Origin of the sequence: Promicromonospora sp. NPDC060204, from assembly GCF_042728455.1 — a bacterium.
GTDB lineage: Bacteria > Actinomycetota > Actinomycetes > Actinomycetales > Cellulomonadaceae > Promicromonospora.
Genome location: NZ_JBHWZO010000011.1, coordinates 1 through 48270 on the forward strand (window position 1 = coordinate 1; position 48270 = coordinate 48270).

Below are 48270 nucleotides of genomic sequence, written 5' to 3' on the forward strand. Positions count from 1 at the left end.
GCTTCAGTCAGCTCGACGGCAACATCAAGGCCGTCGAGCCGCCCAAAGCGAAGACACCCGGGCCTCAAAGGGGAGGAGGCAGTGCCAGACGGCGCTACGGCCTACTCCGGCGACGTCAGCGGGCCGCCCCGGGCGTCCAGGCGGTCCAGCAGCTTCGGCAGGACGTCGCCGAGCCGCAGCCCGTCGTGCTCGAACTCGTTGGTGACCCACGGCTCGACGTTGCCCACGTGCGCCGCGGTCTCCAGCGACAGGGACGAGTCCACGAACATGTCGTCGAAGTACACCGCGGCCTCGACCGGGATGTCGTTGTCCGCGAGCCGGTGCAGGTCGTACAGGTCGCCCCAGTCCTGCCGGTGGGCGAGGGCGTCGGCGGCGGCCTCGAACGGCCGCAGGGCGCTGATCTCGGAGAACATCCAGGGGTAGATCATCTCGCCGGTCAGCAGCAGCGGCCTGGCGTCCTCCCCGAACGCCGGGTCGGCGTCGCGCACGGACTGGGCCGCCCACGCGGTGGGGCCCGTGTGGGACTGGGCGTAGATCGACTCGTGGAGCAGGGCGTACAGCGGGTTGGTCGCGAACGACGTCTCGGCCGCGACCGTCGCCCGGAACGTGTCGCTGAGCGGGCCACCGTGCGGGGAGTCGAACGCCTCGTCGATGATCCAGTGCACGCGCTCGAACCCGGGCTGCATGCCGAAGTCCATGCCGAGCGTCTGGAACCGCCGCACGGTGAGCGGGTCGCCGCCGGGCTCCGTCACGCCGCCGGCCGCGAGGCGGTCGGCGATCCGGCCGAGGGCCTTGGTGACGTGCGGGTAGCGCGCGCGGAACCGCTCGTTCTTGGCCACCACGCGCGGCTGGGTGCGCTCGTAGACCTCCCGGGCCGACGCCGTCAGGCCCGGCAGGCCGCCGGTCACGAGGCTCGCGTTGAGGCCCTCGGGCGCGAACGACAGGTACGTCATGGTGATGAAGCCCCCGTACGACTGGCCCAGCGAGGTCCAGCGCCGTCCGTCGAAGAGCGTCTTCCGGACGTGCTCGGCGTCGCGCACGATGTTGTCGGCGCGGAAGTGGGTCAGGTACTCCGCCTGCTCCGCGGGCGTGCCGAGGGCGTTCAGGGCCTCCGCCCGGACGGCGCTGGACCGCCCGGTGCCGCGCTGGTCGAGGAGCACCACGCGGAACCGCTTCAGCGCCGTGCCCACCCAGCCGTCCGGGCCGGTGGGGCGGGGGCCCTTGCCGCCGGGGCCGCCCTGGAGGAACACGAGGAGCGGCAGGTCCTCGGTGCGGCGGGTGGGGTCGACGAGCTCGCGCGCGAACACGGAGATCGTGGGGGACCCGTCGGGCTGGGACCAGTCGAGCGGGACGTCGACCGAGTGGTCGGTGACATGGACGCCGGGAAGCGTGTAGCTGATGGGCACGGGCCGAGCCTACGACCGCACGCTCCACCGTCGCAGCGCCGCGTCCGCGATATTCGTTGCATTAGTGGAGTGGCTGCTCTAATAATTGGTTCATGACGACCACCGAGGTACGCCAGCCGCCCGCGCTCCCCGCCGTGCTCGGCCTGGCCGTGCTCGTGCTCGGCCTCGTGCTCGGCTGGTTCGCCGCGCCGCTGGCGGGCGGGATCGCCGGCCTGATCGACGCGACGCCGCTGCCCGTCCCTCGGCTGCTCACGCTGATCGAGTCGCTGTCCCTGCCCTGGACGCTCGGCATCCTGGGCGGGCTCGGCCTGCTGGGTGGCGGCTTCATCGCCTTCATGACGGTCGGGGAGGCGCCGGTGCTCACCGTCGCCGACGACCACGTCGAGCACCGGCAGGAGGAGCGCGAGGTGTGGGTCGAGCGGTCCGACGTCGGCGCGGCGTTCCGGGACAAGGAGGACCTGGTGCTCCTGCGGCCCGACGGCGGCCTGCGTGCCCGCCTCGACACCGACACCCTCTCGGCCGAGAAGGTGCGCGAGGCGCTGTCCCGGCACGGCTGGCCCTGGCACGACGCCGACCCGCACGAGCAGCAGTTCGAGCGCTGGGTGGACGGTCGGCCGGGCTTCACGCCCGCCGAGCACGAGGTGCTCCGCCGTCGGCTGGAGGAGCGCAAGGACGCCGCGGCCCGCCGCCAGGCGGACGAGGACCTGGCCGCGCTCGGCCTGGTGGCGCGCGTCCGGGACGACCGGATCCAGGTGCGCCGCACGGCCGCGACCGAGGACGCGCGTGGCACGGACCGTTGACCCCGAACGGCACGAGGCGCGCCGGCTGGTGATCATCGACGCCGCGCTCACGGTCTTCGCGGAGCGCGGCTACGACGGCACCACCACCGCGGCGATCTGCCGGCAGGCCGGCATCGGGTCGGGCACCTTCTTCCACTACTTCCCGACCAAGCTGGACGTCCTGCTCGCGATCCTGACGCTCGGCACCCAGGAGGCGCGCGACGCCCAGGAGCGGTACGCGGGCCGGACGGACGCCCTGGGCGTCGTCCTCGACATCGTCCGGCAGGGCGCCGACGACGCCGCGGAACCCCGGATGCCCGGGTTCGTGCGCGCGGTGGGCGGCGTCATGCACCTGCCCGACGTCGCGGCCCGGCTCGACGAGGACACGCGGGCCCAGCACGACCTGATCCGGCCCTGGGTCGAGCGGGCCCAGCGGGCCGGCGAGATCCGGACCGACCTGACCCCGGACCGGATCACCTCGTGGCTGTACCTCCTGACCGATGGCTTCCTGGGGCGCGTCGCGGTCGACGAGGGGTTCACGGCGCAGGGCGAGAAGGCGACGCTCGTGGAGACGGCGCGCCGGTTCCTGGCTCCCTGACGCCGTCGCCCCAAAACGTGTCAGACGCCCAGGTCACCGGAGTGACCTGAGCGTCTGACACGTGGTGGTGCGGTCAGCCGATGTCGGCGTCGACCCAGTCGAAGGTCTTCGTCACGGCCTTCTTCCAGCTCCGGTACAGCCGGTCGCGCTCCTTGTCGTCCATGTCCGGCGTCCAGCGCCGGTCCTCGGCCCAGTTCGCGGTCACGTCCGACTCGCCCTTCCAGAAGCCGACGGCGATGCCCGCCGCGTACGCGGCGCCGAGCGCGGTGGTCTCCGCGACGACGGGGCGCACGACGTCGACGCCGAGCTGGTCGGCCTGGAACTGCATGAGCAGCTCGTTGGCGACCATGCCCCCGTCGACCTTGAGCTCGGTGAGCTCCACGCCGGAGTCCGCCTTCATGGCGTCCATGACCTCGCGGGTCTGGTAGGCCGTGGCCTCCAGGGCGGCCCGCGCGATGTGGTTCCGGTTGACGTACCGGGTCAGGCCCACCAGTGCACCACGCGCGTCGGGCCGCCAGTACGGGGCGAACAGGCCGGAGAAGGCGGGCACGAAGTACGCGCCCCCGTTGTCCTCGACCTTGCGGGCGTACCACTCGACGTCGGGTGCGTCGGTGAACAGGCCCAGGTTGTCGCGGAGCCACTGGACCAGCGAGCCCGTGACGGCGATGGAGCCCTCCAGCGCGTAGATCGGTGCGCTGTCGCCGATCTTGTAGCAGACCGTGGTGAGCAGGCCGTTCTCGGACGGCACCTTCTCCGTGCCCGTGTTGAGCAGCATGAAGTTGCCGGTGCCGTACGTGTTCTTCGCGGTACCGACCTCGAAGCACGCCTGGCCGAACGTCGCCGCCTGCTGGTCGCCGAGGATGCCCGCGATGGGCACGCCGGGCACCATGCCGCGGGGGCGTCCGGTGCCGTACACCTCGGAGGAGGAGCGGATCTCGGGGAGCATGGAGAGCGGGATGGTCATGTCCGCCGCGATGTCCTCGCGCCAGGACAGGGTGTCCAGGTCCATGAGCATGGTGCGGGACGCGTTCGTGACGTCGGTGACGTGCACGCCGCCGTCGACCCCGCCCGTCATGTTCCACAGGACCCACGCGTCCGTGTTGCCGAACAGCAGGTCGCCGCGGTCGGCCGCCTCGCGGGCACCCTCCACGTTGTCCAGGATCCACTTCACCTTGGGGCCGGAGAAGTAGGTGGCGAGCGGCAGTCCGACGATCGCCTTGTACTTGTCCGCGCCCTCCGAGCCGGCGAGCTCGTCGACGATCGCCTGCGTTCGCGTGTCCTGCCAGACGATCGCGTTGTAGACCGGCTTGCCGGTCGTCTTGTCCCACACCACCGTGGTCTCGCGCTGGTTGGTGATGCCTACCGCGGCGAGGTCGGTGTGGTTGATGTTCGCCTTGGTCAGCGCGAGGCCGACGACCTGGCGGGTGTTGTCCCAGATCTGGTCCGGCTTGTGCTCCACCCAGCCGGCCTTGGGGAAGATCTGGTCGTGCTCGATCTGGCCGCTGGACACGATGGTCCCGGCGTGGTTGAACACGATCGCCCGGGTGCTCGTGGTGCCCTGGTCGATCGCGAGTACGTAGTCAGCCATCGGAGTTGACTCCCTTGTCTGTGTCGAGGTCTGCCTGAGGTTCGGCTCAGAGGGACGCGGCGAGCAGGCCGCCGAGCGCGCCGCCGACCAGCGGTCCGAGCACCGGGACCCACGAGTAGGCCCAGTCGCTCGACCCCTTGCCCGGGATGGGCAGGATGAAGTGTGCGATCCGCGGGCCGAAGTCACGTGCCGGGTTGATCGCGTACCCCGTCGGGCCACCGAGGCTCGCACCGATACCGAGCACCAGGAGCGCTGCGGCCAGCGGCCCCATGTCCCCGGGCCAGTTGGCGAACGACAGGATGACGAAGACCAGCATGAACGTGCCGATGACCTCGGTGACGAAGTTCCACGTGTACGAGCGGATCGCCGGGCCCGTGGAGAACACGCCCAGCTTCACGGCCGGGTCGGCGTCCTGGTCGAAGTGCTGCTTGTACGCCAGGTACGCGAGGATCGCGCCCACGAAGGCGCCGCAGAGCTGCGCCACCCAGTAGATGAGCATGTTGCCGAAGTCGGCGGCGACCCCCGGGGCGAACTCCTCGGCCCCGCTGGCCAGGATGCCGAGGGTGACGGCCGGGTTGATGTGCGCGCCGGACTTCAGCGACACGAAGACACCCGCGAACACCGCGAGGCCCCACCCGAAGTTGATCATCAGCCAGCCGCCGTTGAAGCCCTTGTTCTTGGGCAGGATGGCGTTCGCCACCACACCGGCACCGCCGAGGAGCAGGATCATCGTGCCCAGGAACTCCGGCACGATGATGTCCGTGAATGCGTTCATCGCTGACTCGCTTTCTGCCGACAGCTCTGTCGGCGTACGGAGGTAGTCCCGGCGGTCCCTCAGGGGCGACCCGTCGGCTGTGAGTAGTAGTTGGCCTCGTCTTTCCTTAGTTTCGGAGCGGCTGCATGGCCGCCACGTCCGGTGTGGTCAGGCGCGCCCGCTCGGCGCCCTCGTCGTCGGCCTCTTCCGCGGCCTGGCGTTCCGCGTCGATGCGCGCCCGCCAGGCGCTGACCTCACGCTCGGTGTCCGACGCGTCCCAGCCGAGCAGCGGGCCGACGACGGCGGCGATCTCGTCGGCGGCCGCCGTGCCGCTGTCCGCCACCTCGTAGACCAGCCGCGTACGGTGACCGAGCACGTCCTCCAGGTGGAGGGCGCCCTCGTGGCTCACCGCGTAGTGCACCTCGGCGCGCAGGTAGGCGGAGGCGTGCTCGAGCGGCTTGGCCAGCGACGGGTCGGCGTCGCACAGCTCCACGATCTCGGCGAGGTTGGCGCCGTACCGGTGGAGCAGGTGGTCCAGCATCGGGGGCGACCAGCCGAACCGCTTGCCCCAGGTGCGCGCCTGGCGCTGGACGGCGCGCAGCCCGACGGCGCCCGTGAGCGGGATCTGGTGCGTGATCGACGGCAGCGCGGCGGCGCGCTGCCCGATCGCGAAGTCCACGGCGTCCTTGGCCATGATCCGGTACGTCGTGAGCTTGCCGCCCGCGACGACGGTGAGGCCCGGCGTCGGCGACGCGACGGTGTGCTCGCGGCTGACCTTCGAGCTGCTCGTGCCGGCCTTGGTGCCCGGCTGCAGCAGCGGGCGCAGGCCCGCGTAGGTGCCGATGACGTCTTCCCTGGTCAGGGGGTGTGCGAGCACCGCGTTCGCGTGGTCCAGCACGTAGTCGATGTCGGTGCTCGTGGCCACGGGGTGGGTCGGGTCGAGGCTCCAGTGGGTGTCCGTGGTGCCGATGATCCAGTACCGGGACCACGGGATGACGAACAGCACGGACTTCTCCGTCTGCAGGATCAGCCCGACGTGCCCCCGGATGCGCTCGCGCGGGACGATCAGGTGCACGCCCTTGCTGGCGAGCACGCGCAGCCCGCCCTCCGAGCCGGCCAGGGCCTCGGTGTCCTCGGTCCACACGCCGGTCGCGTTGATCACGGACCGTGCCCGGACGGTGATCTCCTTGCCCGTCTCCAGGTCCACGACCACCGCGCCGTTCACGGCGCCGGTCGCGCCCTGCGTCAGGCTGACCAGCTGGGTCCGGCTGGCGGCGTGCGCCCCGTAGCTCGCTGCCGTGCGGATCAGGGTCGCGACCAGGCGGGCGTCGTCGACCGACGCGTCCCAGTACTGGACGGCCCCGACGGCGGCGTCGTGGGCCAGGTCCGGGAACTTGGCCTCCATCTGGTGGCGGCTCAGGTGCCGGTGGAACGGCATCGGCCGGCGGCCGGGGGTCAGCGTCGCGAGGACGTCGTACAGTGCGATGCCGGCGCCCACGTAGGCGCGCTCCCAGACCCGGTGCTCCAGGGGATACAGGAACGGGACCGGCCGCACCAGGTGCGGTGCGAGGTCCCGCAGCAGGAGGTCGCGCTCCGTGAGCGCCTCGTGCACCAGCGCGAAGTCGAGCATCTGGAGATAGCGGAGGCCGCCGTGGACCAGCTTGCTGCTGCGGCTGGACGTGCCCTGCGCCCAGTCCTGTGCCTCGACGACCGCGGTCGACAACCCCCGCGTGACCGCGTCGAGGGCTATGCCGGCGCCGGTGACGCCGCCCCCGATCACCAGCACGTCGAGCTCTGCGGCGGGGCTGACACTGGCTTCGAGCGCAGCCAGTGCCTGGGTCCTCGCTTCTGCGGTCAGGCGTGTAGAGGCCATGCGCCAAACTCACCACGCATTCCGTGACTTGGCAAGACCTTTGCCCTTGTGGCGAGGGTGTGTTGGGATGTTCTCTCGCTCACTTTCCGGTTTGCCATTCGTTTCACCAGGTACGGGGCGTGCGGTGCCGTCCAGATGTCACCCGCACGTCACCCGCTGCGCCCGCCCGCCGTAGTGTGTCGCCGTGACGACACCCGAGGCGCCGGCAGTGCCCGTGATCCGACCCGCCCTTCCCGCCGACGTGCGCACCATCCGCGACCTCGTCCAGCCGCTGAGCCAGGAGCGCATCCTCCGGCCGTACGAGATGGTCGGGTACTTCGAGGCTGTCCAGGAGTTCCTGGTGGCGGCCGACCCCGCCACGCCGGGCTCCGCCGTCGGCTGCGGGGCGCTGCATGTGATGTGGGACGACCTCGCCGAGGTGCGCACGCTGGCCGTGCACCGCGACTGGCGCGGCCGCAAGGTGGGGCACGCGCTGCTCGAGGCGCTGGTCGAGCGGGCCCGCGCGCTGGGCCTGAGCCGGGTCTTCTGCCTCACGTTCGAGGTCGACTTCTTCGCCGCGCACGGGTTCCGGGAGATCGACGGCACACCCGTGACGCCCGAGGTGTACACCGAGCTGCTGCGCTCGTACGACGAGGGTGTGGCCGAGTTCCTCGACCTGGCGCGCGTGAAGCCCAACACGCTGGGCAACTCGCGGATGCTGCTGGAGCTCTGACCCAGCGCTACCGGGGCAGGTGCAGGCGGCCGACGTCGTCCTGCTCGGCCAGGCCGTCCTCGACCAGGCCGGCGATCGCGCGGTCGAGCTGGGCCGGGTCGTGCCACAGGCCCGCGAGCAGGGCCCGGTCCACGGGTTCCGACGCGTGCCGGAGCTCCGCCATCACCCGGCCGCGCGCCTGCCGGTCGGTGCCCGCCCAGGCCTGGGTGCGGCGCTTGTCGGCGTGCGCGTCCGGGGGCGAGCCGGCACGGCGCCACGCGCACAGCCCGGCGACGGGGCACGCACCGCACTTCGGCGCCTTCGCGGTGCAGACCAGCGCGCCCAGCTCCATCGAGGCGGCGGCCCACCGCGCGGCGTCGGCGTCGCCCTCGGGGGCGAGCGACGTCGCCAGCGCCCGTTCTGCGGCCGTGTACGACGGCGCGGGCAGCGCCGACCCGCCGACCGCCCGCGCCAGCACCCGCCGCACGTTCGTGTCGACCACCACGGACCGCTTGCCGTAGGCGAACGCCAGCACCGCGGCGGCCGTGTACTCGCCGACGCCGGGCAGGGCGAGCAGCTCGGGCTCGGTGCGCGGCACCACGCCGTCGTGCCGCTCGACGATCGTCCGGGCGCACTCCTGCAGGCGCAGCGCGCGGCGGGGGTAGCCGAGGCGGCCCCAGGCGCGCAGCACGTCGGCGGTCGGGGCCTGCGCCAGGTCGGCGGGCGTGGGCCACTGCTCCAGCCAGGCGTGCCACGCGGGCTTGACGCGGACCACGGGGGTCTGCTGCAGCATGACCTCGCTCACCAGCACGCCCCACGCGGTGCGGTCCGGCGCCCGCCAGGGCAGGTCGCGAGCGGCGCCGTCGAACCACTGCACGACGCCGGAGCGCACCCCGGTACGTCGCGTCGCCTCCGCTGTCGTCACGGGGACTCATCCTGCCGCACGCATGGTGGTCCGGCCGACCCGGTGGGTGGTGGTGTGTGGGCGGGCGGGCTTGGTGCGGCCCGGCGCGGCCGGCCGGGCGGCGGGCGGCGGGCCTGGCGTGGCCGGGCGGGCGGTGGGCCGCGGGCGTGGCGCGGGCGGCGCGGGCGTGGCGCGGGCGGCGCGGCCCGGCGTGCGCCGGCCGGGCCGTGAAGTCGGACATGTGACCGACTCGGCGGCGCGGCTGCCGCCCGGGCCGCGCGCGGAGTCGTACTTTGGTGCCGCGGCCGGCGGAGCACGTCAGGCCGTAGGTGTCGCAACAGCTTCTGGGGGTCGAGCAGGTGGTCAGTGCGCCGGAACGGGCCGAGTGGTCCCTGGGTCGGGTCGCGGTGGAGCAGCGCCCGTCCGGCAGACGCCCGCGCCGGCCGGGGCGGCTGATCGCGGTGCTGGCCGTGGTGGCGCTGGGCGGGATCGGGGTCGCGGTGACGTGGCCGCACCCGGACCCGCCGATCCTGGCGGAGAAGCTGAGCCCGCCGGAGCCCGTGGACCCGAACGCCGCGGCCGCGCCGTGCACGCCCGAGGACCTCGACGTGGGGCTCGCGGCCGACCGCACGGCGGTGACGCCCGGGGTGCCGGTCAGGTTCACCGTGTCGGTGCGGAACACCGGTCAGGTGCAGTGCCTGGTCGAGGCACCCCGGCACGGCCTCGCCGTGACCGTGTACGAGGGCGAGCTGGGCGAGCAGACGGCGGAGCGGGCCTGGTCGTCGGCGGACTGCGCCGACCAGGACGAGGAGCGGCTGCTGCTCCTCGGGCCGGGCGACGTCGACGTCACGAACGTGAGCTGGTCCGACGCGCGCTCGGCGCCGGGCTGCGCGGCCGACCAGCCCAAGCCGACGGCCGGCGAGTACACGGCGCAGGTCACGCTCGCCGGTGTCGAGGGGGCGGCCAGCGACGTCGTCCGGCTGACGTACACGGTGCCGCAGCCGTCCGGTTCGCCGTCGCCGTCGGGGTCGTCGTCGGGCGAACCGTCCGGATCACCGTCGGGCGAGCCGTCCGGGGGCGCGTCGCCGAGCGGTTCCGGGAAGCCGGACACCGATGCGGGTGGGAAGCAGGGAGCGGACACCGACGCGGAGCCGGACACCGACGAGAAGGCCGAGCCGTCGAACCCCTGATCCCCGGACCGTCCGGCTGACTCGCCTCCACGTCGATGCCGAGTCAGGTGGGTGGTCGGACCAACCGGCTGACTCGGGAGTCGGCCGGGGGTGAGTCAGGTGGGTGGTCGGACCAACCGGCTGACTCGGGAGTCGGCCGGGGGTGAGTCAGGTGGGTGGTCGGACCAACCGGCTGACTCGGCGTCGCGGGGCGGGAGGGAGTGGGTCAGACGTAGCGTTCGAGGATGCTCGACTCGGCGAGCCGGGACAGCCCCTCGCGGATCGTCCGGGCGCGCTGCTCGCCCACGCCGTCGACCGACATGAGGTCGTCCACGCTCGCGGCGAGGAGCTTCTGCAGGCTGCTGAAGTGCCCCACGAGCTGCTCGATGGTGACGCTCGGCAGACGCGGCACCTTCGACAGGAGCCGGTAGCCGTGCGGCGCGACGGCGGCGTCGAGCGCGTCCCCGCCGCCCGGCAGGTCCAGGATGCGACCGATCTGGCTCATGTCGAGCAGCTCCTGCGACGTGAGCGCGGAGAGCTCCGCCTGCACGTCGGCGAGCGTGCGGTCCTTGCGGCTCAGGACGTAGTCGCGGATCACGAACTCGCGGTCGGAGCCGACGTCGCCGATGAGCTCGTCGAGCTGGAGCGCCAGCAGGCGGCCGTCCACGCCGAGCTCGATCACGTAGCCGGCGATCTCGTCGGAGATGCGCCCCACCATCTCCAGGCGCTGCACCACGGAGCACACGTCGCGCACGGTGACCAGGTCCTCGATCTCCAGCGCCGACAGCGTGCCCGACACCTCGTCGAGGCGGGCGCGGTAGCGCTCCAGCGTCGCGAGCGCCTGGTTGGCGCGGCCGAGGATCGTGTCCGAGTCCTCCAGCACGTGCCGCTGGCCGCCCACGTAGAGGGCGACGATCCGCATGGACTGGCTCACCGAGATGACGGGGAACCCGGTCTGCTTGGCCACGCGCTCGGCCGTGCGGTGCCGGGTGCCGGACTCGGTGGTCTCTATCGTCGGGTCGGGCAGCAGCTGCACGGCGGCCTTGCGGATGCGCGTGGCGTGCCGGTCGAGCACGACGGCGCCGTCCATCTTGGACAGCTCGCGCAGGCGGGTGGCCGAGAAGTCGACGTCGAGCGAGAAGCCGCCGGAGCAGATCTGCTCGACGACCGGGTCGAGACCGAGCACGATGAGCGCGCCGGTGCGGCCGCGCAGGATGCGTTCGAGTCCGTCGCGAAGTTCGGTCCCGGGCGCGACGGCGGCCAGGGTCTCACGGAGCAGCTCGTCAGTGTGCGAGGAGGTCGTGGCCACGAAGAAATCCTACGCTGTGCCCTCGGGGGCAAGCAGTTGGTTTCATGAACCGGTCATCTGTCGTCCATGGTGTTGTCACCTCGACGGCCTAGGCCCTGCGCCCACTCCACCGCGTCGCGGATGTGCGTCGCCTCGACGAGCTGGAGCCCCTCGGGTGCCTTGACCCCGGTCCCGTGCGGCACCACGGCGTGGGCGAACCCCAGGCGGGCGGCCTCCCCCAGGCGGCGGTCCAGCCCGGCGACGGGGCGCAGGTCCCCGGCCAGGCCCACCTCCCCGACGGCGACGGTGGCGCCGGGCAGCGGCTTCCCGGTCCGCGCGGACACCAGCGCGAGGGCGGCCGCGAGGTCGGACGCCGGCTCGCTGATCCGGACGCCGCCCACCGTCGAGGCGTAGACGTCCTGGTCGGCGAGCCGCAGCCCGCCGTGCCGCTGGAGCACGGCGAGGATCATCGCCAGCCGGCTGGAGTCCACGCCGCTGGTCGCGCGGCGCGGGTTGTTCAGGGGGCTGGGCGCCACGAGCCCCTGCACCTCGACGGCGAGCGGACGGCGTCCCTCCAGCGTGACCGTGATGCACGACCCGGCCACCCCCGTGCCGGCGTGCGACAGGAACAGCCCGGACGGGTCGGGCAGCCCCACGATCCCGTCCTCGGACAGGTCGAAGCAGCCCACCTCGTCCGTGGGGCCGTACCGGTTCTTCACCGCGCGGATAATGCGCAGGCGCGAGTGCCGGTCGCCCTCGAACTGGCAGACCACGTCGACCAGGTGCTCCAGCGTGCGGGGGCCGGCCACGGAGCCGTCCTTGGTCACGTGCCCCACGAGGATGGTCGGGATCTGCCGCTCCTTGGCCACGGCGATCAGCGCCGCGGCGACCTCCCGCACCTGCGAGACGCCGCCCGGAGCCCCGTCCACCTGCGCGGACGCGATGGTCTGCACCGAGTCGACGATCAGCATGTCCGGCTGGTTCGCCTCCAGGTGCCCCAGCACCGTCCCCAGGTCCGTCTCCGCGGCCAGCAGCAGGGTGCGCGAGAGCGCGCCGATCCGCTCGGCCCGCAGCCGCACCTGCCCGGCCGACTCCTCGCCGGTCACGTACAGCACCGTGCGGGGCGACTCGAACCCGTCGGGGCCCAGCGCGCCGTCGGCCACGTTGCTCGCGACCGCGAGCAACAGGGTCGACTTGCCCACGCCCGGCTCGCCCGCGAGCAGGATCACGGCCCCGGGCACGAGTCCGCCGCCGAGGACCCGGTCGAACTCGCCGACGCCCGTCGGGTTGGCGCGCGCCGACTCCACGTCGATGTCGGCGATGGGCCGGGCGGGCGCGCGGGCGGGGGAGACGGCGGCGGTGCGCGGCCCGGTCGCTGCCGGTCCGTCCTCCGTCACGGTGCCCCACTCCTGGCACTCCCCGCAGCGGCCGACCCACTTGACGGTGGTCCAGCCGCACTCGGTGCACCGGTACGCGGGCCGGGCCTTCTTGGAGGTCGATGAGGTCACGAGGGGAACCGTACGTGCCACCACTGACACCGGCCGAAGATCACCCGTGCCGTACCCCATCGGGCGGCCGCGGCGAGCGCTCTCGCCAGGTAGTTTGCGACCATGCCGGCCACCGACGGGCGCATGGTGCGCCCCGCCGGGTCGCGCACCGGCGCAGACCTCGCCCCTCCCGCCCCCACGCGCGGCGCACCCCGTTCGACGACCCGCCTCGCCGGGCTCACGGTCGCGCTCGCCGCGGCGCTCGGGACTCTGCTGGTCTGGTGGGCGATGGTCACCACGTGGCCCGGGCAGCGGGTCGAGGAGCGGGTCTTCGTCACGGCCGACCTCTTCCAGGACGTGGTCAACCGCCCCGTGGAGCCCGTGCTGCTGCTCGGCTCGCCGCCGTGGCTCGTGACCGGGTTCCTCGCCGTGTGCGGCATCGGGCTGGTCCGGCGCAGGTGGGGCGCCACCGCCCTGGCCGCCGCCGTGATCCTCGGCTCGAACCTGACCACGCAGGTCATCAAGGACGGCGTGTTCTACCGGACAGGCCTCGTCGGGGAGTGGAACCGCGACATCAACACCCTGCCCAGCGGCCACGTCACCGTGGTCGCGGCGGCCTGGGCGGCGCTCCTGCTCGTCGCGCCCCGCCGCTGGCGGCCCGCGACGGCGGTCGCGGGCGCCGCCGTGACCTGCGCCATGGGCCTCGCGACGATCGCGGACCGCTGGCACCGCCCGTCGGACGTCGTCGCCGCGGTCCTCGTCGTGGTGCTGTGGACGGCGCTGGCGTGCGTCGCGACGCCCGCCGGGTGGGCGGACCGGCCCGAGGACGACCCGCTCGGCCGCACAGCCGGGCCGACCCGGCTCGTCGCGGTCGCGCTCGGTGTTGCCGCGGTCCCGGCCGCCGTGCTTTCGGTCCTGGCCGCCGCCGCCACGGAGGGACGCCTCGGCTCGGGCCTGCCCTGGGACGCGGGGCTCGTCGCGTACGCGGGCGGCCACCTCGCGGCATGCGCGGTCGCGGCGGCCGCGTTCGCGGTGCTGCTCCCGCTGACCCAGGCGGCGGCGCGGCCCCGCTGAGCGCCCGGCCCCAGAGCCTGCGGTTCCGCCGAAGCCACCCGCCCCTCACCCGGCCCCGCCGGGCGTGCCTCCCTGCCGATGTCAGTGGCGCGACATAAGGTCTCGGATGAGCCATCGTGAGGTATCCGATGGACCTAGCACGGGGGAGCCAGACATGACCGACCAGCGCGTGAACCCACCACGCACCGGTGCGACCGCATCGGTGGCCGCGAGGAAGGCGTCGCCCGCCGTGTACCGGCGCCGTCGCCTCGTCGTGTTCGTGGGCGTGCTCGTCATCGTGCTCGTGCTGGTCCTCCTGGCCGGCTTCGCGTGGCCCGGCTTCTGGCGCTCCGCGGCGACGCCGGAGCCGGTGCCCACGGTGACCGTCACGGCTCCGGTGCCGACGCCCACGGTCAAGGCGATGGACCGCAGCGGCGAGGAGACTGCGTTCCAGAAGGCCCTGCCGTCGGCGGTGCTGCAGCTCGCGCTCGGCTCGCTCACCGAGGCCAAGGAGCCCAAGGGCGAGGGCGCGCTGGAGGCCTGGAACGCCGAGTACTCCGACGGCGACTCGGTCGAGGTCGCGGTCATGGCCGGCCAGTGGGCCACGGAGGACGAGGCGGCCACCGGCGCCGCGGCCTGGACCGCGGCCGCGGGCGAGGCCGACCGGACGGGCGACGTCAAGGTCGGCAAGAAGGTCGTGGGGCAGTACGCGTTCGTGCCGGCCGACGGCGGCAAGACCGTCGTGGTGTGGCAGAACGGGACCGCGGTGCTGCAGGCGACCGGCCCGGCCGACGTCATGGAGGACTTCTACATGGCGTTCCCCCTGTGACGGGGTCTCGGCCGGACCCGTCCGCACACGGACGGGTGCGGCACCTCGTTCCCGCGCGCCGGGGGACAATGGTGTGGTGAACCAGCGACTTGCAGTGCTCGGGGCCGGGAACATGGGCGAGGCGGTGCTCGCGGGTGCGTTGTCGGCGGGCTGGGCCGCGTCCGACGTCGTCGCCACCGTGCGTACCGAGGCCAAGGCACAGCACCTGCGCGAGACCTATCAGGTGGCCACCACCAGCGACAACGTCGCCGCGGTCCAGGGTGCGGGCATCGTGCTCGTCGGCGTGAAGCCGAAGGACGTCGGCGCGCTGCTCGACGAGATCGCGTCCGCGATCGACCCGGCCGCCGTCATCGTGACGGTCGCGGCCGGCCACCCCTCGGCGTTCTACGAGCGGCGGCTGCCGGCCGGCGTCGCCGTGGTGCGTACCGTGCCGAACACGCCCGCCGCGATCGGCGCGGGCATCACGGCGATCGCGCCGGGCGCCGCCGCCACGGAGGTCCACCTCGAGGCCGTCGAGCACCTGTTCGCCGGCACGGGCGCGGTGGTCCGCGCCGCGGAGAAGGACCTGGACGCCGTCTCGGCGATCTCCGGGTCCGGCCCCGCGTACATCTTCTACGTGGCCGACGCGCTCGCCGAGGCCGGCGTGCTGCTCGGCCTCACGCGCGACGTCGCGCGGCGCCTCGCGATCCAGACGCTGCTCGGCGCGTCCCGTCTCATGGACGAGACCGGGGAGCACCCCGTCATCCTCCGCGAGAAGGTCACCTCGCCCGGCGGCACCACGGCGGCCGCCCTGCGGGCCCTGGACGACGGCGGCGTGCGCGCCTCGTTCCTGACTGCCGCCACCGCGGCGCGTGACCGCGCCCGTGAGCTGGGTGGATGATTCCTCCCGTGACCATCTCTCGACCCGCGACGACGCGGCCGCCGGCCATGGCCGACGTCGCCGCGCTCGCCGGCGTGTCCCACCAGACCGTGTCGCGGGTGCTCAACGGCCACCGGAGCGTGCGCCCGGCGACGCGTGAGCGGGTGCTGGAGGCGATCGCCGAGCTCGGCTACCGCCGCAACAGCGCGGCGCGCGCCCTGGTCACGGCCCGGTCGGCCACGGTGGGCGTGGTGACCACCGGGTCGCCGCTGTTCGGCCCGTCGAGCACGCTGATCGCGGTCGAGGAGGCGGCGCGGGAGCAGGGCTGGTACGTCAGCGTCGCGACGCTGCGGCAGTACGACGGCGCCACCCTGCACAAGGCTCTCGAACACTTCATGGACCAGGCGGTCGAGGGCATCGTGGTCATCGCGCCGCACAGCGACGTGGCCGACGCCGTGGAGTCGTTCCAGGCGCCCGTCCCCGTGGTCCTCATCGCCGCCCGCGAGCTCCAGCCCGACGTCCCGGTCATCCCGCTGTCCGTGGACCAGCGGGCCGGGGCCAGGCTCGCCGTCGAGCACCTGATCGAGCTGGGCCACCGCCAGATCCTGCACGTCGCGGGCCCGCTGGACTGGCTGGACGCCGTCGAGCGCGAGGAGTCCTGGCGCGCCGTCCTCACCGAGCACCGCCTGCCCGTGCCCGAGCCCGTCGTCGCGGGCTGGACCGCGGACCGCGGCTACATGGTGGGCCTCGACCTGGCCCAGCGCGTCCGGTCCGGCACCGGCCCCACGGCGGTCTTCGCCGCCAACGACCAGCTCGCGCTCGGCCTGCTGCGCGCCTTCTGGGAGTGCGGCGTCTCGGTGCCGGACGACGTGTCGGTGGTCGGCTTCGACGACGTCGACGGCTCCGGCCACTTCATCCCGCCGCTGACGACCGTGCGCCAGCCGTTCGTCGACCTCGGCCGGCGGAGCGTGGCTCTGCTCCTCGCGGCGGTCGACGGCGGCAGGCCCGCCGCCGAGCTGATCGCGCCCGAGCTGGTGGTCCGCAGGAGCGCGGCGGCCCCGCGCCTCTGAGGGGCAGTCCCTCTGACGGGCGGCCCCTCTGACCGGCGGTCCGCCCGACCTGCGGCCCGCCCTGACCGGCCCCGGACACCCCGTATACCTTTCTCAGAACGTTGCCGAACAGAGCGTTGACACGTCCGCGAGGCAGTGGCAGAGTCACCGCGCACGAGGATGTTTACGTTCACATTCCCGTCGCCGGGCAACGTCGTCCGGCGCGTTCCAGGACATAGCCGTCCAGGTGATTCCGGACGCCGTCGTCCGGGGAAAGGGGTGTGGCCGTGCCCGGTCGCCGCCCACCGAGCCGCCGCGTCTCCGCGGCCGGCTGGAGTTTCGTGACGCCCTTCCTGGTGGTGTTCGCGCTGTTCATCGTGACCCCGCTGGTCTACTCGATGTACCTGAGCCTGTTCCGCAACCAGCTCATGGGCGGGACGACGTTCGCGGGGTTCGCCAACTACGTGACCGCCTTCGGCGACCCCAAGCTCTGGGACGGCGTGGGGCGGGTCAGCCTGTTCCTCGTGGTGCAGGTCCCCATCATGCTGGGGATCGCCCTGATCGCCGCGCTCGCGATCGACAGCGGCCGCCTGCACGGCAAGAGCTTCTTCCGCGTGGCGCTGTTCCTGCCCTACGCGGTGCCCGGCGTCGTCGCGGTGCTCATGTGGGGCTTCATGTACGACGACCGGCTCGGCCTCACCGGGAGCGTCAACGACCTGGTGGGCTTCCCGCTCATCGACCCGTACACCAAGGAGTGGATCCTCACCGCGATCGGCAACATCGTGACCTGGGAGTTCGTGGGTTACAACATGCTGATCCTGTACGCGGCGCTCAGGACGGTGCCGCTGGAGATCTACGAGGCGGCGGCCATCGACGGCGCCAACCAGTTCCGCATCGTGCGGTCGATCAAGATCCCCGCCGTCCGCGGGGCGCTGGTGATCGCCACGATCTTCTCGATCCTGGGCAGCTTCCAGCTCTTCAACGAGCCCACCATCCTCAAGCAGATCGAGCCCGCCCTGATCTCGACCTACTACACACCGAACATCTACGCCTACAACCTGAGCTTCGTGGGCAACCAGGTGAGCTACGCCGCCACCGTCGCGATCGTGATGGGCGTGGTCACCGCCGTCGTCGCCTACGTGGTGCAGCTCCGTGGGACCCGGAGGGAGATCTGATGGCCGGCTACTCGTACCTCCGCCCACGCAAGTCGATCACGCTGACCGTCCTGCTCGCCGCGCTGCTGATCTACTCGATCCTGCCGCTGACCTGGATGCTGTTCAGCGTCACCAAGACCCAGCCCGAGCTGCTCAGCTCGTTCGGCCTGTGGTTCTCGGGCGACTTCGCGTTCGTCGACAACGTGCAGGCGGTGCTCACGCACGACGACGGCGTCTTCCTCAAGTGGTTCGGCAACACGCTGGTCTACGTGGTGGTGGGCGCCGGCGGTGCCACGATCCTCGCGACCGCCGCCGGGTACGGCCTGGCCAAGTACCGGTTCCGCGGCCGGAACGCCGTGTTCGCCGTCATCCTCGGGGCGATCGCCGTGCCCGGCACCGCGCTCGCGGTGCCCACGTTCCTGCTGTTCAGCCAGTGGGGCCTGACCAACACCATGTGGGCGGTGATCCTGCCGTCGCTCGTCTCGCCGTTCGGGCTCTACCTCATGTGGGTGTTCTCGGCGGAGGCGGTGCCCACCGAGATCCTGGAGGCGGCCCGGGTCGACGGCTCGGGCGAGTGGCGCACGTTCTTCACCATCTCGCTGCGCCTCCTGGCGCCCGGCATCGTCACCGTGGCGCTGTTCGCGATCGTCGCCACCTGGAACAACTACTTCCTGCCGCTGATCATGCTCAACGACCCGGACCTGTACCCGCTGGTGCTGGGCCTGTACCAGTGGCTGGCGGATGCGTCGGGCATCGGCGCCCAGCCGGTGTTCAACTTGGTGATCACGGGATCGTTCCTGACGATCGTGCCGATCGTCGTCGTGTTCCTGGTGCTCCAGCGCTACTGGCAGTCCGGCCTGAGCGCGGGCAGCGTCAAGGCATAGGCGAGGTCGGCCCCGCCGACGTCGCAAGACCTGAACTACAACGATGTGGAAGAAGGAAGACCATGACCATCACCCGTAACCGCCGGGTCGCGCTCGGCGCCCTGGCCGCTCTGATGGCAGCCTCGCTCACCGCCTGCTCGGGTGGCGGGGACGACAACGGTGGCGGCGGCGCCTCCGAGGGTGCCAACGCCGACGAGATCGAGGCCGCGCTCCAGGAGGGCGGCAGCATGTCCTACTGGACCTGGACCCCGCAGGCCGAGACGCAGGTCGCGGCGTTCGAGAAGGCGTACCCGAACGTCGACGTGACCCTCGTGGACACGGTGGGCGCCGGCGACGCCAACACCAAGCTGCAGAACGCGATCGCCGCCGGGACCGGCGTGCCCGACGTCGTCCAGATCGAGTACCAGTCCATCCCGCAGTTCCAGCTCCCCGGCCAGCTCGTGGACCTCACCGCGTTCGGGTTTGCCGACCTGGAGGACCTGTACACGCCGTCCACCTGGGGCGCGGTCTCGCAGCAGGGCATCTGGGGCCTGCCGCAGGACTCCGGCCCCATGGCGTTCTTCTACAACCAGGACGTGTTCGACGACGCCGGGGTCGAGGTGCCCACCACCTGGGACGAGTACATCGACGCCGCCCGGAAGATCAAGCAGAACGACCCCGACACCTGCATCGGCAACGACACGGGCGACGCCGGCTTCACCACCAGCATGATCTGGCAGGCCGGCGGCAAGCCGTTCCACACCGAGAACGGTGCCGTGACCATCGACCTGGCCGACGATGGCACCACCAAGTGGGCCGACATGTACCAGCCGCTCATCGACGACGAGCTGCTGTGCCAGCTCCCGGGCTGGAGCGACGAGTGGTACGCCGCCCTGAACGACGGCACCATCGGCTCGGTCGCGCTCGGCGCGTGGATGCCCGGCATCCTGGAGGACGGCGTCCCGGACGGCAAGGGCAAGTGGCGCGTCGCCCCGATGCCGACCTACGACGGCACCCCCACCAACGCCGAGAACGGCGGCAGCGCCGAGTCCATCCCGGGCGCGGCGGAGAACAAGCTGCTCGCGGCCGGCTTCCTCAAGTGGCTCAACTCGAGCGACGAGTCGATCGACGCCTTCATGGAGACGGGCGGCTTCCCCGCCACCGTGAAGCAGCTGGAGTCCCCGGAGTTCCTGGGCTACGAGTCGGAGTACTTCGGCGGGCAGAAGATCAACGAGGTGCTCGCCGCGGGCGCGGCCGACGTCAACGAGGGCTGGCAGTACCTGCCGTGGCAGTCATACGCGAACAGCATCTTCGCGGACACCGTGGGCCAGGCCTACCTCGACAAGTCGTCGCTGCTGGACGGCCTCGCCGCCTGGCAGGAGGAGAACGTCTCGTACGGCACGGAGCAGGGCTTCGAGGTGAACGGCGGCTGACGCCGCCGCACTCGTTGCTTGTCGTGCGGCTGAGTCTGCGGTTCCGCTCCGGGCAGGTGCCTCGTTCCTCGGCCCCTACCCTGCGCTGCACCTCCGGCTCAGCCGGCCGTACCGGGCGGTGAGCGCCGCCCCGCACGTGTCAGACCCTCAGGTCACCCGGGTGACCTGGGGGTCTGACTCGTGCGGGGGACCGGCTTGGGTACAGCGTTGTAGGCAGGTATCGTGTGAGCGCTAACATCGCCGAGGCGGTGAGCGGGTTGCCCTCAGGGCGGCCGAACGACGGAGACACGAGCTACGCCTCGCGACGGTGCGGGCAGGACGGAGCGGTCCACGATGGTGGAGCGGCAGGACGAAGGAGCGGGGCAGCTCGCCGGCCACCAGGAGGCGATCGAGCAGGGGCGGACCGCTCTCGGCATCGAGCTCGGCTCCACCCGGATCAAGGCGTGCCTCGTCGGACCGGACAACGCGCCGCTCGCGAGCGGCAGCCACGACTGGGAGAACCAGCTCGTCGACGGCGTGTGGACCTACTCGCTGGAGGCGGTCCGGACCGGCCTGCAGGAGTCCGTCGCCGCGCTGCTCGCCGACGTCGAGCGGCAGTACGGCGTGCGGCCCACCACCGTGGGCGCCCTCGGCGTCTCGGCGATGATGCACGGCTACCTGGCGTTCGACGACGCCGGCGAGCTGCTGGTGCCGTTCCGCACCTGGCGCAACACCACCACCGAGCGCGCCGCCACGGAGCTGACCGGCCTGTTCGGGCACAACATCCCGCTGCGCTGGTCGGTCGCGCACCTGTACCAGGCGATCCTCGACGAGGAGGCGCACGTGCCGCGAGTGCGGCACGTCACCACGCTGGCCGGGTACGTGCACCGGCTGCTGACCGGGCAGCACGTGCTCGGCGTGGGCGACGCCTCGGGCATGTTCCCGATCGACGCGGCGACCAAGGGCTACGACCAGCGGATGCTGGCGCAGTTCGACGAGGCGGCCTCCGGCCACGGGTTCGGCCGGGGCCTCGCGGACCTGCTCCCCGGCGTCCTGCCCGCGGGCGCGGACGCCGGCGTCCTGACCGAGGAGGGCGCCGCCCTCCTCGACCCGAGCGGCACGCTCCGCCCGGGCATCCCGCTGTGCCCGCCCGAGGGCGATGCCGGGACCGGCATGGTGGCGACCAACTCGGTGGCGCCGCGCACCGGCAACGTGAGCGCCGGGACCAGCATCTTCGCGATGGTCGTCCTGGAGCAGCCGCTGGAGCGGGTGCACGACGAGCTGGACCTCGTCACCACCCCCGCCGGGGACCTCGTGGCGATGGTGCACTGCAACAACGGGGCGAGCGAGCTGGGCGTCTGGGCCGAGGTGTTCGGCCAGTTCGCGGCCGCCCTGGGGCAGCCGGCCGAGCCCGGCGCCGTCTTCGAGGCGTTCCTGCGGTCCGCCCTGGACGGCGACGCCGATGGCGGCGGCCTGCTCGCCTACAACTACCTGTCCGGCGAGCCCATCACGGGCCTGGAGGCCGGGCGCCCGCTGTTCACCCGCACGCCGGACAGCCGGCTCACGCTGGCCAACTTCGCCCGCACGCAGGTGTACAGCGCGTTCGGCACCCTGAGCCTCGGCATGCGCGTGCTCGCCCAGGAGCGGGTCGAGCTGGACGCGATGTTCGCGCACGGCGGCATGTTCAAGACCGCGGGCGTGGCCCAGCGCCTGCTGGCCGCCGCGCTCGGCGCGCCGGTGGCCGTGGGCCGCACGGCCGGCGAGGGCGGTGCCTGGGGCATCGCCGTGCTGGCCGCCTACCGGGCGTCCGCGGCCGGCGCCGCCGCCCCGGCGCAGGACCTGGGCACCTACCTGGGTTCCGAGGTGTTCGCGGACGCCGCGCTCGACGTCGTCGAGCCGGACGCCGACGACGTGGCGGGCTACGCCGCCTTCCTGGAGCGCTACAGCGCCGGCCTGGCGGTCGAGCGCGCCGCCGTCGCCGCGCTCCGCACCCGAGACACGACGCAGGAGAGCGACTGATGAGCAAGACACTGACCGACTACTCGCCGGCCGTCCAGGAGGAGGTGGCGCGCGTGCGCGGCGTTGTCTCGGACCTGCACGCGGAGCTGCCGCGCTGGGACCTCGTGGTCTGGACCGCGGGCAACGTGTCGCAGCGGGTGCCGAACACCGAGGTGCCGGACGGCAGCGCCGACCTGTTCGTCATCAAGCCGTCGGGCGTCTCCTACGACGACCTCACGCCGGCCGACATGGTGGTGTGCGACCTGGACGGCAACCTCGTGGACGGGACCCGCGCGCCGTCGTCGGACACCGCGGCGCACGCCTACGTGTACACGCACATGCGCGAGGTGGGCGGCGTGGTGCACACGCACTCGACCTACGCGACGGCCTGGGCCGCCCGCGGTGAGGAGGTGCCCTGCGTGCTGACGATGATGGCCGACGAGTTCGGCGGGCCCGTGCCCGTGGGGCCGTTCGCGATCATCGGCGACGACTCGATCGGCCGCGGCATCGTCGAGACCCTCAGCGGTCACCGCAGCCCCGCCGTGCTCATGCGCAACCACGGCCCGTTCACCATCGGCAAGGACGCGCGCGCCGCCGTGAAGGCCGCAGTGATGGTCGAGGAGGTCGCCCGCACGGTGCACGTCTCCCGCCAGCTCGGCGAGCCCGTGCCGATCGAGCAGCAGCACATCGACGCCCTCTACGACCGCTACCAGAACGTCTACGGCCAGCAGGCCGCGACCACCACGGAAGGACAGGCATGAGCACCAAGCCCTACGCGGACCGTGAGGTCTGGTTCCTCACGGGGAGCCAGGACCTCTACGGCGAGGAGACCCTGGCCCAGGTCGCGGAGCAGTCCCAGGAGGTCGCCCGCGCCCTCGACGCGTCGTCCGACGTGCCGGTCAAGGTCGTGTGGAAGCCCGTCCTGAAGGACTCGGCCGCCATCCGCCGCGCCATGCTCGACGCCAACGGCGACGACCAGGTGCTGGGTGTCGTGACCTGGATGCACACCTTCAGCCCCGCGAAGATGTGGATCGCGGGCCTGGACGCGCTGCGCAAGCCGCTGCTGCACCTGCACACGCAGGCCAACGTCGAGCTCCCCTGGGACGAGATCGACATGGACTTCATGAACCTCAACCAGGCCGCGCACGGCGACCGGGAGTACGCGTACATCGCGACCCGGCTCGGCGTGGCGCGGACGACGGTGGTGGGGCACGTCTCCAACCCGGCCGTCACCCGCCGGGTGGGCACCTGGGTGCGCGGCGCGGCCGCCTGGGCCGCGACGCACGAGCTCAAGCTGGTCCGGTTCGGCGACAACATGCGCAACGTCGCGGTCACCGAGGGCGACAAGACCGAGGCGGAGCTGCGGTTCGGCGTCTCGGTGAACACGTGGGGCGTCAACGAGCTGGTCGCGGCGGTGGACGCCGTCGAGGAGTCCGCGATCGACGCCGTCGTCGCGGAGTACGAGGCGAAGTACGACGTCGCCCCCGAGCTGCGCGCCGGTGCCGAGCGGCACGACTCGCTGCGGTACGCCGCGCGCCAGGAGATCGCCCTGGAGGGCTTCCTGGAGGCGGCCGGCGCCAAGGCGTTCACCACCAACTTCGAGGACCTCGGCGCCCTGCGCCAGCTCCCCGGCCTGGCGGTCCAGCGCCTGATGGAGAAGGGCTACGGCTTCGGCGCTGAGGGCGACTGGAAGACCGCCGTGCTCGTCCGCGCGGCCAAGGTCATGGGGGAGGGCCTCCCGGGCGGCGCGTCCCTCATGGAGGACTACACCTACGACCTCACCCCCGGCTCCGAGCTGATCCTCGGCGCGCACATGCTGGAGGTCTGCCCGTCGCTGACCACCACGACGCCGCGCATCGAGGTCCACCCGCTCGGCATCGGCGGCAAGGAGGACCCGGTCCGCATGGTGTTCTCCGCGGACGCCGTCGAGGGCGCCGTCGTGGTGTCGCTCGCCGACATGCGCGACCGGTTCCGCCTGACGGCCAACGTGGTCGACGTCGTCACGCCGCCGCGCGACCTGCCGAACCTGCCCGTGGCCCGGGCCATGTGGGCGCCCCGGCCGTCGTTCGAGATCTCCGCCGAGTCGTGGCTGACGGCGGGCGGCGCGCACCACACCGTCATGTCGACCGCCGCGGGCATCGAGGCGTTCGAGGTGTTCGCGAACATCGCGCGCACCGAGCTGCTGGTCATCGACGAGGACACGACGCGCCGCGGCTTCGCCGACCAGGTGCGCCACAACGCGGCGTACTACCGCCTGGCCCAGTCCCTCTGACCCCTTCGTTGAGTGCTGGCTATTTGTTGCTCCCGAGCCGTCTGAGCAACAAATAGCCAGCACTCAACGAAGTGGGTGGGTCAGGTGGTGCCTGCCGTGGTTGCGGCCGTCGTCGACGCCATGACCGCGATCATCACCGCGTTGAGCTCGTCGATCGCCCGCTTCACCGCCGCGCCCGCCCACTCCGAGTCGGCGATCTCCTTCGCCCGCCGCTTCAGCTCCCGCCGGTCCTGGTCGGGGAAGAGCCTGCGGATCAGGTCCGTCGCGCGCAACAGCGAGACGAGGGCCGCCGTCGCCTCGTCCAGGTCCGCGCTCCCGGTCAGGGCGGCCAGCACCCGCTCGCGGACGGCGGCCTCCGGTGCCGGGTCGTGCGACTTCCACGTGGTGCTCGGGAACAGCCCGAGCACCTTGACCTGCTCCTCGCGCAGCACGCCCCGCGCGGCCAGCCCCTGCTGCAGCGTCTCGCGCAGCGTCCGGGCGAAGCTGCCCTGCCCGATCTTCCGGATCGCGTCCTTGGGCTTGCGGCCGTCCAGCAGCACGAGGATCTCGCGCTGCAGCGGGTCCGACGGCGTGGCCCGGCCGGTCACGCGGAACCTGCCCTTCTGCCCACCGTCGACGCCGTCCGAGACGTCGAGCGCGCCCCGCAGCATCAGCTCCGCGACGGCTGCCCCGGCCAGCGCGAACTGCAGCTGCGGCGCGCCGATCAGCGGCCGGCCCGAGGTGTCGTCGAGGGCGAGGAGCAGGTACTCCTCGGCGAGGCCGATCTCCATGGCTGTCTCCCGTCGTCGCGCCTTCGGGTCCAGCAGAACACGGCGCGTCCGCCTCTGGGATCCGCCGCCGGGATGACCTCCCGGACCGCCGGAAGGCGGAGGTGTGCGAGCAATGTCCGGATCGCGGCAGTTGGCTTGTTCCGTTCCCTTACTGGGGCAAACGAGACAGACTCGTTACTGGAATGTGACGTCCTCCACTTTCGGTCCGAATTTGTGAGCGCTAACATTCCAACGGGCACCACGCCGCTAGCACCCGCACGATGCCGTGCGGGATCTCAAGGAGGAGACATGGCACGCACGACCCTGACCCGTACCGTTCTGGCCGCAGTGTCGGCAGCCGCGCTGTTCGCACTCGGTGCGTGCAGCTCGGACGCCGGCACCCAGACCGGCGGTGGCGGTGAGACCGGCGCCGCCGACGACGGCGTCATCACGCTCGGTTTCTCGCAGGTCGGCGCGGAGTCCGGGTGGCGCGCCGCCAACACCAAGTCGATCCAGGACACGCTCACCGCGGAGAACGGCTTCGACCTGAAGTTCTCCGACGCGCAGCAGAAGCAGGAGAACCAGATCCAGGCGATCCGCTCCTACATCACGCAGGGTGTGGACGTCATCGCGTTCTCCCCGGTGGTCGAGACCGGCTGGGACGCCGTGCTCCAGGAGGCCAAGACGGCCGGCATCCCCGTGATCCTCACGGACCGCGCCGTCGACTCCAGCGACGAGACCCTCTACGAGTCGTTCATCGGCTCGGACTTCGTGCTCGAGGGCGAGACGGCCGGCCAGTGGGCCGTCGAGCAGTACGACGGCGAGGGCTACAAGGCGGTCGAGCTCCAGGGCACCACCGGCGCCGCGCCGGCGATCGACCGCAAGGAGGGCTTCGAGTCCGCCATCGAGGGCTCCGACATCGAGATCATCGACAGCCAGACCGGCAACTTCACGCGCGCCGAGGGCAAGACCGTCATGGAGGGCTTCCTCAACGCCCACGACGACATCGACCTCGTGTTCGCGCACAACGACGACATGGGCCTCGGCGCGATCGAGGCGATCGAGGCCGCCGGCCTGACGCCGGGCGAGGACATCAAGATCATCACGATCGACGCCGTCAAGGACGGCATGCAGGCGCTCGCCGACGGCAAGATCAACTACATCGTCGAGTGCAACCCGCTGCTCGGCCCGGACCTGGCGGACATCGCCAAGAAGGTCCTCGCCGGCGAGGAGGTCGAGAAGCGCATCGTCGTCAAGGACGAGGCGTTCGATCAGGAGGCGGCGAAGGAAGCGCTGCCCACCCGCGAGTACTGACCGGCCCCGGCCGAGGTGGGGCGCCCGCGCGCCGGGCGCCCCGCCTCGGCGACGGAGCACGTAGCCAGGGTGTCGCAGCACGCCAGACAGAAGGTCGAGGATGACCCAGCAGACCACACCACCCGTCGTCGAGATGACCGGCATCAGCGTCGAGTTCCCGCCGGTCAAGGCCCTCGACGGCGTCGACTTCAGCCTGCGCCCCGGTGAGATCCACGCCCTCATGGGCGAGAACGGCGCGGGCAAGTCCACCCTCATCAAGGCCCTGACGGGCATCCACTCGCCGACGGCGGGGACCATCCGCGTCGACGGCGTCGAGCGCAGGTTCAGCGGCCCCGCCGACGCCCGGGCGCACGGCGTCAGCACCGTGTACCAGGAGGTCAACCTCTGCGAGAACCTCACGGTCGCGGAGAACATCATGCTCGGCGCGGAGCCGCGCGTGCTGGGCGGCCTGAACTGGCGGGCGATCCGCCGGCAGGCGGCGACGCACCTGGAGCGGATGGGCCTGGACATCGACCCGGCGTCGTCCCTGGGGTCGCACTCGCTGGCGGTGCAGCAGCTCGTCGCGATCTGCCGGGCCACGGTGGGCGACTGCAAGGTGCTGATCCTCGACGAGCCCACCTCCAGCCTGGACACGGACGAGGTCGAGCACCTGTTCACCGTCATGCGCGCGCTGCGGGCCGACGGCGTCGCGATCCTGTTCGTCAGCCACTTCCTGGACCAGGTCTACGAGGTCTCCGACCGGATGACGGTGCTGCGCAACGGCGCCCTCGTGGGGGAGTACGTGACCGCCGACCTGCCCGCCGCCGAGCTGGTGCAGCACATGATCGGCCGGTCCATGGACGTCCTGGAGGCCGCGGAGGAGGTGCTGGAGCAGGCCGAGCGCCCCGCCGACACGACCCCGCTGCTGCAGGTGGTCGGCCTGGGCCGCAAGGGTTCGGTGCAGCCGTTCGACCTCGACCTCTACGAGGGGGAGGTGGTCGGCCTCGCCGGGCTGCTCGGCTCGGGCCGCACGGAGCTGGCGCGCCTGCTCACGGGCGCCGACCGGGCCGACGTCGGACAGGCCCGCGTGTCCGGGCGGCCGACGCGCCTGCGGAACCCGCGCGCGGCGATGCGCCACCGCATCGCGTACACGTCCGAGGACCGCAAGGGCGAGGGCGTCGTGGACGGCCTGACCGTGCGCGAGAACATCGTGCTCGCGCTCCAGGCGGAGCGCGGCTGGATGCGGCCGCTGCCCCGCAAGCAGGTGGACGAGCTGGTCGCGAAGTACATCAAGCAGCTCGGCATCCGGCCCGCCAACCCGGAGGCGCTGCTGCGCAACCTGTCCGGCGGCAACCAGCAGAAGGTGCTGCTCGCGCGGTGGCTCGCGACCGCGCCGAAGCTGCTGGTGCTGGACGAGCCGACGCGCGGCATCGACGTCGGCGCCAAGGCGGAGATCCAGAAGCTGGTGGCCGAGCTGGCCGCCGACGGCATGTCCGTCGTCTTCATCTCGGCAGAGCTCGAGGAGGTGCTGCGCATCTCGCACCGCATCGCGGTGCTGCGCGACCGCCGCAAGGTGGCGGAGATCGACGGGAACGGAGCCACGATGGACCAGGTGGTCGACCTCATCGCGGGAGGTGGGGCAGCATGAGGGACGTCCTGCGCCACCACCTGTTCTGGCCCGTGGCCGCGCTCGTCGCGCTGCTGGTCGCCAACACGGTCGCCCGGCCGAGCTTCCTGGCGGTCACCGTCCGGGACGGCCACCTCTTCGGGGCCCCGATCGACATCCTGCGGACGACGGCGCCCCTGCTGCTCGTCGCCCTCGGCATGACGCTGGTCATCGCGACGCGCGGCATCGACCTGTCGGTCGGCGCGGTGGTCGCGGTCTCCGGGGCGGTCGCGCTGTCGCACATCGCGTCGTCGCCGGACCCGGACTCGCCGGTCACCGTGCTCACCGCCATCGGCCTGGCCCTGGCGCTCTGCCTGGTGCTGGGCGTGTGGAACGGGTTCCTGGTGTCCGCGCTGGGCATCCAGCCGATCATCGCCACGCTGATCCTCATGACGGCGGGCCGCGGTGTGGCCATGCTGATCACCGGCGGCATGATCACCACCGTCAACAGCGCGCCGTTCAAGGTGCTGGGCTCGGGCTTCTGGCTCGGCCTGCCCGTGGCCGCCGTCATCGCGTTCGGCGTCTTCGCCGTGGTCGCGTTCGTCGTGCGGCGCACCGCGCTCGGCATGCTGCTGGAGGCCACGGGCATCAACCCCGCCGCCAGCCGGCTCTCCGGCGTGCGGTCCCGGACGCTGACCTGGACCGTGTACACGGCGTCGGGCCTGTTCGCGGGCCTGGCCGGCCTCCTGATCAGCGCCGACACCATGGCGGCCGACGCCAACAACGCCGGCCTGTTCATCGAGCTCGACGCGATCCTCGCGGTGGTGATCGGCGGCACGGCGCTCTCGGGCGGCAAGTTCAACCTGTCCGGCACCCTGGTCGGCGCGCTGGTCATCGCCACCCTGGAGCGGACCGTCACCGTGCTCGGCATCTCGCCGCTGGTCACGCCGCTGTTCATGGCGCTCGTCGTCATCGCGGTGACCCTGCTCCAGTCGCCCCGGATGCGGGAGCGGCTCACGGCCGCGCGCCGCCGCCAGGTCCTGGCACCGACCGAGCCGCAGCCCGCCGCTCGCCCCGACTCGACCCCCGACTCGACGGAGGTGAAGGCCTGATGACGACGTCGGCCCCCGCCCGTACCCCGCGCGCCCGCCGCGGGCTGCGGCTCCCCACCCGGCTGGACCGGCGCTACCTGCCGGTGCTGGGCACGTTCGTGGTGCTCGCCCTCATGCTGATCGTGGGCGGCACCCGGTACGAGAACTTCCTGACGCCCGCCGTGATCTCCAACCTGTTCATCAACAACGCGCACCTCATCGTGCTCGCGGTGGGCATGACGTTCGTGATCCTCACGGGCGGCATCGACCTGTCGGTCGGGTCGGTCCTGGCGCTGTCCACGGTGATCACCGCGGCCCTGCTCCAGGCCGGCTGGCCGGTGGCCGTGGTGATCCCGCTCGCCGTGCTCGCCGGGACGGTGATCGGCCTGGCGCACGGCGTGATGATCCACTACTTCCAGGTGCAGCCGTTCGTCGCGACCCTCGCGGGCATGTTCCTCGCGCGCGGCCTGTGCTTCCTCATCGCGCCGGAGTCCATCGCGATCGACAACCCCGCGTTCATCGAGCTGTCCACCTGGGTGCAGATCTTCGGCCAGTGGCGCATGACCTCCAGCGTGCTGATCGCGCTGATCGTGGTGGGCCTCGGGTTCCTGGTGCTGCACTTCACGCGGTTCGGCCGCACGGTGTACGCGATCGGCGGCGGCGAGCAGTCCGCGCTGCTCATGGGGCTGCCCGTGGCCCGCACCAAGGTGCTCGCCTACGTGGTGAGCGGCACCTGCGCCGGTCTCGGCGGCCTGCTGTTCGCGATGGCGTTCCGGTCCGGCTACTCGCTGACCGGCGTCGGTATGGAGCTCGACGCCATCGCCGCCGTCGTCATCGGCGGCACGCTGCTCACGGGCGGCACCGGGTTCGTGCTCGGCTCCGTGCTCGGCGTGCTGGTGCTCGGCCTGATCCAGACGATCATCACCTTCGAGGGCACCCTCAGCTCCTGGTGGACCAAGATCGTGATCGGCGTGCTGCTGCTGATCTTCGTGCTGCTCCAGCGCGTCCTGAGCCTCCGCAGAACGTAACCAACCCCCTGACTCGGCGTGCCAGGCATGCCGAGTCAGGGGCGCAGTCCCATCCGCACAGCCACAACGACGTGACGAGAAGGATTACAACGATGAAGAGATCGACGAGACGCAGTACCGCCCTCGTGGCGGCAGCACTGACCCTGGGGCTGGCCGTCCCCGGGGTCGCGGCGGCGACGACGTCCGCCGTCGTCCCGGCCGGACCGGCGGCCCTCGCGCCGGCCGCCCCCGCGCCGGCCGCCGACGGCGAGCACGCCGCCTACTTCTTCCCCTACTTCACGGGCGAGTCCACCGCGGACGGCGAGACCATCTCGTTCGCCGTCTCGGACGGGCCCGACCCGCTGGAGTGGACCACCCTGAACGGCGGCGAGCCCGTGCTCGCCTCCGACCTCGGGACGAAGGGCCTGCGCGACCCGTTCCTCATCCGCGGCGGCGACGGCACCTACTACCTGCTCGCCACCGACCTGCAGATCTACGGCGGCGGCAACTTCGGCGACGCCCAGGAGACCGGCAGCCGGTCGATCATGGTCTGGGAGTCCACCGACCTGGTGAGCTGGGGCGAGCAGCGCGAGATCGAGCTGGCCCCCGAGAACGCGGGCAACCTGTGGGCACCCGAGGCGTACTGGGACGAGGCGGCGGGGGAGTTCGTCGTCTACTGGGCCTCCGCCCTGTACCCGGCCGACGTGCCGCCCGCGGAGCGCGACATCCGCGACTCCTACCAGCGCATGCTGTACGCGACCACCACCGACTTCGAGACGTTCTCGGAGCCGCAGCCCTGGATCGACGAGCCGCAGGGTGACGGCCTCGGCATGATCGACTCCACGGTCGCGCAGGAGGACGGCGTCTACTACCGCCTCACCAAGGACGAGTCGTACATGGGGATGCGGCAGGAGTCGTCCACCGATCTGCGCCGCACCCAGGGCGTGACCGAGGGTGACGGCTGGGACCTGATCAAGGAGCGCGTCGGGTTCGGCCAGCCCAACCCGTGGGGCGGCACGTTCACCGGGGGCGAGGGCCCCACGCTGTTCCCGTCGCTCACCGACGACCGCTGGTTCCTGCTCCAGGACCAGCCCAGCTACCACGGCGGCCAGGGCTACATGCTCTTCGAGACCGACGACCTGAGCAGCGGCGAGTGGACGGCCAACCTCGACGCGATCCTGCCGGCCAGCCCGCGGCACGGGACGGTCCTGCCGATCACGGCCGAGGAGCGGGAGCGGCTGCTCGCCGCGTACCCGCCCGCCGAGACCCCGGTCCAGGAGCACACGCTCGACGTCGACGCCGACGCCGCGGGCACCGAGATGAGCGACGACCTCTACGGCGTCTTCTACGAGGACATCAACTACGCCGCCGACGGCGGCCTGTACGCCGAGCTGGTCCGTAACCGGTCCTTCGAGTTCGCCGCGACCGACAACGCGAGCTTCACCGGGATGACCGGCTGGGACGTGGTGCAGCGAGGCTCTGCGGGCACCGCCGTCGTGGGGTCCGAGCGGGGCCAGTGGCTCAACGACAGCAACCGCGCCTACCTGACGATCCAGGCCGACGGTCCCGGCGTCGGCGTGCGCAACGCGAGCTACAACGAGGGCTTCGCCCTCGAGAAGCGCAAGAAGTACGACTTCTCGGTGTTCGCCCGGGCCGAGCGCGGGCAGCGCCTCACGGTCAGCCTGGAGTCCCCCGACGGTTCGACGACGTACGCGTCCACCACGGTCGCCGTCAACGGCTCCGACCGCTGGAAGAAGCACACCGCCACCCTCACCGCTAACCGCACCGTGAACGACGCCCGGCTCGTGGTGACCGGCGGCGCTCGCGGCACGCTGCGCCTGGACATGGTCTCGCTGTTCCCGCGCGACACCTGGGTGGGCCCGGTCAACGGCCGCTCGGCCCTGCGCAAGGACCTTGCGGAGAAGGTCGCCGACCTGGAGCCGTCGTTCCTGCGGTTCCCCGGCGGCTGCGTCACGAACGTGGGCACCTTCGACACGTACCTGGAGTCGGACGGCGCCGACCGCCGTCGGACCTACCAGTGGAAGGAGACCATCGGGCCGGTCGAGGAGCGGCCCACCAACTGGAACTTCTGGGGCTACAACCAGACCTACGGCCTGGGCTACCTGGAGTACTTCGAGTTCGCGGAGGACCTGGGCGCGACGCCGCTGCCCGTGCTCTCGGTGGGCGCCAACGGCTGCGGCAGCACCATCCCCGAGATGACCGACGACGCCCGCATCGACCGCTGGGTGCAGGACACCGTGGACCTCATCGAGTTCGCCAACGGGTCGGTGAAGACGAAGTGGGGCAACGTGCGGGCCTCCCTGGGGCACCCCAAGCCGTTCGGCCTGAGGTACATCGGCCTGGGCAACGAGGAGAACACCGACACGTTCCAGGCCAACTTCCCGCGGTTCCGCGACGCCGTCGAGGCGGCCCACCCGGAGGTCACCGTGATCTCCAACTCCGGCCCGGACGACACCGGCGCCCGGTTCGAGGAGCTGTGGGACTTCAACCGCGAGCAGGGCGTCGCGATGGTCGACGAGCACTACTACAACGACCCGTCGTGGTTCCTGTCGAACACCGAGCGGTACGACTCCTACGACCGCGAGGGCCCGCACGTCTTCCTCGGTGAGTACGCCTCGCGGGGCAACGCGTGGTCGAACGCGCTGTCCGAGGCCGCGTACATGACCGGGATCGAGCGCAACTCCGACCTGGTGGAGCTCGCCTCGTATGCGCCGATGTTCGCCAACGAGGACTACGTGCAGTGGTCCCCGGACATGATGTGGTTCGACAACGACGAGTCGTGGGGCTCGACGTCGTACTGGACGCAGAAGATGTTCATGACGAACACGGGCGACCAGGTGGTCCCGTCCACGCACGACGGCCCGGAGGAGACGCCCGCGGACATCTCGGGTGGCGTCTTCCTGTCGACGTGGAACACCCGGGCGGCCTACGACGACGTCGTGGTCACCGACAACGCGTCGGGCGAGGTGCTCTTCTCCGACTCGTTCGACGACGCGTCCGGCTGGGACCCCCAGTCCGGGACGTGGGCCGTGGCGGACGGCGAGTACGTGCAGTCGGCCGGGAACGTCACCGACGCCCGCTCGATCATCACGGACGCGTACGCCAAGGACTGGGACAACTACACGCTGGAGCTCGACGCCCGGAAGCTGGGCGGCAGCGAGGCGTTCCTCGTCGGGTTCGCGGCCGGCGGCCGGGACGACTTCTACTGGTGGAACCTCGGCGGGTGGAACAACACCCGGCAGGCGCTGCAGCGGGCCGACAACAGCTCGGCGAACGAGGTCGCGGCCGTGGAGGGGCACTCGATGCAGACGGGCCGGGACTACCACGTCAAGGTCGTCGTCTCGGGCCGCACCATCAAGCTCTACCTCGACGGCGAGCTGCAGATGACGTACACCGAGCCGACCACCGAGTCGCTGTACCAGGTGGTCACGCGCGACGAGCGCACCGGCGACCTGGTGCTCAAGGTGGTCAACCCGTACGAGTCGGTCGCGCGCACGGATGTCTCGGTGGCAGGGGCCGCGCTGGCCTCCCGTGCCGAGGTCACGGAGATGACCGGGGCGCCGTCGGCCAGGAACACCAAGACCCAGCCCGAACGGGTTGTCCCCGTCGAGAGCAGGACGCGGCTCGACGTGACCCGCTCCCGCGGTGGGTCGGAGTTCACGTACGACTTCCCGGCCCACTCGATCACGTTCCTGCGTCTTCAGGAGCGTTAGCCGGCTCATGCCCACGGGACCACCGTCACCCCGTACGGTGGTCCCGTGAGCAAGCTGCCCGAGGACGTCCGGGAACGCCCCATGCCTGATCCTGCCGAGCTGCGTCAGCTGGTCGCCGACCTCCGCCGTCTGGTGCTGACCTACAAGTTCGGGATCGACGAGGTCATGACCAAGATCTCGATCCTCCGGGACGAGTTCCGGCACATGCAGAACTACAACCCCGTGGAGCACGTGGGGTCGCGGCTCAAGTCGTTCGAGTCGATCGTCGCCAAGTGCCGGCGCAAGGGCATCCCGCTGACGCCGGAGGGCGTGCGCGAGCAGATGTTCGACGTCGCGGGGGTGCGGATCACCTGCAGCTTCGTCAACGACATCTACCTGGTGCGCGACATGCTGCTCCAGCAGACGGACCTGACGCTGCTCGAGGAGCGCGACTACATCAAGCACCCGAAGGCGACGGGGTACAAGTCGCTGCACCTCATCGTGCAGATCCCCGTGTACCTGTCCGACCGGGTCGAGAAGGTCATTGTCGAGATCCAGCTCCGGACCATCGCCATGGACTTCTGGGCGAGCCTGGAGCACAAGATCTACTACAAGTACGACGGCGACGTGCCGCGGCACCTCACCGACTCGCTCAAGCTCGCCGCCGACGTCGCCTGGTCGCTCGACACCTCGATGGAGCGCATCCACGACGAGGTCAAGGCGATCTCGGGCGACGAGGAGCCCGTGGCGAGCCGGCACAACCTGCACACGCCGGAGGAGATGCTGCGCGACTTCTGGCGTGCGGCGGAGGCCGACGGCGGCTTCGGCTTCGACAGCGAGTCCTGACCGGCTCTCTGTCGCCCGCCCGCGCTCCCGCCGCGTCAGACGTACAGGTCATTCCGGTGACCTGTACGGCTGACACGTCTCACGTGCTCAGGACGACGCGAGGGTGCCCGACAGGGCGGTCCACGACTCCGGCGGCAGGGTGATCGTGGTACTGCCTGTGTCGGCCCCGGTGGTGCCGGCCCCCGCCACGCGGCCGGCGACGTCGAACGCGCCCCAGTGCTTCTCGGCCACCTTCGCCGCGTGCTCCGGGCCGACGACGGCGGGCTCGTGGTCGGCCGTCATCGACCAGCCCTCGGTGATCCCCAGCGCCGCGCCCGGGTGTGCCAGCTCGACCTCGACCGGCTCGGGGGAGCGGTTGGTCAGGAACAGCGCCACCGCGCCGTCCGACAGCGTGGCCGCGGCCGTCACCGACGGCACGTCGCCGTGGGCCTTGGTCGTGATCGAGGGCGTGGTCACGCGCAGGTCGAGCGCCTCGCCCTGCGCGAGCCGCGCCGTCGTCGCGAACGGGTGGAACGTGGGCTGCCGCCACGCCTCGCCGGCCGGCTCGGTCATGATCGGCGCGATCACGTTGACGAGCTGGGCCAGGCAGGCCACGGGCACGCGGTCGGCGTGGTTCAGCAGCGTGACCAGCAGGTCGCCCACCACGACGGCGTCCAGGCCGGAGTAGACGTCCTCGATGATGCGCGGGGCGTCCCGCTGGATCGGCAGGTTCTCCTCGCCGGGGAACCGGGTGGTCAGGTACCAGACGTTCCACTCGTCGAAGCTGACGGTGATCTTCTTGTCCGAGCGGCGCTGTGCCCCCACGGCGTCGGCCGAGGACACGACCCGCTCGATGAACCGGTCCATCGCGGTGCCCGAGCCGAGGAACGAGGCGCGGTCGCCGTCGACCTCCTCGTAGTAGGCGTGCATCGAGATGTGGTCCACCAGGTCGTACGTGTACTCCAGGACGGTGCGCTCCCACTCGCCGAACGTGGGCATCTGCATCGAGGAGGAGCCGCACGCGACCAGCTCGATCGACGGGTCGACGAGCTTCATCGCGGCGCCCGCGTTCCGGGCGAGCTTGCCGTACTCGTGCGCGTCCTTGTGCCCGATCTGCCACGGGCCGTCCATCTCGTTGCCGAGGCACCAGAGCTTGACGCCGTAGGGCTTCTCGCGGCCGTTGGCGATGCGCAGGTCGGCCCAGCGGGTGCCGGCCTCGCCGTTGCAGTACTCCAGCAGCGCCACGGCCTCCTCGACGCCGCGCGTGCCGAGGTTGACCGCCATCATCGGCTGGATGCCCTCGCGCTCGGCCCACTGCAGGAACTCGTCGGTGCCCACGAGGTTGGGCTCCACGGTCCGCCAGGCGAGGTCGAGGAACGGCTTGCGCTGCTCCACGGGCCCGACGGCGTCCTCCCACCGGTAGTTCGACACGAAGTTGCCGCCCGGGTACCGGACGGTCGTGACGCCCAGCTCGCGGGTCAGGTCGGCGACGTCGCGGCGGAAGCCGTGCTCGTCCGACGTCGGATGGCCGGGCTCGTGGATGCCCGTGTACACGGCGCGGCCCAAGTGCTCCACGAAGGAGCCGAAGAGGCGGCGGTCGACGGCGCCCACGGTGAAGTCGGGGTGCAGCAGGACGCGGGTGCGGGAGGTCGTCATTGTTCCTCGCTGATCGGTCGGCGGTTCTACAACGTTGCACACTAGCCGATGGACGACGCGGCAGCGATGCCCGTCCTCTACCCTGTGGAAAAACCGGACGAGCGGAGGCAGGCAGCGTGGCCGTGACGATGCACGACGTGGCGCAGCGCGCGGGCGTCTCCATCAAGACCGTGTCGAACGTGGTGAACGGCTACCCGTACATCCGCGCCGCCACCAAGGAACGGGTCGAGGCCGCGATCGAGGAGCTCGGCTACCGCGTGAACATGTCCGCGCGGAACCTGCGGACGCGGCGGACCGGGCTGATCACGCTCGCGGTCCCGGAGCTGTCGCTCCCGTACTTCGCGGAGCTGGCCGACGCCGTCATCTCTGCCGCCGACGCCGCCGGCTGGACCGTGCTCATCGAGCAGACCAGCGCCAGCCGCGAGCGGGAGACCGAGGTGCTCTCGGGCCGGCGCCGCCACCTGACCGACGGGCTGATCTTCTCGCCGCTGGCGCTCGGGCCCGATGACATCGGCCTGTTCTCGGTGGACTTTCCGCTGGTGATCCTCGGCGAGCGCGTGTTCGGCGCGCCCGCCGACCACGTGACGATGAACAACGTGGCCGCTGCCAAGGCGGCGACGCTCCACCTGGCGTCGCTCGGCCGCCGTCGGATCGCGGTGATCGGGGCGCACGAGGGGGAGCAGGTCGGGTCGGCCGCGCTGCGGACCGAGGGCTACCGCGAGGGGCTGGCGGAGGCCGGGCTGCCGTTCGACCCGGCGCTGGTCGGCGAGGCGGGCCTCTGGCACCGCTCGACCGGCGCCGAGACGATGAGCCGGATGCTCGACGACGGGGTCGAGATCGACGCCGTCTTCGCCCTCAACGACGCCCTGGCGCTCGGCGCGCTGCACGCCCTGCACGCGCACCGGATCGACGTGCCGGGGCAGGTCGCGCTCATCGGGTTCGACGACGTCGACGACGCCAGGTTCTCCGTCCCCGCGCTCTCGTCCGTGGACCCGGGCCGGGACCAGATCGCGCACACCGCGGTGGAGCTGCTGCTGGAGCGCATCGGCGCGTCCGGCGATCCGGCGCCCTTCCGCAGGGTGGTGCCGGACTCCCGGATCGTGGGGCGGGAGTCCACGGGCGAGCAGGGCGACGTGGTGGGCGTCCAGCCGGGCGGCACCGAGCAGGTCGCCGTCGACATGACCTGGGCCTGACGAACTACCGATCACCGCACTACCTCTTGCCACGGCGGCATGGTTGCCGGTAGAACGGTGCCCGGCGTTCCTACAACGTTGAAAAGTGACCCGGTGACGACGCCGGGAGCGACGCGGTCCCTCGACCGCGGAGCACCGAATCAAGGAGGACTCGGATGCGTACTTCAGCCCGACGCCGAGGCGTGGCCGCCGCAGCCGCCGTGGCCGTATCCGCCATCGGCCTCACGGCCTGCTCCGGGGGTAGCGGGGGCGCCGAGGAGGCGACCTGCACCAACGAGATCAAGCAGCCCGACGCCGCCCAGGTGACCGTGTGGGCGTGGTACCCGTCGTTCGAGTCGGTCGTGGACAACTTCAACGAGACCCACACCGACCTGCAGGTCTGCTGGACCAACGCGGGCCAGGGCGCGGACGAGTACAACAAGTTCCAGACCGCCATCGAGGCCGGCACCGGCGCGCCCGACGTGATCATGCTCGAGGCCGAGGTGCTGCCCACCTTCACGATCCTCGAGTCGCTCGTGGACCTGTCCGAGTACGGCGCCGCCGAGCTGGAGGGCGACTACACCCCCGGCTCCTGGTCCGACGTCTCCAACGGCGACTCGGTCTACGCGATCCCCGTGGACGGCGGCCCCATGGGCATGCTCTACCGCGCCGACATCTTCGAGCAGTACGGCGTCGAGGTGCCGACCACGTGGGACGAGTTCGCGACCGCCGCCCAGGACCTGCGCGACGCCGGCTTCGAGGGGCACATCACCGACTTCCCGACCAACGGCAACGCGCTCAACTACGCGCTGTTCGCCCAGAACGGCTGGGAGCCGTTCCAGTACGACGCCGCGAAGCCGACCGAGGTGGGCATCACCGTCGACAGCCCGGAGGCCGAGGAGGTCCTGAGCTACTGGAAGGGCCTGATCGACGACGACCTGGTGGCCACCGAGGACGCCTTCACCACCGACTACAACGCGGCGCTCGTGGACGGCACCTACGCCGTCTACCTCGCGGCCGCCTGGGGCCCCGGCTACCTGCAGGGCCTGTCGGAGGCGGACGCCGGCGCCGAGTGGCGCGCGGCCCCGCTGCCGCAGTGGGACCCGGAGAACCCGGTGCAGGTGAACTGGGGCGGCTCGACCTTCGCCGTGACCACGCAGTCCGAGCAGCCGGAGGCCGCCGCGACCGTGGCCAAGGAGCTGTTCGACACCGACGAGGCGTGGAAGCTCGGCGTCGAGGAGGCGGCCCTGTGGCCGCAGTGGAAGCCGATGCTCGAGTCGGACTGGTTCACGGGTCTCGAGGCGCCGTTCTTCGGCGGGCAGAAGATCAACGAGGAGGTGTTCCTGGACGCCGCCAACGGGTACCAGGGCTTCTCGTTCAGCCCGTTCCAGGTCTACGCCTACGACCAGCAGACCCAGGCCCTGTACGACATGGTGCAGAACGGCACGGACGCCGCCACCGCCCTGGGCACCGTCCAGGACGGGCTGGTCCAGTACGCCACCGAGCAGGGCTTCACGGTCTCCGAATGAGCTCGGGAATGAGCGCGAGCAAGAGCGCTGTCGCGCCGTCCGCGACCCGCCCCACCAGCAAGATCGCCAGCCGGCGGCAGCGCTGGGGATACGTCTACGTGGCGCCGTTCGCCGCGGTGTTCGCCGTGTTCCTCGTGCTGCCGCTGGGCTACGCGCTGTGGATGAGCCTGCACAACAAGGGCATCGCCACGGCCGGGCGCAGCGTGTTCGTGGGCGCCGACAACTACGTCAAGGCATTCACGGACCCGGTGTTCCTGGAGGGCCTGTGGCGGGTGCTCCGGTTCGTGCTGGTCATGGTGCCGGTGCAGATCGTGGTCGCGCTCGTGGCGGCGCTCCTGCTCGACACCCTCGCCACGCGGCTCAGCCGGGCCACGCGCCTGCTGATCTTCGTGCCGTACGCGATCCCGGCGGTCATCGGGGCCCTCATGTGGGGCTTCCTGTACAGCCCCCGGTTCGGCCCGGCGCAGGACGTGTTCGGCCTGGTGGGCCTGGCGGCGCCGAACTTCCTCAGCTCCGCCAACATCTTCGGGTCGCTGGTCAACATCGTGACCTGGCAGTGGGTGGGCTACTACATGATCATCATCTACGCCGCCCTGCGGTCGATCGACCCCTCGGTCTACGAGGCCGCGGTGCTCGACGGCGCGGACGGCCGCCAGATCGCGCTGCGCATCAAGGTGCCGATGATCTCGTCGTCGATGGTGATGATCGTGGTCTTCGCGCTCATCGGCACCCTGCAGTTCTTCACGGAGCCGCAGGTGCTGCGGTCCTCCGCGCAGGGTGCCATCCCGTCCGACTACACCCCGAACATGTACGCCTTCGCGACGGCGTTCAACTACAGCCAGTTCAACTACGCCTCGACGCTGGCGTTCGCGCTCGGCTTCCTCGTGTTCGTGGGCTCGTACGTGTTTCTGTTCCTGACGCGCAAGCAGAGCGGGCTCAAGTGATGGCGACCTCGACGCTTCTTTCCAGATCCCAGGCCGGCCGCGCGGCACTCGAGAGCTCGACCCCGGTGGGCCAGGGCCGTCGCCTCGGCTCGCACGTGGTGCTCGTGCTCCTCGCGATCTACTTCGTGGTGCCGCTGTGGTGGCTCGCCGTGGCGTCCACCAAGACGAACTCCGGCCTGTTCGCCGGGGACGCGCTCTGGTTCGGCCCCGACTTCGCGCTCTGGGACAACATCGCGGGGCTCTTCACGCACCAGGGCGGCATCTACTGGACGTGGTTCCGCAACTCGTTCGTGTACGCGATCGCCGGCGGCGTGGGCGCGACGGCACTCTCCGTGCTCGCGGGCTACGGCCTCGCCAAGTACCGGTTCCGGGGGCGTTCGGCGTTCTTCGCCCTGCTCCTCGGCTCGGTCATGGTGCCGATGACGGCGCTGGTGATCCCCACCTTCGTGCTGCTGAGCGGGATGGGGCTGCTCAACACGATGTGGGCGGTGATCCTGCCGTCGCTGCTGAGCCCGGTCGGCGTCTACCTCGTGCGGGTCTACGCCCAGGACGCGGTGCCGGAGGAGGTGCTCGACGCCGGGCGGGTCGACGGCGCGGGTGAACTTCGCCTCTTTTTCCAGGTCGTGCTCCCGCTGCTGCGGCCGGCGATCGTGACCGTGCTGCTCCTGACGACAGTCGCGACATGGAACAACTTCTTCCTGCCGCTGGCGGTCCTGCGGGACCCCAACCTGCTGCCGGTGACGGTCGGCATCTACAACTGGCAGGCCCTCTCGAACGCCGGCGCGGGCGGCGAGCAGGTGTGGAACCTGATCGTCACGGGGTCGTTCCTGTCCGTGGTTCCGCTGGTCGCAGCGTTTCTCTCGTTGCAGAGGTACTGGCAGGGCGGGCTGTCGCTCGGCAGCGTCCGGTGAGGCCCGGCCGGCCCGCGCGACGGGTCGGCCGAGCCCGCGCTTCCTTGACACATGTCTTGAACGGTTGACGGTCTCGATGCCGTAACCATTCAAGAAGGCTTCCTTACTTTTCCCGGACCACGGCTACGGTGAACCCCGTCACCGATGGGTCGTGGCGGGGTTCAGCCGACGCGACTTTGACCAATGGGCTTGTGAGCGTTCACAATCTGTTGCGTTCACAAAGTGAAGTCGGCCGGGTTGCAGAGACGTTGCCCGGGCAACACTCGAAGAGGAGAAGTCATGGCAAGGAAGCTGTGGGCTACGCGTGGTCTGGCCGCGCTGGCAACGGGCGCGATGGCCGTCTCGCTCGCCGCGTGCGGCGGTGGCGGTGCCGGTGCGGGTGGCGGCGCCGACGGTGGTGGTGCCGGGGACGGCGAGGCCGGCGGCCTCGTGGGTGTGGCCATGCCCACCCAGACGTACGAGCGCTGGATCGCCGACGGCGACGCCGTGAAGACGGGTCTCGAGGACGCCGGGTACGACGTCGACCTGCAGTTCGCGGGCGACGACATCCCGACCCAGCAGCAGCAGATCGACGCGATGATCAACAAGGGCGCCGAGGCGCTCATCATCGCCTCGATCGACGGCACCGCGCTGGGCAGCCAGCTCGAGGCCGCCGCCGCTGCGGACATCCCGGTCATCTCCTACGACCGCCTCATCCGCGACTCGGAGAACGTCGACTTCTACGTCACGTTCGACAACTACGAGGTCGGCGTGCAGCAGGGCACCTCGCTGCTGACCGGCCTGGGCATCCTCGGCGAGGACGGCAAGCCTGCCGCGGACGCGCCCGAGGGCCCGTTCAACATCGAGCTCTTCGCCGGCTCGCCCGACGACAACAACGCCGGGTTCTTCTTCGACGGCGCCATGTCCGTGCTCCAGCCGTACATCGACGACAAGACGCTCGTCGTGCCGTCGAAGCAGGTCGACTTCGACACCGTCGCCATCCAGCGCTGGGAGCAGGAGCGTGCGCAGAAGCGCATGGAGGACCTGCTGACGGCCACGTACACCAAGGGTGACGTGAACGTCGACGGTGTGCTGGCCCCGGCCGACGTGATCTCGCGCGGCATCATCACGGCCCTCGAGAACGCCGGCTACGGCAAGGGCGACCTCGCGACGCCGATCGTCACGGGCCAGGACGCCGAGGCGTCGTCGGCCAAGCTGATCGTCGACGGCGCTCAGTACTCGACGATCTTCAAGGACACGCGTCTGCTGGCCGAGCAGGCCGTCACCGCCGCCACGGCCTTCCTCGAGGGCAACGAGCCCGAGGCGAACGACACCGAGACGTACGACAACGGCAAGAAGGTCGTGCCGTCGTACCTGCTGCCCACGGTGATCGTCACCAAGGACAACCTGCAGGCCGAGCTGATCGACTCCGGCTACCTCACCGAGGACGAGGTCGCCTCCGGTCAGGTCGACGAGTAGGTCTGACCTCCTCGCGACACCGGCTCGACACCGCCGACCCCTTGTCAGGCCGTCAGGCCACCTCCGGGTGACCGACGGCCTGGCACGGGGCCGTCGGGCGGGCCCGGCCTCGCACCCTCTCTATTGGCGACAAGTACGCGACAAGGACTGGCATGGCCGATTCGGCGCCGACCGACATCCTCGAGATGCGCGGCATCACCAAGACATTTCCTGGGGTCAAGGCACTCCAGGACGTCAACCTCACCGTCCGCCGGGGCGAGATCCACGCGATCTGCGGCGAGAACGGGGCGGGCAAGTCCACCCTGATGAAGGTGCTGTCGGGTGTGTACCCGCACGGCAGCTACGAGGGCGACATCGTGCTCGACGGCGAGACCGCCCAGTTCGGCACGATCAACGACTCCGAGGCGCTGGGCGTGGTGATCATCCACCAGGAGCTCGCCCTCGTCCCGTACCTGTCGATCGCCGAGAACATCTTTCTCGGCAACGAGCGCCTCCGGGCGGGCGGCGCCATCGACTGGAACCGGACCAACGCCGAGGCGGCCGAGCTGCTCGCGCGGGTGGGCCTGAGCGAGTCGCCCACGACGCCCATCTCCGCGCTGGGCGTGGGCAAGCAGCAGCTCGTCGAGATCGCCAAGGCGATCTCCAAGGACGTGCGCCTGCTCATCCTCGACGAGCCGACGGCGGCGCTGAACGACAACGACTCCGAGCACCTGCTCGGCCTGCTCCGGCAGTTCAAGGAGCAGGGGATCACCTCGATCATGATCTCCCACAAGCTGGCGGAGATCGCCGAGATCGCGGACCGCACCACCATCATCCGCGACGGCCGGTCGATCGAGACCTTCGACATGGCCACCGCGGGTGCCTCGTCCGACGCGATCCAGGACCGGATCATCCGCGGCATGGTGGGGCGCGACCTCGACAACCGGTACCCCGACCGCGTGTCGAACCCCGGCGACGAGGTGCTGCGCATCGAGGACTGGACGGTGTACCACCCGACCCAGCCCGGGCGCGTCGTCGTCGACAAGGCGCACCTGAACGTCCGCGCCGGCGAGGTCGTCGGCATCGCCGGCCTCATGGGTGCCGGGCGCACGGAGCTCGCGATGTCGCTGTTCGGCCGCTCCTACGGGCGGGACATCAGCGGCACGGCGTACATCCACGGCCAGCCGGTCGACGTGCGCGACGTGCCGGACGCGATCAAGGCGGGCATCGCCTACGTGTCGGAGGACCGCAAGCAGTACGGGCTCAACCTCATCGAGGACATCCGCCGGAACATCTCGGCGGCGGGCCTCGGCAAGCTGTCCAAGAACGGCTTCGTGGACGAGAACGAGGAGCTCAAGGTCGCGGAGGAGTACCGCGCGTCCATGAACATCCGCACCCCCAACGTGCTGGTGGAGGTGGGCAAGCTCTCGGGCGGCAACCAGCAGAAGGTGGTGCTGTCCAAGTGGCTGTACACCGCCCCTGAGGTGCTGATCCTCGACGAGCCCACCCGCGGCATCGACGTCGGCGCCAAGTACGAGATCTACACCATCATCAACGAGCTGGTCGCTGCCGGGAAGGCCGTGCTGGTCATCTCGTCGGAGCTCCCCGAGCTCCTCGGGATCTGTGACCGCATCTACACCCTGGCCTTCGGCCGTATCACTGGCGAGGTCGACGTGCCCTCCGCCACCCAGGAAGGACTCATGGCTCTCATGACGCAGGAGACCACGCAGGAGACGCAGGAGGCGACGGCATGACCGGCATCGCCAACATCCGGGACCTGCTCACCCGGAACATCCGCACCAGCGGTATCTACATCGCGTTCGTGCTGATCATCGTGCTGTTCTCGGTGCTCACCGACGGACTGCTGCTCAGCTCGCGGAACCTCACCAGCCTCGTGCTGCAGTTCTCGTACATCCTGATCCTCGCCATCGGCATGGTGATCATCATCATCGGCGGGCACATCGACCTGTCGGTGGGGTCGGTGGTCGCCCTGACCGGTGCGGTCGCCGCCGTCGTCGTCATCAGGAACGGCCTGCCCTGGTGGATCGGCGTCCTCGCCGCGCTCGGCACGGGACTCCTGGTCGGTGCCTGGCAGGGGTTCTGGGTCGCGTACGTAGGGATTCCAGCGTTCATCGTGACGCTGGCAGGCATGCTCCTGTTCCGTGGCCTCACGCTCGAGGTGCTGAACAACGTCTCGCTCTCGCCGTTCCCGAGCGAGTACACGAGCATCGCCACGGGCTTCCTCAACGGCCTGCTCGGCGGGTACGGGTACGACACCTTCACGCTCGTCATCTTCGCGATCGGCGTGCTGGGCTTCGCCTACAACTCGTGGCGCAACCGCCGCGCGCGGATCGCCTACAACCAGACGGTCGAGGCTCCGGTGCTGTTCGTGCTGAAGCTGGTCGTGGTCGCAGCCGTCGTCATGTGGTTCGCCTACAACCTCGCCACGTACCGCGGCCTGCCCGCCGTGCTGATCATCCTGGCCGTGCTGGTCCTGGCCTACACGCTGATCACCAAGCACAGCGTGTTCGGCCGCCACGTCTACGCCATCGGTGGCAACCTCGCCGCGGCGCAGCTGTCCGGTGTCCGGGTCAAGCGCGTGAACTTCTGGATGTTCGTGAACATGGGCTTCCTCGCCTCCGTCGCGGGCATCGTGTTCTCCGCCCGGTCGAGCGCCGCCCAGCCGGCGGCGGGCAACATGTTCGAGCTCGACGCGATCGCGGCGTGCTTCATCGGTGGCGCCGCCGTGACCGGCGGCATCGGCACGGTGACCGGCGCGATGGTCGGTGGTCTGATCATGGCCGTCATGTCGAACGGCATGTCGCTCATGGGTGTCGACCAGTCGACGCAGCAGATCGTCAAGGGCATCGTGCTGCTCCTGGCCGTCGCGTTCGACGTCTGGAACAAGAAGCGGGCGGCGGCTACCCGCTGACCCCCGTCTCGCCGAGGTAGAACCGTGGCGAGGTAGGACCGCAGACCTGTGCTGCGGTGCTACCTCGCCACAGTTCTACCTCGGCGTTCTGGGTGGTGGGCGAGAATGACGGGATGGCCCAACCTGATCCCGCGCCCCGGCGGGGCCGCCGTCCTGCCGGGCAGGACGCCCGCGCCGAGATCCTGGCCGCCGCCCGCGACGAGTTCGTGGAGAACGGCTACCAGGCGGCCTCCCTCCGGGCCGTGGCCCGGCGGGCCGGCGTCGACCCGGGCACGGTGCGGCACTGGTTCCCCGACAAGGCGCGGCTGCTGACGGCGACGCTCGGCGTCGCGGGGATCGAGCCGGACAAGGTGGTGGAGCGGGTGTCCGCCGGCCCGGTCGAGTCGCTCGGGGAGCGCCTCGTGGAGGCGGTGATCGGCATCTGGGACTTCGACGGCGGCGACACCGTCCGCGTGGTCATCCCGGCCGTCATGTCCGATCCCGAGCTGCGTGGGCTGCTGCCGCAGTTCATCGGCGCGGCCATCCTGGCGCCGGTGATGCGCGCCCTCGCCGTGCCCGACGCCCCGGTGCGCACCGCGCTCGTCGCCTCGCAGATGTCGGGGGTGCTGCTGACCCGCTACCTGATCCCGGTGGAGCCGCTCGCCTCGCTCGCCCCGGCCGAGGTGGCCCGGCTCGTGGGCCCCACCCTCCAGCGCTATCTCACCGGCACCCTCTCCGCTGCCGAGGGGGCCGCCGAGGGTCTTGCGCGGTAGCCGCTGCAGGAGCACAATTCCTCACATGAGGAAAAACGCGATCGTCATCCGGGACCTGCGGGTCGTCCGGGGCGGGCGGCCGATCATCGACGGGCTCGACCTCGACGTCCCCGCGGGATCGGTCGTCGGGCTGCTCGGGCCGTCCGGCTCCGGAAAGACGACGCTCATGCGCACCGTCGTGGGTGTCCAGGACAAGGTCACCGGCACCGTCCAGGTGCTCGACGCCGCGGCGGGCAGCCCGGGCCTGCGCCGCAAGGTCGGCTACATGACGCAGGACGCCAGCGTCTACACCGACCTGACCGTGGCGCAGAACCTGCGGTACTTCGCGGCCCTGGCCGGCGTCTCGTCCCCTGCGAAGGCGGTCGCGGCCGCCGTGGCGACCGTCGACCTCGGCGGGCACGAGAAGCAGCGGGTCGGCACGCTGTCCGGCGGCGAGCGGTCCCGGGTCTCGCTGGCCGCGGCGCTGGTCAGCGACCCCGAGCTGCTCGTGCTCGACGAACCGACGGTCGGCCTCGATCCCGTCCTGCGCCGCGACCTGTGGACGGTGTTCCGGCGGCTCGCCGCCGAGGGACGCACGCTCCTGGTCTCCAGCCACGTGATGGACGAGGCCACGCAGTGCGACCGCCTGCTGCTGATGCGGGCCGGCGGCCTGGTCGCGGACACCACGCCCGACGAGCTGCTGACCAGCACCGGGGCGCCGGACGCGGAGCGCGCGTTCCTCTCGCTGATCGACGCGGCCGACGCCGCGGCCGCCGGCACCCCGGCGGACGGGACCCCCACCGCCACGCCGACGCACGACACCCCGACGCACGAGGAGACCGCGCGATGACCCTGACCCTCGCCACCGCCGGCCGCGTGCTGTCCCAGCTGCGCGGGGACCACCGCACGGTCGCGCTCATCCTGCTGCTGCCGTGCCTGCTGATCGGGCTCATCGCCTGGATGTTCCACGACCAGCCCCAGGTGCTCGACCAGTTCGGCCCCATGCTCGTGGGCCTGTTCCCGCTCATCGTGATGTTCCTGGTCACGAGCGTGGCGACGCTGCGGGAGCGGCAGTCCGGCACGCTGGAGCGGCTCATGACCACGCCGATCCGCAAGGGCGACTTCGTGGCGGGCTACGGTCTCGCGTTCGCGACGCTCGCGCTGGTGCAGGCGGGCGTGGTGGTCGGCTTTGCCGTGCTGGTCGGGATGGACGTGGCCGGGCCGCTCTGGCTCGTCGTGGTGGTCGCGCTGCTCGACGCGATCCTCGGCTGCACGCTCGGCCTGGCCGCGTCAGCGCTGGCCCGGAGCGAGTTCCAGGCGGTGCAGATGATGCCCGCGATCCTGTTCCCGCAGCTCATCACCTGCGGCCTCCTCATGCCGCGCGACCAGATGCCCGAGGTCCTGGAGTGGCTGTCGCGGGTCTTCCCGCTCACCTACGCCATCGAGGCGATGACGTCGCTCGCGGCGGGGGAGGACTGGTCGGGCGTGCGCGGCGCCGTCGGGGTGATCGTCCTGTTCATCGTGGGCGCGGTGGTGCTGGGAGTCGCCACGCTCCGCCGTCGGACGGCGTGAGCGCGGCGTGACCTGGCCGGCCGGCAGGCCCGGCCAGGTCACGCAGATCTCAGTGCAGGTGGAGGGCCTTCGCGACGTCGCCCCAGTGCACGTACGAGAAGCCCGTCGCGTCCCGGCCCGGGTCGACGTCGGGCCCGGTCTCGGGCTCGTCGTGCGTGACCAGCAGCCCGGACCCGTACTCCCCGACGGGCGCGTTGGACACCGCGAGGCCGTCCGAGCCGTTGACATCGTCCACGCCGTCGCCCGCCACGCGGAAGGCGCCGAGCGAGCGGTTGCTGCCGGTCAGCGCGTAGACGGGGTAGGTGTCGTCGCCCTGGCTGGAGACGATCACGTAGCCCGTGCGACCGGGGCCGTACCAGATGTCGACGCCCTCGGCGTCGGCGGTCAGGTTCGTCCCGCCGTACGACGGCGCCGCCGGGTCGACCGGGGCGCACTCCTCGGTCTCGGGGTCGTAGGCGTCGTGCACGCCGAAGTCCTTGACCTTGTCGACGAGGCGCGGCGCGCCCGAGCCGAGCGGCAGCGGCACCCGCCACAGGCCGACGTCCTCCTGCGTGGCGTACAGCGTGCCGGTGCGGCGGTCGACCGCCACGCCCTCGAGCTGCGGCTCGACGCCCGGCTCCTCGCACGGCACCCAGGTGGTGCCGTCCGGCAGCCGGAACTCGCCGGGGAGCTCCAGGTGCTCGACGTCGGTGTAGCCCACGCCGTCCGGCCCGGTCGTCAGCCGCGCCGTCGCGATGGTGGTGCTGCCCTCCTGCGTCACGACGGCGTACGTGCCGCCGCGCCGCGGCTGGTAGACGGCCAGGCCGTACGCGGTGTGGTCCTCGGCGACCGTCTCCCGGTCCGGGCTGAACAGGAACTCCAGCTCCGGGGCGGTGATCTCGGTGAGCGGCGTCGCGGCTCCGGCCCCCGCGGGGTCGATCGCGAAGAAGCGGATCTGGTCGTTGTACCGGTCCGAGACGACGGCGACGTCGGTCGCCCGGCCGCCGACCTGCAGGCCGTAGGCGATGTCCACGTTGTTGAACCGGCCGGGCACGCCGTCCGCGCGCGGGGCCGACGTGGCCGCGACCGACTGCAGC

40 protein-coding genes are annotated in these 48270 nt (G+C 71.2%); 30 read left to right on the forward strand and 10 right to left on the reverse strand.

Annotated features, from left to right (window positions below):
• Nucleotides 1-101: 101 nt before the first annotated feature.
• Nucleotides 102-1406, reverse strand: coding sequence for an alpha/beta fold hydrolase (locus ACFWEJ_RS02860; protein ID WP_377227695.1), 1305 nt, complete (start codon nt 1404-1406; stop codon nt 102-104).
• Nucleotides 1407-1498: 92 nt separating this feature from the next.
• Between ACFWEJ_RS02860 and ACFWEJ_RS02865 the strand changes: the two genes are divergently transcribed.
• Together ACFWEJ_RS02865 and ACFWEJ_RS02870 are read left to right on the forward strand one after the other, a co-directional pair.
• A complete protein-coding gene (locus tag ACFWEJ_RS02865) occupies nt 1499-2206 on the forward strand; it encodes a hypothetical protein (RefSeq protein WP_377227696.1) in 708 nt (235 codons plus the stop codon).
• Nucleotides 2190-2783: a TetR/AcrR family transcriptional regulator gene (locus tag ACFWEJ_RS02870; protein WP_377227697.1), complete on the forward strand. Its 594-nt coding sequence runs from the start codon at nt 2190-2192 to the stop codon at nt 2781-2783. The genes ACFWEJ_RS02865 and ACFWEJ_RS02870 overlap by 17 nt, the downstream gene beginning before the upstream one ends.
• Before the next feature lie 73 nt (nt 2784-2856).
• On the opposite strand, the gene glpK is transcribed toward ACFWEJ_RS02870, so the two are convergent.
• The 3 genes from glpK to ACFWEJ_RS02885 form a co-directional block, all read right to left on the reverse strand.
• Nucleotides 2857-4371 carry a glycerol kinase GlpK gene (gene glpK / locus ACFWEJ_RS02875; RefSeq protein ID WP_377227698.1) on the reverse strand — a complete coding sequence of 505 codons (1515 nt, stop codon included), beginning with the start codon at nt 4369-4371 and terminating at the stop codon, nt 2857-2859.
• A 46-nt stretch (nt 4372-4417) separates the two neighbouring features.
• A complete protein-coding gene (locus ACFWEJ_RS02880; protein ID WP_377227699.1) occupies nt 4418-5146 on the reverse strand; it encodes an MIP/aquaporin family protein in 729 nt (242 codons plus the stop codon).
• 106 nt (nt 5147-5252) lie between these two features.
• A complete protein-coding gene (locus ACFWEJ_RS02885; RefSeq protein WP_377227700.1) occupies nt 5253-6998 on the reverse strand; it encodes an FAD-dependent oxidoreductase in 1746 nt (581 codons plus the stop codon).
• A 184-nt stretch (nt 6999-7182) separates the two neighbouring features.
• On the opposite strand from ACFWEJ_RS02885, the gene ACFWEJ_RS02890 reads away from it, so the two are divergent.
• Nucleotides 7183-7710, forward strand: coding sequence for an amino-acid N-acetyltransferase (locus ACFWEJ_RS02890; RefSeq protein ID WP_377227701.1), 528 nt, complete (start codon nt 7183-7185; stop codon nt 7708-7710).
• Between the two features lie 7 nt (nt 7711-7717).
• Here the strand turns inward: ACFWEJ_RS02890 and ACFWEJ_RS02895 are convergent, their stop codons facing one another.
• A complete protein-coding gene (locus tag ACFWEJ_RS02895) occupies nt 7718-8614 on the reverse strand; it encodes an A/G-specific adenine glycosylase (RefSeq protein WP_377227702.1) in 897 nt (298 codons plus the stop codon).
• Between the two features lie 308 nt (nt 8615-8922).
• Here ACFWEJ_RS02895 and ACFWEJ_RS02900 point away from each other — a divergent pair, with 308 nt between their 5' ends.
• Nucleotides 8923-9783 (forward strand): hypothetical protein, encoded by an 861-nt coding sequence (locus ACFWEJ_RS02900; RefSeq protein WP_377227703.1) that lies wholly within the window; start codon nt 8923-8925, stop codon nt 9781-9783.
• 205 nt (nt 9784-9988) lie between these two features.
• Here ACFWEJ_RS02900 and disA read toward each other — a convergent pair whose 3' ends face one another.
• Nucleotides 9989-11071, reverse strand: a complete 1083-nt coding sequence (disA, locus tag ACFWEJ_RS02905) for a DNA integrity scanning diadenylate cyclase DisA (RefSeq protein ID WP_285100798.1) — start codon at nt 11069-11071, stop codon at nt 9989-9991.
• Between the two features lie 53 nt (nt 11072-11124).
• Nucleotides 11125-12558, reverse strand: a complete 1434-nt coding sequence (radA, locus tag ACFWEJ_RS02910; protein ID WP_377227704.1) for a DNA repair protein RadA — start codon at nt 12556-12558, stop codon at nt 11125-11127.
• A 102-nt stretch (nt 12559-12660) separates the two neighbouring features.
• Between radA and ACFWEJ_RS02915 the strand changes: the two genes are divergently transcribed.
• The 10 genes from ACFWEJ_RS02915 (at nt 12661) to araA (ending at nt 24026) form a co-directional block, all read left to right on the forward strand.
• A complete protein-coding gene (locus ACFWEJ_RS02915) occupies nt 12661-13611 on the forward strand; it encodes a phosphatase PAP2 family protein (RefSeq protein ID WP_377227705.1) in 951 nt (316 codons plus the stop codon).
• Nucleotides 13612-13765: 154 nt separating this feature from the next.
• On the forward strand, nt 13766-14419 hold the full coding sequence (locus ACFWEJ_RS02920) for a hypothetical protein (protein ID WP_377227706.1): 654 nt from the start codon (nt 13766-13768) through the stop codon (nt 14417-14419).
• Nucleotides 14420-14495: 76 nt separating this feature from the next.
• Entirely contained in the window at nt 14496-15299 is an 804-nt protein-coding gene (proC, locus tag ACFWEJ_RS02925) for a pyrroline-5-carboxylate reductase (RefSeq protein WP_377227707.1), read from the forward strand.
• A 47-nt stretch (nt 15300-15346) separates the two neighbouring features.
• Complete coding sequence (locus ACFWEJ_RS02930) at nt 15347-16348, forward strand: LacI family DNA-binding transcriptional regulator (RefSeq protein WP_377227731.1); 1002 nt, start codon at nt 15347-15349, stop codon at nt 16346-16348.
• A 260-nt stretch (nt 16349-16608) separates the two neighbouring features.
• Nucleotides 16609-17502: a carbohydrate ABC transporter permease gene (locus ACFWEJ_RS02935; protein WP_377227708.1), complete on the forward strand. Its 894-nt coding sequence runs from the start codon at nt 16609-16611 to the stop codon at nt 17500-17502.
• Entirely contained in the window at nt 17502-18365 is an 864-nt protein-coding gene (locus ACFWEJ_RS02940) for a carbohydrate ABC transporter permease (RefSeq protein ID WP_377227709.1), read from the forward strand. The genes ACFWEJ_RS02935 and ACFWEJ_RS02940 overlap by 1 nt, the downstream gene beginning before the upstream one ends.
• Nucleotides 18366-18427: 62 nt before the next feature.
• Nucleotides 18428-19777, forward strand: a complete 1350-nt coding sequence (locus ACFWEJ_RS02945; protein WP_377227710.1) for an ABC transporter substrate-binding protein — start codon at nt 18428-18430, stop codon at nt 19775-19777.
• Nucleotides 19778-20110: 333 nt separating this feature from the next.
• Nucleotides 20111-21775 carry a xylulokinase gene (locus ACFWEJ_RS02950; RefSeq protein WP_377227711.1) on the forward strand — a complete coding sequence of 555 codons (1665 nt, stop codon included), beginning with the start codon at nt 20111-20113 and terminating at the stop codon, nt 21773-21775.
• Nucleotides 21775-22515: an L-ribulose-5-phosphate 4-epimerase gene (locus tag ACFWEJ_RS02955; protein ID WP_377227712.1), complete on the forward strand. Its 741-nt coding sequence runs from the start codon at nt 21775-21777 to the stop codon at nt 22513-22515. Before ACFWEJ_RS02950 ends, ACFWEJ_RS02955 begins: the two co-directional genes overlap by 1 nt.
• The gene (gene araA, locus ACFWEJ_RS02960; RefSeq protein WP_377227713.1) at nt 22512-24026 is read left to right on the forward strand and encodes an L-arabinose isomerase; all 1515 of its coding nucleotides are present in this window, start codon (nt 22512-22514) and stop codon (nt 24024-24026) included. Before ACFWEJ_RS02955 ends, araA begins: the two co-directional genes overlap by 4 nt.
• Nucleotides 24027-24106: 80 nt before the next feature.
• Here the strand turns inward: araA and ACFWEJ_RS02965 are convergent, their stop codons facing one another.
• A complete protein-coding gene (locus ACFWEJ_RS02965) occupies nt 24107-24796 on the reverse strand; it encodes a GPP34 family phosphoprotein (protein ID WP_377227714.1) in 690 nt (229 codons plus the stop codon).
• Nucleotides 24797-25084: 288 nt separating this feature from the next.
• On the opposite strand from ACFWEJ_RS02965, the gene ACFWEJ_RS02970 reads away from it, so the two are divergent.
• The 6 genes from ACFWEJ_RS02970 (at nt 25085) to ACFWEJ_RS02995 (ending at nt 34331) form a co-directional block, all read left to right on the forward strand.
• Entirely contained in the window at nt 25085-26089 is a 1005-nt protein-coding gene (locus tag ACFWEJ_RS02970; RefSeq protein WP_377227715.1) for an ABC transporter substrate-binding protein, read from the forward strand.
• Between the two features lie 100 nt (nt 26090-26189).
• Nucleotides 26190-27716: a sugar ABC transporter ATP-binding protein gene (locus tag ACFWEJ_RS02975; RefSeq protein ID WP_377227716.1), complete on the forward strand. Its 1527-nt coding sequence runs from the start codon at nt 26190-26192 to the stop codon at nt 27714-27716.
• The gene (locus tag ACFWEJ_RS02980; RefSeq protein ID WP_377227717.1) at nt 27713-28786 is read left to right on the forward strand and encodes an ABC transporter permease; all 1074 of its coding nucleotides are present in this window, start codon (nt 27713-27715) and stop codon (nt 28784-28786) included. Before ACFWEJ_RS02975 ends, ACFWEJ_RS02980 begins: the two co-directional genes overlap by 4 nt.
• Complete coding sequence (gene yjfF, locus ACFWEJ_RS02985) at nt 28786-29793, forward strand: galactofuranose ABC transporter, permease protein YjfF (RefSeq protein ID WP_377227718.1); 1008 nt, start codon at nt 28786-28788, stop codon at nt 29791-29793. The genes ACFWEJ_RS02980 and yjfF overlap by 1 nt, the downstream gene beginning before the upstream one ends.
• A gap of 92 nt (nt 29794-29885) precedes the next feature.
• A complete protein-coding gene (locus ACFWEJ_RS02990; protein ID WP_377227719.1) occupies nt 29886-33506 on the forward strand; it encodes an alpha-L-arabinofuranosidase C-terminal domain-containing protein in 3621 nt (1206 codons plus the stop codon).
• A gap of 45 nt (nt 33507-33551) precedes the next feature.
• Nucleotides 33552-34331 carry a GTP pyrophosphokinase family protein gene (locus ACFWEJ_RS02995; protein WP_377227720.1) on the forward strand — a complete coding sequence of 260 codons (780 nt, stop codon included), beginning with the start codon at nt 33552-33554 and terminating at the stop codon, nt 34329-34331.
• 87 nt (nt 34332-34418) lie between these two features.
• Here ACFWEJ_RS02995 and ACFWEJ_RS03000 read toward each other — a convergent pair whose 3' ends face one another.
• Nucleotides 34419-35966: an alpha-N-arabinofuranosidase gene (locus ACFWEJ_RS03000; RefSeq protein WP_377227721.1), complete on the reverse strand. Its 1548-nt coding sequence runs from the start codon at nt 35964-35966 to the stop codon at nt 34419-34421.
• Nucleotides 35967-36094: 128 nt separating this feature from the next.
• Between ACFWEJ_RS03000 and ACFWEJ_RS03005 the strand changes: the two genes are divergently transcribed.
• The 10 genes from ACFWEJ_RS03005 to ACFWEJ_RS03050 all read left to right on the forward strand — a co-directional run bounded on the left by ACFWEJ_RS03005 (nt 36095) and on the right by ACFWEJ_RS03050 (nt 47194).
• Entirely contained in the window at nt 36095-37159 is a 1065-nt protein-coding gene (locus ACFWEJ_RS03005) for a LacI family DNA-binding transcriptional regulator (protein WP_377227732.1), read from the forward strand.
• Between the two features lie 155 nt (nt 37160-37314).
• The gene (locus ACFWEJ_RS03010) at nt 37315-38667 is read left to right on the forward strand and encodes an ABC transporter substrate-binding protein (protein WP_377227722.1); all 1353 of its coding nucleotides are present in this window, start codon (nt 37315-37317) and stop codon (nt 38665-38667) included.
• Between the two features lie 8 nt (nt 38668-38675).
• On the forward strand, nt 38676-39611 hold the full coding sequence (locus tag ACFWEJ_RS03015) for a sugar ABC transporter permease (RefSeq protein WP_357482044.1): 936 nt from the start codon (nt 38676-38678) through the stop codon (nt 39609-39611).
• Complete coding sequence (locus ACFWEJ_RS03020) at nt 39611-40522, forward strand: carbohydrate ABC transporter permease (protein ID WP_377227723.1); 912 nt, start codon at nt 39611-39613, stop codon at nt 40520-40522. Before ACFWEJ_RS03015 ends, ACFWEJ_RS03020 begins: the two co-directional genes overlap by 1 nt.
• Before the next feature lie 279 nt (nt 40523-40801).
• Entirely contained in the window at nt 40802-41980 is a 1179-nt protein-coding gene (gene chvE / locus ACFWEJ_RS03025; protein ID WP_377227724.1) for a multiple monosaccharide ABC transporter substrate-binding protein, read from the forward strand.
• Between the two features lie 152 nt (nt 41981-42132).
• Nucleotides 42133-43713, forward strand: a complete 1581-nt coding sequence (gene mmsA / locus ACFWEJ_RS03030; protein ID WP_377227725.1) for a multiple monosaccharide ABC transporter ATP-binding protein — start codon at nt 42133-42135, stop codon at nt 43711-43713.
• Nucleotides 43710-44891 (forward strand): multiple monosaccharide ABC transporter permease, encoded by a 1182-nt coding sequence (mmsB, locus tag ACFWEJ_RS03035; RefSeq protein WP_377227726.1) that lies wholly within the window; start codon nt 43710-43712, stop codon nt 44889-44891. Before mmsA ends, mmsB begins: the two co-directional genes overlap by 4 nt.
• Before the next feature lie 113 nt (nt 44892-45004).
• Nucleotides 45005-45643, forward strand: coding sequence for a TetR family transcriptional regulator (locus tag ACFWEJ_RS03040; RefSeq protein ID WP_377227727.1), 639 nt, complete (start codon nt 45005-45007; stop codon nt 45641-45643).
• 25 nt (nt 45644-45668) lie between these two features.
• On the forward strand, nt 45669-46472 hold the full coding sequence (locus tag ACFWEJ_RS03045) for an ABC transporter ATP-binding protein (protein WP_377227728.1): 804 nt from the start codon (nt 45669-45671) through the stop codon (nt 46470-46472).
• Nucleotides 46469-47194: an ABC transporter permease gene (locus ACFWEJ_RS03050; protein ID WP_377227729.1), complete on the forward strand. Its 726-nt coding sequence runs from the start codon at nt 46469-46471 to the stop codon at nt 47192-47194. Before ACFWEJ_RS03045 ends, ACFWEJ_RS03050 begins: the two co-directional genes overlap by 4 nt.
• 49 nt (nt 47195-47243) lie before the next feature.
• Here ACFWEJ_RS03050 and ACFWEJ_RS03055 read toward each other — a convergent pair.
• Nucleotides 47244-48270 (reverse strand): phytase (locus ACFWEJ_RS03055; RefSeq protein ID WP_377227730.1); only part of this gene is annotated, 1027 nt, incomplete at its 5' end.

Excerpts from the sequence above, each read along its gene's own strand:
- ACFWEJ_RS02865 (WP_377227696.1), top strand. The coding sequence starts at position 1,499 with ATGACGACCACCGAGGTACGCCAGCCGCCCGCGCTCCCCGCCGTGCTC.
- glpK (WP_377227698.1), bottom strand. The coding sequence starts at position 4,371 with ATGGCTGACTACGTACTCGCGATCGACCAGGGCACCACGAGCACCCGG.
- ACFWEJ_RS02880 (WP_377227699.1), bottom strand. The coding sequence starts at position 5,146 with ATGAACGCATTCACGGACATCATCGTGCCGGAGTTCCTGGGCACGATG.
- ACFWEJ_RS02885 (WP_377227700.1), bottom strand. The coding sequence starts at position 6,998 with ATGGCCTCTACACGCCTGACCGCAGAAGCGAGGACCCAGGCACTGGCT.
- ACFWEJ_RS02915 (WP_377227705.1), top strand. The coding sequence starts at position 12,661 with ATGCCGGCCACCGACGGGCGCATGGTGCGCCCCGCCGGGTCGCGCACC.
- ACFWEJ_RS02920 (WP_377227706.1), top strand. The coding sequence starts at position 13,766 with ATGACCGACCAGCGCGTGAACCCACCACGCACCGGTGCGACCGCATCG.
- ACFWEJ_RS02930 (WP_377227731.1), top strand. The coding sequence starts at position 15,347 with ATGGCCGACGTCGCCGCGCTCGCCGGCGTGTCCCACCAGACCGTGTCG.
- ACFWEJ_RS02940 (WP_377227709.1), top strand. The coding sequence starts at position 17,502 with ATGGCCGGCTACTCGTACCTCCGCCCACGCAAGTCGATCACGCTGACC.
- ACFWEJ_RS02945 (WP_377227710.1), top strand. The coding sequence starts at position 18,428 with ATGACCATCACCCGTAACCGCCGGGTCGCGCTCGGCGCCCTGGCCGCT.
- ACFWEJ_RS02950 (WP_377227711.1), top strand. The coding sequence starts at position 20,111 with ATGGTGGAGCGGCAGGACGAAGGAGCGGGGCAGCTCGCCGGCCACCAG.
- ACFWEJ_RS02955 (WP_377227712.1), top strand. The coding sequence starts at position 21,775 with ATGAGCAAGACACTGACCGACTACTCGCCGGCCGTCCAGGAGGAGGTG.
- araA (WP_377227713.1), top strand. The coding sequence starts at position 22,512 with ATGAGCACCAAGCCCTACGCGGACCGTGAGGTCTGGTTCCTCACGGGG.
- ACFWEJ_RS02965 (WP_377227714.1), bottom strand. The coding sequence starts at position 24,796 with ATGGAGATCGGCCTCGCCGAGGAGTACCTGCTCCTCGCCCTCGACGAC.
- ACFWEJ_RS02970 (WP_377227715.1), top strand. The coding sequence starts at position 25,085 with ATGGCACGCACGACCCTGACCCGTACCGTTCTGGCCGCAGTGTCGGCA.
- ACFWEJ_RS02975 (WP_377227716.1), top strand. The coding sequence starts at position 26,190 with ATGACCCAGCAGACCACACCACCCGTCGTCGAGATGACCGGCATCAGC.
- ACFWEJ_RS02980 (WP_377227717.1), top strand. The coding sequence starts at position 27,713 with ATGAGGGACGTCCTGCGCCACCACCTGTTCTGGCCCGTGGCCGCGCTC.
- yjfF (WP_377227718.1), top strand. The coding sequence starts at position 28,786 with ATGACGACGTCGGCCCCCGCCCGTACCCCGCGCGCCCGCCGCGGGCTG.
- ACFWEJ_RS02990 (WP_377227719.1), top strand. The coding sequence starts at position 29,886 with ATGAAGAGATCGACGAGACGCAGTACCGCCCTCGTGGCGGCAGCACTG.
- ACFWEJ_RS03000 (WP_377227721.1), bottom strand. The coding sequence starts at position 35,966 with ATGACGACCTCCCGCACCCGCGTCCTGCTGCACCCCGACTTCACCGTG.
- ACFWEJ_RS03005 (WP_377227732.1), top strand. The coding sequence starts at position 36,095 with ATGCACGACGTGGCGCAGCGCGCGGGCGTCTCCATCAAGACCGTGTCG.
- ACFWEJ_RS03010 (WP_377227722.1), top strand. The coding sequence starts at position 37,315 with ATGCGTACTTCAGCCCGACGCCGAGGCGTGGCCGCCGCAGCCGCCGTG.
- ACFWEJ_RS03015 (WP_357482044.1), top strand. The coding sequence starts at position 38,676 with ATGAGCGCGAGCAAGAGCGCTGTCGCGCCGTCCGCGACCCGCCCCACC.
- ACFWEJ_RS03020 (WP_377227723.1), top strand. The coding sequence starts at position 39,611 with ATGGCGACCTCGACGCTTCTTTCCAGATCCCAGGCCGGCCGCGCGGCA.
- chvE (WP_377227724.1), top strand. The coding sequence starts at position 40,802 with ATGGCAAGGAAGCTGTGGGCTACGCGTGGTCTGGCCGCGCTGGCAACG.
- mmsA (WP_377227725.1), top strand. The coding sequence starts at position 42,133 with ATGGCCGATTCGGCGCCGACCGACATCCTCGAGATGCGCGGCATCACC.
- mmsB (WP_377227726.1), top strand. The coding sequence starts at position 43,710 with ATGACCGGCATCGCCAACATCCGGGACCTGCTCACCCGGAACATCCGC.
- ACFWEJ_RS03040 (WP_377227727.1), top strand. The coding sequence starts at position 45,005 with ATGGCCCAACCTGATCCCGCGCCCCGGCGGGGCCGCCGTCCTGCCGGG.
- ACFWEJ_RS03045 (WP_377227728.1), top strand. The coding sequence starts at position 45,669 with ATGAGGAAAAACGCGATCGTCATCCGGGACCTGCGGGTCGTCCGGGGC.
- ACFWEJ_RS03050 (WP_377227729.1), top strand. The coding sequence starts at position 46,469 with ATGACCCTGACCCTCGCCACCGCCGGCCGCGTGCTGTCCCAGCTGCGC.